Source organism: Mesorhizobium sp. M0522, from assembly GCF_040321085.1.
In the GTDB taxonomy this organism is placed as follows: domain Bacteria; phylum Pseudomonadota; class Alphaproteobacteria; order Rhizobiales; family Rhizobiaceae; genus Mesorhizobium.
The window spans coordinates 394779-450273 of sequence record NZ_JAMYQW010000002.1 but is presented as its reverse complement, the minus strand read 5'-3'; the positions used below and the strand labels follow the sequence as shown (position 1 = coordinate 450273).

Genomic DNA, 55495 nt, shown 5'->3' with positions numbered 1-55495 from the left:
CTTCGGCCTCGTCCTCGCCGGGCTGCTGCGCCGCCGCGCCGACGGTATCGTGCCCTTCACAATCATGTCCTGCGACAACATCCCCCATAACGGCCACGTCACCTCAGATGGCGTCATCGGCCTTGCGCGGCTGATCGACGAAGGTTTGGCAAACTGGGTGAGCGAGAACGTTGCCTTTCCCAATGGCATGGTCGACCGCATCACGCCGGCCACCACCGACCGCGAGCGCGGCATTCTCTCCAGCGAGTTCGGCCTCGACGACAATTGGCCGGTGTTTTGCGAACCGTTCAAGCAATGGGTGCTGGAGGACCGTTTCACCGACGGCCGCCCGCCGCTGGAAAAGGTCGGCGTGCAGTTCGTCAGCGACGTCGCGCCCTATGAGCTGATGAAGATCCGCATCCTCAATGGCGGCCATGCGACCATCGCCTATCCGGCCGGGCTGATGGACATCCATTTCGTCCATGAGGCGATGCAGGAGCCGCTGGTACGCGGCTTCCTCGACAAGCTCGAGCATGACGAAATCATCCCGACCGTGCCGCCGGTTCCGGACACCGACCTCGAAGATTACTACCAGCTCATCGAGCACCGCTTCTCCAATCCGAAGATCGGCGACACCATACGCCGGCTTTGCCTCGACGGCTCCAACCGCCAGCCGAAATTCATCATCCCGACCATCGCCGACCGGCTGAAGGCTGGCAAAAGTGTCACCGGCCTTGCGCTGGAATCGGCGCTCTGGTGTCGCTACTGCTTCGGCACGACGGATTCCGGTGCCGTCACCGAGCCCAACGACCCGAACTGGGGCCGGTTGCAGGCGACGGCCAAGGCGGCCAGGGACATGCCTGCCGCCTGGCTTGCCATGGAGGACATCTATGGCGATGTCGGCCGCTCGCCGCCGTTCGCTGAAGCCTTCGGCCAAGCGCTGAGACTGCTGTGGGCGGACGGCGCGCGCGCGACACTGACGCGCTATCTCGCCGGCGACCTCTGAAGCCGATCCAGCGCGATGACGCCTGAACTGGTCATTTTCGACTGTGACGGCGTGCTGGTGGACAGTGAGATGCTGTCCGTCTCGGCATTGCTGGAGATGATCGCGCTTGCCGGCGGCAACGTCAGCGAGGACATTGCCTACGAGCACTTCCTCGGCAAGAGCATGAAGAGCGTCCGCGAAATCCTCGCAAGCGACTTCGGGCTCGATCTCACCGACCAGCATCTGACCGAGATGCGCTCCGAACTGATGCGCAGATTCCGCGAGGAGCTGAAACCGATGCCAGGTATCGCACAGGTCCTGCCGAGGCTCGGCGTACCGTGCTGCGTCGCCTCCTCCGGCACCCTGGAACGCATCCGCTATGCGCTCGACGTCACCGGGTTGCTTGGGCTGCTGGAGCCGCATTTGTTCAGCGCCGCCATGGTGGCGCGGGGCAAACCGGCGCCCGATCTCTTTCTCCATGCAGCAGATAAAATGAGAGCGGCCCCGCGAAACTGCCTCGTCGTCGAGGACAGCCCGGCCGGCATCGAAGCGGCGCGGGCGGCCGGCATGCGCGTCCTTGCCTTCACCGGCGGCTCGCACACCGGCAACCCGGCATTGAAAGCGCGGCTTGCGTCGAGTGAGCCGGACTTTATATTCGCTGACATGCTGCAATTGCCCGATCTGATTGCAGGCCTGGGAGCGAGAGCAAGAACACCTTGACCAACAGTTTCGTTTGCGCGGTCGATGTCGGCACCGGAAGCGCTCGTGCCGGCATTCTCGACACCAGTGGCGCCTTGCTCGGCCGCGCCGAGCACCCGATCGCAATGCAGCAGCCGAAGGCCGACCATGCCGAGCACGATTCGCAGGATATATGGTCGGCGGTGTGCATGGCCGTCCGCGCTGCCCGCGAAAAGGCGGGCGTGCGGGCCGAGGATATCGTCGGCATCTCCTTTGATGCCACCTGCTCGCTGGTGGTGCGAGACCGGCATGGCGGCCAGCTCAGCGTGTCCGTCACTGGTGAAAGGCGCTGGGACACCATTGTCTGGCTCGACCATCGCGCAATTGCCGAGGCCGACGAATGCACTGAAAGCGGCCACGCTGTGCTCGACTATATCGGCGGCGTCATGTCGCCGGAAATGGAGACGCCGAAGCTGATGTGGCTGAAGCGCAACCTGCCCGGAACATGGAACGAAGCCGGCTATCTATTCGACCTCACCGACTTCCTCACCTGGAAGGCAAGCGGCTCGCTCTCCCGTTCACAATGCACGCTGACCGCCAAATGGACCTATCTAGCCCATGAAGCGACCGGCTGGCGGCGCGACTTCTTCGAAGCCGTCGGGCTCGGCGATATCTTTGAGCACGGCAACCTGCCGGAAAAGGCAAGCCCGGTCGGTGCCGATATCGGCCCGCTCGGCGCGCAAGCCGCGACGGAGCTTGGCCTCACCGAAAAATGCCGGGTCGGCGCCGGCGTCATCGATGCCTATGCCGGCGCGCTTGGCGTGCTCGGCGGTTTCGCCGGTGACGCGACGAACATCGGCCGCCATCTGGCCCTGATTGCCGGTACGTCGAGTTGCGTCATGGCGATGTCGCCCGATCCGCAGCCTTTCGCCGGTGTCTGGGGCCCATATTATGGCGCAGCCCTTCCCGGCCTGTGGCTGTCGGAAGGTGGCCAGTCGGCCACCGGCGCGCTGCTCGACCACATCATCCGCTGGCATGGCGCCGGCGGCGAGCCGGATGCCGCCATGCATGCCAGGATTGCCCACCGCGTCGCCGAGCTGCGCGCCGCCGAGGGCGACAACCTCGCCGCAAGGCTGCACGTACTGCCCGATTTTCACGGCAACCGCTCGCCGCTCGCCGACCCGCATGCCGTCGGCGTCATCAGCGGGCTGACGCTGGATGCCTCCTTCGACAGTCTGTGCAAGCTCTACTGGCGCACCGCCGTCAGCATCGCGCTTGGCGTCCGTCATGTGCTGGAAGCGCTGAACGAGAACGGCTATCTGATCGACACACTGCACGTCACCGGCGGCCACACCAAGAACCCGCTGTTGATGGAGCTCTATGCCGATGCCACCGGCTGCACGGTGGTCGAGCCGCTGGCGGACGAGGCGGTGCTGCTCGGCACCGGCATGATTGCCGCCACCGCGGCCAGGCTTTTTCCCGATTTGAACGCTGCCTGCGTCGCCATGCAACAGGGCGGCAGGACGCGAGAGCCAAATCCGGCTGCCGCCGGCCGGTTCGATCGCGACTACCGCGTGTTTCTCGAAATGCACAGGCAAAGGCAGGCGCTGGACGCGATCCGATAAATCGGGATCGGTTGCTATCTCTGGTTCCAGCGCCGGATGACCGGCTCGTCAAGGTCGTGCTCATAACCGAGCCCGCTTATGCTGGCGGTATCCAGCACGAAAAACGCGCCGGCTTGCGGCGGCAGGCCGAGCCAGCGTGCGGCCAGCACCCTAAGGAAATGCGAGCTTGAGAAGACCAGGACATTGCTGTCGACCTCGCGCAACTGGCTGACGATCCGGTCCGCCCTCGAGCCGACATCCGTGGCGGACTCGCCGCTCGGGCAGCCGTCGCGAAAGAGACGCCAGCCGGGGCGCTCGGCGAGGATTTGCTTGGTGGTCAATCCCTCATAGGCACCATAATCCCACTCCGCCAGATCGTCCTTCTTCACGCCTGACGAGCCGAAGCCGGCCAGCGCACAGGTGTTGAAGGCGCGCTGCGACGGGCTCGACCACACCGCCGAGAAGGACAGGCCCTCGAGCCGCTCAGCGATCCGCCTTGCCGCTTCCTCGCCGGCCGGCGTCAGCGGTATGTCGGTTCGGCCGGTATGTTTTCCGGACGCACTCCATTCCGTCTCGCCATGCCGAACCAGATAGATTTCGGGAAACGCGCTCATCAGGCTGCCTTTCAAATGGATCTGCCGCGACCATAGCGGCTTCCATAGCCTCTCCAATAGCCTGCATTGAACCGACTGGCTTAACCCTTCCGCAAGTCAGCCTCTTGCCACCGGTGCCCATTTGATAGACAAACCCGTCGTAATGCGGAATCCGGCCGGTCTTGGCCATTTTCCGCGCTGAGACGCGGCTTCCGGCTCTTGCCGACGTGCCGCAATCGGATAGGCGGAAAACTAGAATGTCTGCGATCGAAGCCGACGCTCGCGCGCCGGAAAACCTTTGGCGTCGGGAAATCAGGGCGATGCTGGCGCTCGCCTGGCCGATGGTGCTGACCAATCTCGGCCAGACCGCGATGACCGCTACCGACGTCATGATGATGGGGCGGCTGGGGCCGGACACGCTGGCCAGCGGTGCGCTTGGTGCCAACCTCTACTTCATGCCGCTCATCTTCGGGCTCGGCCTGATGCTGGCGACCTCGCCGATGATGGCGACCGAGCTCGGCCGTCGCCGGCACTCGGTGCGCGACCTGCGCCGCACCGTGCGCCAGGGTCTGTGGCTGGCGATCCTCATTTGCATTCCGATATGGGCCCTTCTCTGGCACGGCGAGAGCGTGTTGCTGGCCATGGGTCAGGAACCGGCGCTGGCGCACCAGGCGGGCATCTATCTGCGCTGGCTCGAATGGGCGGTGCTGCCCTTTTTCGGCTACATCGTCCTGCGCTCGTTCATTTCGGCGCTGGAGCGGCCGGGCTGGGCGCTGATCATCGTCTTCGTTGCCGTCGCCTGCAATGCCTTCTTCAACTGGCTGTTCATGTTCGGTAATCTCGGCATCCAATCGATGGGCATCGCCGGCTCCGGCCTCGCCACCACTCTGTCCAGCACGTTGATGTTCGCCGGCATGGCGGCGGTGGTGATGCTTGAGAAGGAATTCCGGCGCTATCGTCTGTTCGGACGCTTCTGGCGCGCCGATTGGCCGCGCTTCAAGGGCCTGCTGCGGCTCGGCCTGCCGATCGCCGGCCTGCTGGCGTTCGAGGTGACGATCTTCAACGCGGCGGCCTTTCTCATGGGCCTGATCGATGCCGCTTCGCTTGCCGCCCATGCGATCGCCATCCAGATTGCCTCGATCACCTTCATGGTGCCGCTCGGCCTCAACCAGGCGGTGACTGTGCGCGTCGGACTTGCCCACGGCGCCGGCAATCCGGAAGGTGTCAGCCGGGCTGGCTGGACCGCCTATGTCGTCGGTGTCTCCTTCATGGCGCTGATGGGGCTGGTGATGATCCTGTGGCCGCATCTCTTGATCGGCGCCTTCATCGATCTGGGCAATCCGGCTAATGCCGAGGTGGTGGCGCTTGCCGTGTCGTTCCTCGCCTTTGCCGCGCTGTTCCAGGTTTTTGACGGTGCGCAGGCGGTCGCCAGCGGCATGCTGCGCGGCCTGCACGACACCAAGGTGCCGATGATCTATGCCGCGATCGGATATTGGGGCATCGGGCTGCCGCTCGGCGTGCTGCTGGCCTTCCGTTTCGGCTTCAACGGCGTCGGCATCTGGATCGGCCTGTCGTCGGGACTGGCGGTGGTTGCGGCGCTCTTGCTAGGGCGCTGGCTGCGGCGTGACAGGATCGCGCCGCCGCTGGTATTCGGGCGTTGAATTGCTGGTCGCCCGCTCAGCGGGCCGCCGCCCGCTGCTCGAGCAAACGTGCGTATTGCGTCAGCGGAAAGCACATGACGAAGAAGATCAGCGCTACCAGCCCATAGACTTTGAACGGTTCGAAGGTCGCATTGTTGATCGCGTTGGATGTCCTCACCAGCTCCTCGAAACCGATGATCGACGTCAGCGCGGTCGACTTGATCAGCTGCACCAGAAAGCCGACGGTCGGTGCGCGGGTGATCGAAAACGCCTGAGGCAAGATGATCAGCCGGAGTTCCTGCAGATAGTGCAGGCCGAGGCTGGCGCCGGCGTCCCACTGGCCGCGCGGCAGTGCATCGACGCCGCCGCGCCAGATCTCGGCGAGATAGGCGCTGGCAAAGAAGGTCAGGCCAAGCACCGCCGCGGTCCACGGCTCGATGCGCAGGCCCAGCATCGGCAAGCCGAAGAACATCAGGAAGAGCTGCATCAGCAGCGGCGTGCCCTGGAAAAGCGCGATGTAGCCGGAGGCAAACCGGCGCGCCCATTTATTCTTGGCGATCCGGAAGAACAACACGATCATGCCGACCACGGCCCCGCCGACAAAGGCGGCCAGCGACAAGAGCACCGTCCAGCGCGCCGCCAGCAGCAGGTTGCGCAGAATGTCCCAGAAGGTGAATTCGATCATGACACGCCGGCTCCGAGAAGCCGGCGCCCGCCGCCGACCAGCAGCCGGCGCAGCCCAATCGACAGGATGAGATAGACCATCGTCACGATGAAATAGGTCTCGAAAGCCCGGAACGTGCGCGCCTGCAGCATGTCGGCTTCATAGGTCAGCTCGCGAACGGCGATCTGCGATACCACGGCGGATTCCAGCATCATGATGACGATCTGGCTGGTCAGCGCCGGATAGATCACCTTGAGCGCCTGCGGCAGCACGATCTTGATGAAGACCTGGCGCGGCCTGAGCCCAAGCGCCAGTGCCGCTTCCGTCTGCCCGGGCGGCACCGCGTCGAGCCCGGCGCCAACGATCTCGATCGTATAGGCAGCCATGTTGAGCGTCATCGCCAGCATGGCTGCCAGCACCGGATCGAGCCTGACGCCGATGCTGGGCAGCCCGAAGAAGATGAAGAATAGCTGCACCAGGAACGGCGTGTTGCGGATCACCTCGACATAGACGCCGATCGCCCGCTTGAGCAGGAGCGGACCGTTCCGCCGCCCTGCGGCGCCGAGGATGCTGAGCAACGTTCCCGCCAGCGTGGTCACAGCGATCAACAGGATCGTCGTGGCCGCGCCGCGCGCGATCGCCCCTGTCGCCCCGGCAAGCCAGCCGAAGTCGAGGCTATAGGTCACCGGCGATCAATCCTTGAGATTGGCGGGATCGAGCGGCGTCTTCAGCCAGGCCTTCGAGCTTTCGTCCAGTCTGCCTTCGGCCAGCATCTTGGCAACCGCATCGTTGACCGCTTGCTTGAGGCGGTCTTCCTTCTTGTTGAGGCCGATATGCGAGGGCGAGGTGAGAAGCTGGAATTTCTGCTCCGGCTTCAGCGCCTCTTGGCGGGCGAGCACCTGGGCGCCGACATCGTTGCCGACCACCATCAGCTGGGTCTGACCCGAAATGAAGGCCTGGATGACGGAATTGTAGTTGTCGAAACGGCGGATGTCGGCCGAGGCCGGTGCCGCCTCGGTCAGCGACGTGTCCTCCAGCGTGCCGCGATTGACGGCGATCGACTTGTCGGCAAGGTCTTCCTTGCCTTTGACCGCAAGTGCTGCCGGGCCGATGACGGCGATGTAATAGGGTGCGTAGGCGGCGGCAAAATCGATCACCTGCTCACGCTCCTTGGAGTAGCCGACGCTCATCAGCAGGTCGACACGCTTGTCGGTCAGGTACGGAATGCGGTTCTGGCCGGTCACGCTGACCAGATTGAGCTTGACCTTGAGCTGGTCGGCGATGGATTGCGCCACGTCGATGTCGTAGCCCTTGATGCTCATATCGGCGCTGGCCGAGGAGAAAGGCGGGAAGTCGGAAAAGATGCCGACATTGATCGCGCCGGCCTTGACGATGTCGTCGATCGCGTCGGCATTGGCGGCCTGGGTGGTGAAACCAAGACCGGTCGCGCCGAGCATCAGCACGGCGGCGATGGAGGATTTGAGCTTCATGTGAAGTGTCATTGTCATTCCCCTGCTGGAAGCTTGTTTGTTTGAGTGCAACCGCCGGCTCCAGCGCGGCGGTCGCCTTTGGATTCTCTAGTGGACCATGATCTTCTCCGAAAACCGGTTCCCACTTTCGGGATCATGGTCGAGCGTGTCAGCCCGCCTTGCCGGTGATTGCCGGGCTGAAGACCATCAGGCTGAGGATCTCGAACAGCACCTGCGCGCCGGCGTGCGCCGTGTTGGTGGTCGCGTCGTACTGCGGTGCCACCTCGACGACGTCGCCGCCGACGATGTTGAGTCCCTTCAGGCCGCGCAGCAGCTCGAGCACTTCGCGCGTCGTCAGCCCGCCGACTTCCGGTGTGCCGGTGCCCGGCGCGAAGGCCGGATCGACGCTGTCGATGTCGAACGAGACATAGGTCGGGCCGTCGCCGACTATCCTGCGCGCCTTCTCGATAATTGCGGGAATGCCGAGGCCGGTCACCTCTTCGGCATGCACGACGGTCATGCCGGACTCATAGGTGAACTCCCACAGATACTCGGCCGAGCCGCGAATGCCGATCTGGATGGTGCGGCTCGGGTCGAGCACGCCGTCCAGCACCGCGTTGCGGAACGGCCCGCCATGGTGGAACTTGGTCATGTCGAACAGGCCGCTGGTATCGCAGTGCGCGTCGATATGGATCATGCCCACCGGCGCCCTCTTGCCGACAGCCTTCAGGATCGGGTGGCTAATCGAATGGTCGCCGCCGACAGACAAGGGCAGGACGCCGGCGTCGACGATCTGGTTGGTGCGGCGTTCGATGTCGTCATGGCTGGTCTCCAGCCGGTAGCGGCTCTGGAACGGCACGTCGCCGATGTCGGCGACCTTCAGCTCATGCGTCGGTGCGCATTCCAGCACATGATTGTAGGGGCCGATGCGCTCGATGGCGCGCAGCGCCCTTGGCCCGAAACGGGCGCCCGGCCGGTTGGTGACGCCCAGATCCATCGGCACACCGATCATCGCCACCTGCAGATCGCCGAAATCCGGATTGTCGGCGGCGATTTCACGATAGGGCGCCGCGAGGAAGGTCGGGATGCCGGAATAGGGCGCCAGTCGCGTGCCGGTCTTGGAGAAGATCTTGTCGGCGACACGCTGGAATTTCGGGTCGAACATTTCGCCGCCATGGCTCTCGCCGTATTTGCGGCGCAACGCTTCGAGCTTGCCGCGGTCGTAACCCATGTCGGTCCTCCATGGCTGGTGCGGCGCGGACAGCGGCCCCGATAGCCGCAGCCGTCGGCTGCCTGCAGATTTCACGTCTTGATGCAATGCCTGGGCAAAGTGTCCCGTAGCTGCATTGAAAAATCAATTGATATTGTTAGTGTGTTATCTGTGAGAAAATCTCACAGAGCCTAGGGTCCAAATGGCCAAGCGTTTGCCACCGCTCAACCCGCTGCGCGCCTTCGAGGCGACGGCGCGCCACGCCTCGCTGAGCAAGGCGGCGGCTGAGCTCAACGTCACCCACGGCGCCATCAGCCATCAGATCAAGGCGCTCGAGCAATCGTTGGGTGTCAAGCTGTTCGAGCGTGCCGGTCAGCGGGTGAAGCTGACGCCGCACGGCGCCGAGTTGCTGCCGGCGGTGTCGACCGCCTTCGACGGCATTGCCGCCGCCACGCAGCGCATGACGAGGCCGGCCAGCACCGGCGTTCTCTCTGTATCCTGCGTGCCGGCGCTACTGTTGCTGTGGATGATCCCGCGGCTGGGCAGCTTCACCTCGCAATATCCGGATATCAGGCTGACGCTGATCCCATCCAATGATGCCAAGGACGTCCGCGCACCGCATATCGATGTCTGCGTACACTATGGTGACGGCAGCTGGACCGACTGCTGGATGCGCAAATGGTCGGGCCTCGAACTGTTCCCGGTGGTCAGCCCGACGCTGATCAACAACCGCCCGATCCGCACCGTCCGCGACCTCGCCGATCACGTCTTCCTGCATGGCGACGACGGCCGCGAATGGCATACCTGGCTGGCCGCCGCTGACGCGCTGGACCTGGAGCGCGGCCGCCGCCACCATCTTGGCGACGCGCGCATGGCGACCGAGGCCGCTGTCCACGGCCATGGCGTGGCGCTCGGCGACACGGTGACGGCAAGCGGACTGCTCGCCAGGGGCCTGCTTGTCGCCCCGTTCAGTCTTTCCGTGCCGGCCGTCGACGATTTCTACGTCGTCTGCCGCAACGAGATGCGGTCGGCACCGATCGTGCAATTGTTCATCGACTGGCTGTTTGCCGAGAAAGAGCAGGCCGACCGCCGCGCCGACGCGCCGGTGGCAGGCCGCATCGGCATTCGCCGCAAGCGTCCAGCGCTCAAGGTGGTCGGCGCCAAGACCGCATCCTGAGGCCGAAACTGCCGTAGGCGCCGCTTGCCGCAGGGGCTTCTTTTTGTCGGGCCAGCCCGCAAAGCGGGAGGCGCGTTCAAAAATTCGATGCTAAGAGGCATTTGGAGCAATTCCAGGAAAAGTGCGCAGCGGTTTTCCGTCCGGAATTGCGCTAGACAAAAGCTAGACCGAGCAGCGAAGGCGCATTGAGCGATGGCAAAGACCGATATAGCGCGGCGCGTCTACAATCACACCTGGAAGCTCGACCCGATCGTCCGCAGCTTGCTCGACACCGATTTCTACAAGCTTCTGATGCTGCAGATGATCTGGGGCATGTATCCCAAGGTCGACGCCACCTTCTCGCTGATCAACCGCACCACCTCGGTCCGCCTTGCCGAGGAGATCGATGAGACGGAGCTGCGCGAGCAGCTCGACCATGCCCGCACCTTGCGCTTCTCTAAGAAAGAGATGATCTGGCTCGGCGGCAACACCTTCTATGGCCGCAAGCAGATATTCGAACCGGAATTCCTCGCCTGGCTGGAAAATTTCCGGCTGCCCGAATACGAGCTTTCCAAGCGCGACGGTCAATACGAACTCGCCTTCAGCGGTCCGTGGATGTACACGACGCTGTGGGAGATCCCGGCGCTGGCAATTATCAATGAACTTCGATCTCGCGCGGCCATGCGGGCGTTCGGGCCGTTCGCGCTCGACGTGCTCTATGCCCGCGCCAAGGCCAAGATGTGGGCCAAGACCGAGCGGCTGAAGGCGCTGCCCGGCATCCGCATCTCGGATTTCGGCACCCGCCGCCGTCATTCTTTCCTGTGGCAGCGCTGGTGCGTCGAAGCGTTGAAGGAGGGCATCGGCGAGGCCTTCACTGGCACCTCCAACGTGCTGCTCGCCATGGACAACGATCTCGAGGCGCTCGGCACCAATGCGCATGAACTGCCGATGGTGTTCGCCGCGCTCACCAATTCGGAAAAGGAATTGAAACAGTCGCCCTACAACGTGCTGCAGGACTGGCAGCGCTACTACGGCGGCAACCTGCTGATCGTACTGCCGGACACCTTCGGCACCGCGGCGTTCCTGCGCGATGCACCGGACTGGGTCGCCGACTGGACCGGCTTCCGCCCCGACAGCGCGCCGCCGATCGAAGGCGGCGAGAAAATCATTTCCTGGTGGCGCGAAAAGGGCAAGGACCCCAAGCAGAAGCTGCTCATCTTCTCGGATGGGCTGGAGGTCGAGACCATCGAGGAAACCTACCGCCACTTCCGCGGCAAGGTGCGCATGTCCTTCGGCTGGGGCACCAACCTGACCAACGATTTCGAGGGCTGCGCGCCGACCGAGACCAACCGGCTAGACGCCATCTCGCTGGTCTGCAAGGTCACCGAAGCCAACGGCAGGCCGGCGGTCAAGCTTTCCGACAATCCGGCCAAGTCGACAGGCGACGAGAAAGAGATCGAGCGCTATTTGCGCATCTTCGGCCAGAAGGACCGCGTGGAGCAGTTGGTGAAGGTGTGAGGTAGGGGAACTCTTGCGTAGTATGAGTTCCTTCGCGCCCCCCTCTGTCCTGCCGGACATCTCCCCCACGAGGGGGGAGATTGCGCCCTCATTGCTGCTTTCGCCAATCGCTAAAGTTGCAGAAGGAGAGCCGACGGCGGAACCGCCGATCTCCCCCCTTGAGGGGAAGATGTCCGGCAGGACAGAGGGGGGCGCCGTAGAGCGCTGCATTTCTGCAATCAGGCCCTTTCCCGGCCTCGTCGCTTCCTTGGCATTCCCATCCACGCCCGCCTTCGCCCACGCCTCCGACCGCGGCCACGTCCTGCTCCTCCCCACCGGCTACTACGTCGTCGGTGGCGCGCTCTCGGTTGCCGCCATTTTCCTTGTCCTGGCGCTACTGCCGCCGGACTCCCTCGACCGCTTCTGGCGCAAACGCCTGCCGCTTTTTACCTTCGGCGACGGCGCGCGGACTGCCGTCAGCCTGGTATCCTTTGCCGGCTTTGCAATTCTGATTGCCGCCGGCCTGTTCGGCAGCCGCGATCCGCTTTCCAATCCGATGCCGCTGACCGTATGGACGCTTCTCTGGGTTGGCCTGGCTCTGTTGCAGGGGCTCGGCGGCGATCTCTGGTCGTGGCTCAACCCCTGGTACGGGCCATGCCGCGTCGCCTCGCGCCTGTCCGGCAGAACGCAGCCGTATCTGCTCCCCCAACGGCTCGGCTATTGGCCGGCTTTCCTGCTGTTCTTCGCCTTCGCCTGGTTCGAGCTGATCGACCCTGCGCCCGACGATCCGGCGCGGCTGGCCTGGGCCGCCGGCCTCTACTGGCTGCTGAGCTTCGCCGCCATGCAGGTCTTCGGCTACCGCGACTGGACCCTGCGCGGTGAGTTCCTGACCGTGTTCTTTTCCATGGTGGCGCGCTTCGCCATCGTCGAACGTAGCGCAGACGGCCGGCTAAAACTCTGCTGGCCGGGCGCCAAGCTGCTCGGTGCCGCGCCGCTACCGCGCAGCGGCGTCGCTTTCCTGCTGCTTGCGCTGTCGTCGGTGTCCTTCGACGGCCTGTCGAAAACCTTCTTCTGGCTAGGCTGGTTCGGCATCAATCCGCTGGAGTTTCCGGGACGCACCGCTTTGATCGGCATCGGCAGCTTCGGCCTTGTGCTGAGCTTTGCCGTGCTTGCGGCCGTGTTCGCGCTCGCCGTCTTTCTTGGCCAGAACCTTGCCGGCAGCAAGCATTCGCTCGGTCACGCCGCCGGGCTTTTGGTCTGGTCGATCGTACCGATCGCGCTCGCCTACCACTTCGCGCATTATCTGACGGCGCTGCTGGTCGACGGCCAATATGCGATTGCCGGTCTCTCCGACCCGTTTGCGCTGGGCTGGAACCTGTTCGGTACCGCCGACATGTCAATTGAAGCCGGCGTCGTCGCCGGTGCCGGTTCGGCGTGGTGGCTGTGGAACCTCCAGGCCGGCGTCATCATAGCCGGCCACATGCTTGCTGTGCTTGTCGCCCATGGCTTGGCCTGGCGGCTGCACGCCATTCCGGCTCGCGCCGCGCTCAGCCAGTTCCCGCTCACCGTGCTGATGATCGCCTACACCGTCCTCGGCCTATGGCTGCTTGCGACGCCGAGCGCCGGATGAACGAGGTGTGCGATGCCCGCCAATCGAACCTTGGGGAAAGCTCGCTTGCCACGTCAGAGCTTTGGTGATTTAGTTTGTACACATGCAATTTTCGCCCCTCTTAACAAGAGTGGCCTGCCTGCTACAGCCATTGGTCAAAGCTCAAAAACAAGGGGAACTGCCGTGACTGACAAGAATGGGTTTTTCGATCTCTCCAGATCCGCTCTCACCCGCCGCACGGCGCTGAAGGGCCTTGCCGCCGGCGCCGGTCTTGCCGTCGCGCCGGGTTTCGTGCGTTACAGCCAGGCGCAGAGCTCGGCGCCGATCAAGATCGGCTTCCAGTCGCACCGCACCGGCATCGGCGCCGCCTATGGCCGCTGGTACGAGAAGACCACAGCGGCTGCCGTCAAGGCGATCAACGAAGCCGGCGGCATCAACGGCCGGCCGGTCGACGTGATCATCGAGGATGACGGCACCGATCCCGGCCGGGGCGCCGAAGTCGTCGGCAAGTTCGCCTCCCAGCACAAGACCGACATCGTCTACGGCACGCTGTTTTCGCATGTCGTCATCGGCTCGGCGCCGGCCGCCGGCGAGGCCAAGATGCCCTATTTCGTTGTCAGCGAAGGCCACCACGTCGCCTCGACCAAATTGAACCGCTACGTCTTCCAGCCCGGCATCACCGATGTGAAGAGCCAGATCCAGTCGATGGCACCGTGGATTGCCGCCAATGCCGGCAAGAAGGTGACGCAGATCTTCCCCGATTTCGCTTTCGGCTATGACCATCGCGACTACCTGCCGCCGGCGCTGAAGGCGCAAGGCGCCGAGGTCATTGCGCAGATCGCGATTCCGCCGACGGAATCCTCCTTCACCAAATATTTCCCGCAGATCCCCGCGGAGACCGAGGTGATCTACCACGTCATGGTCGGCCCGGCGGTGCTCACCTTCGTCAAGGAGCTCGGCGAGTTCTACGGCTCCAATCGGCCGCAATTGTTCGGCTTCATCGATTCGCTCGAAGCCACCGACATCAACAGCCCCGGCCTCGAATTCCTCGACGGTAGCCATTTCTGGGAAGGCTCGCCGCGCTACGCGCAGCCCGACGATTCCCCTGCACAGAAGGCCTACCGCGCCGCCGTCGGCATCGACGACAATGGTGCCGCCGTCGGCGATCCCAAGGACGTCTCCACCGCCGCGCACATGTTCGGCTGCTGGGAAACGCTCTACGTCGTCAAGAAGGCGATGGAGGATGCCGGCTACAAGGGCCCGGAAGACCGCGCCAAGCTGGTCGAGGCGACCGAGGCGTTGACCGAGTTCGCCGAGGGGCCCGAGCATCCGCAGGGACCGAAAACCTTCAACGGCAAGATCCACCAGTGCTTTGGTATCCAGAACATCTCCAAGGTCGAAGGCGGCCGGCTGAATGTCGTCCACAAGACCAAGATCGAGGACGGCCTCTACGAGCCTGAGGGGGATTACACGACGCAGACGCTGTGAGCTTGGTTTCATTAAGCACAGTGCGCTTCGGCCCACCCCCCTCTGTCCTGCCGGACATCTCCCCCTCAAGGGGGGAGATTGGCTGTCACCAGCGCTTTCGCCAATCGCAAAGGCCGGTAGGTGGCCGCCTTCGCGGGAACTGCCAATCTCCCCCCTTGAGGGGGAGATGTCCGGCAGGACAGAGGGGGGTGCGCCTCGCACCTGCGATGGGTGTGTAACCGATGCACTTCGGACCTCACCTGCTCCTCGCCGCTCTCGAAGGCCTCGTCACCTCCGCCGTGCTGGCGCTGACGGCGCTTGGCCTGTCGCTGGTGTTCGGCGTCATGCGCGTCGTCAATGTCGCGCATGGCGAGTTCTTCATGCTGGGCGCGGTGCTTGCCTGGGCGATCTCAACGGCGATATCCGGCCATCCGGCGCTCGGCTTCCTGGCCGCCCTGGTGCTGGCGCCGCTGATCGTCGGCCTGATCGCGCTGCTCGCCGAACGGCTGGTGCTGCGCCGGCTCAACTACAATCCGGAAGCCACCATCGTCGCCACCATCGGCATGCTCTACATCATCCAGCAACTGGCGCTGACCTTCTACGGCCCGGAGGCGCGGCCGGTGGAGCCGCCGTTCAGCTACCGCATCCTCCTGCCGTGGTTCGGCTATTCCGGCTACAAGCTGTCGATCATCGCCGCGTCGGCGCTGCTGCTGGTCGCGACCTGGCTGGTGCTGACGCGCACGAAAATCGGCCTCGTCATGCGCGCCACGCAATATGACAGCGAGACGGCGCAGGCCTTCGGCATCCCGGTGACCAGAGTCTATGCCGGTGTTTTCGCGCTCGGCGCCATGCTGGCTGCTGTCGCCGCGGTGCTGATCGTGCCGATCAGCCAGGCGCACTATCTGATGGGGCAGGATCCGCTGCTGCTCTCGTTCATCGTCGTCATAATCGGCGGCCTTGGCTCGCTGCGCGGCACGGTCGTCGCCGCGGTGCTGATCGGCCTTTCCGACGGCATCATCTCGGTGTTCTTCTCACCGACGCTGGCCAAGATCATCGCCACCTTGCTCGTCGCCATGGTGCTGGTGTTCCGGCCGCAGGGCCTGTTCGGGACGACATCGCGATGAAGGATGCTTCGCCGGCAAAGCCATATGCGCTGCACCTCGGCGCCATCGCCCTGCTTTTCGGGCTTAGCTTCGTCCTGCCGGAATACCATCACGGCCTGCTCGCCCGCATCATGGTGCTGGCGGTCTTCGCCATGGGCTACAATCTGCTGTTCGGCTATGTCGGGCTGCTTAGCCTCGGCCATGCCATGTTCTTTTCAGCCGGGCTCTATGGCGCCGGCCTTGCCGTCATCCATCTCGGCTGGAGCGTGCCGGCCGCCTTCGCAGCCGGGCTTGCCTGCGGCGCGCTTCTCGCGCTGGGGATCGGGCTGCTGGCGCTGCGCACCTTCGGCGTCGCCTTCATGATCGTCACTATGATGTTCGCGCAGGTATTCTATCTCGTCATCCTCTATTTCGCTGCCTGGACCGGTGGCGACCAGGGCATGGTCGTGCCGCAGCCGATGCGTGTCCTTGTCCTGGGCAGCACGTCACTCGACCTCACCAACCCGACCGTGCGCTATATGAGCGCGCTGGCACTGTTCTCGATCGTGCTGCTCATAAGCCTGGCGATAGTCCGCTCCGGCTACGGTCGCGTGCTGGTCGCCATCCGCGAGAACGAGGAGCGGACCAAGATGCTCGGCTACGATACGTTCTCCAGCAAGCTCGCCGCCGTCGTCATCTCAGGCAGCATCTGCGCGGCTTCCGGCGCGGCCTATGCGCTGCTGTTCGGCTATGTCGGCTCGAGCTTCGCTTCGGTGCAATATTCCATCCTGCCGCTGCTCTGGGTGCTGCTGGGCGGTGCCGCCACCACGCTCGGTCCGCTGATCGGCACGCTGTTCATGTATTATGTCATCGACGTCGCCAGCGGCTACACCTCGGCCTATCTGCTGATCGTCGGCATGGCGCTCATCCTGCTGGTGCTGTTCTTCCCGAGAGGCATTCTCGGCAGCATCCGCCAGCGCTGGCTCGGGTGGTTGCCATGATGCCGCTGCTCACCACCAAAGGCCTGTCGCGCAGTTTCGGCGGCTTGTGTGCCGTCGACGGCGTCGACTTCGCGCTGATACCGGGCGAGATTCGCGCCATCATCGGCCCCAACGGCGCCGGCAAGACCACCTTCGTCAGCCTGGTCAGCGGCCGTATCCAGCCCTCGTCGGGCATGATCGTCTTCGACGGCGCGGACATCACCAATCTGCCGGCCTACGCCAGGGTTCGCCTTGGCATCGCCTACACTTTCCAGATCACCAGCGTCTTTGCCAATCTCAGCGCCTACGACAATGTCGCCCTGCCGGTGCAGCGCACGCTGATCGATGGCCGTTCGAAGGGCGCGGTTCACACCGGCGTCATGGCGGCTCTCGAGCGCACCGGCCTTGCCGATCGCGCTCAAATGCCGGCCGGGCAATTGTCCTACGGTCACCAGCGCCTGCTGGAAGTGGCGATGGGGCTGGCGCTGAAGCCACGCCTGCTGATCCTCGACGAACCGACGCAAGGGCTGGCCGACAGCGAGATCGACAATTTCATCGAGCTGGTGCGCGAGATCGCCGATAGCGCCACCGTGCTTTTGATCGAGCACAACATGCCGGTGGTCATGCAACTCGCCGACCGCATCACCGTCTTCAACGCCGGCAGGATTCTGGCCGAAGGTACGCCCGAGCAGATCCGCGCCAATGCCGCGGTGCAGGACGCTTATCTGGGGACCACCCATGACTGAGGTCCAGTCCAAGGCACTGACCGTTTCCGGGCTCGATTGCTTCTATGGCGAGGTCCAGGTGCTCTATGGGCTGGATCTGGTTCTGAACGAGGGCGAGGTGCTTTGCCTGTTCGGCCGCAACGGCGCCGGCAAGACGACGACGCTGAAGGCGATCATGGGCCTGGTGCCGGCAGCCGCCGGCTCGATCAGGCTCGAAGGGCGGGAATTGACCGGCTTGCCGGCGCACGAGGTGCCCAAGGCCGGCGTCGCCTACGTGCCGCAGGGCCGGCGGCTGTTCGCCGAGATGACGGTGGCGGAAAACATCGAGATCGGCCTGATGGCCCGCAACAAGGGCAAGGCGACGCGCGAAAACGTGCTCGATCTTTTCCCGCTGCTGCGCCAGCGCCTCAGGCAGCGTTCCGGCACGCTGTCCGGCGGCGAGCAGCAGATGCTGGCCATGGCCCGCGCCCTGTGTCTGGAACCGCAGGTGCTCCTGCTCGACGAGCCGACCGAAGGGCTGATGCCGTCGATGATCGCCAAGATCCGCGAAACCGTGTCGAAGCTGCGTGCGCTTGGCGTGTCGACAATTCTTGTCGAGCAGCGCGTCGATGCTGTGCTGTCGGTCGCAGACCGCGTTTGCTTCATCGAAAACGGCCGCAACCGCGAGACGGTCGATGTCGAGGAATTGCGTGCCGATCCCTCGGCGGTCCGTCGCTATGTCGGCGTCGGATGATCAGGCAAAGAACAGCAAGCCGGCAAGCAGGAACGTCGGGATCAGCACGGCGCCCGACCACGCCATATAGCCAAAGAAGCTCGGCATCTTGATGCCGCGATGCCTGGCAATGGCATAGACCATGAAATTCGGCGCATTGCCGACATAGGTGTTGGCGCCCATGAACACCGCGCCGGCCGAGATCGCCGCCAGCGTCGAGGCGAGCTCGGTCATCAGATGCTGCGCATCGCCGCCAGCCAGCTCGAAGAACACCAGATAGGTCGGCGCATTGTCGAGGAAGGACGACAGCGCTCCGGTCAGCCAGAAATAGGCAAGGTTGTCCGGCGCGCCGGTCGGCGAACTGACCAGCAGCACCAACGGCGCCAGCGCGCCGTCGAGCCCGGCCCGCAATATGGCGACGACCGGCACGATGCAGATGAAGATGCTGGCGAACAGCTTCGCCACCTCGGCAATCGGCCCCCAGTTGAAGGCGTTTGCGCCGCGAAACTCCTTCGGCGAGACGACAAGCGAAGTGAAGGCCAGTATCAGGATGGCGGCGTCGCGCACCAGATTCTGCAGCTCGAGGCTGACGCCCTGAAAAGAGAAACTCACTCCCGGCTTCCAGGCAGCGGAAATCAGGATCGCGGCGATTACGCCGGCCAGCAGCGGGATGTTGGCCAGGCCGCGAATGCGCACCTTGCTGTCGGGCGTCGGATCCTTGATCTTCGGCGCGCCTTCCTCCCGGCGATGCATGATGATGTCGATCGCCAGGAAAACAGCCAGCACCACGCCGGCGACGAACAGCGTCTCGGGCAGCAGGTGAACTGTCGTCCAGAAGAAATCGACGCCGCGCAGAAAGCCGACGAACAGCGGCGGATCGCCCAGCGGCGTTAGCGACCCGCCGATATTGGACACCAGGAAGATGAAAAAGATGACGACATGGGCATTGAAGCGCCGGTTGTCGTTGGCGCGGATGAGCGGCCGGATCAGGATCATCGAGGCGCCGGTTGTGCCAATGATCGAGGCAAGCAGCGCCCCTCCCAGCAACAGCCCGGCATTGACCAGCGGCGTGCCGTGTATGTTGCCGGCAACGAAGATACCGCCCGAAATGGTGAACAGCGCAAACAGCAGGATGATGAACGACATGTATTCGGTGAGCAGCGCATGCAGCACCGCCTGCGTGGCGGACGGGATGCCGAAGGCGATGGCCAGCGGCCCGATCACCAACGCTGCCCAGAAGGCAGCGATCTTGCCGTAATGGTGCTCCCAAGCATGATGGAACAGCAGCGGGCCGGTCGCGATGCAAAGCAATAGCCCGGCAAACGGCAGCACCCACCAAAGCGACATGGCGGCGCCCGGCAATTCGTGCGCTTCGGCCGCGAGAACCGCATTCGGAGAAAAGATTGCTGCAATAAGTGCAGCACTTGCCGTCAACGCCGCAAACCGCATGAAGCCCCTCAAAAGTCTGTCAGGTTCGGCTGGATGACGTTCAAATCAGTGTCACGCCGGCATCGCGCATCTGGCGCAGCATCCTCTCCACGGAGCCGTTGAGATCGATGCCGCGGCAGGCGTCGAGCCGCACGGATGTCTCAAAACCGAGCTTGACCGCGTCGAGCGCCGAAAAGGCGACGCAGAAATCCGTCGCCAGGCCGACCAGGGTCAGCGTCTCGATGTTCCGATCCCGGAGATAGCCGGCAAGGCCGGTCGGCGTCGTCCGGTCGTTCTCGAAGAATGCGGAATAGCTGTCGATCGCAGGACGGAACCCCTTGCGGATCACCAGCTCGGCCTTGCTCCAGGCGAGGCCCGAATGGAAATCCGATCCCAGGCTGCCCTGGATGCAGTGATCCGGCCACAGCGTCTGGTGGCCATAAGGCACGTCGATCGTTTCGAACGGGTGCTTGCCGGGGTGGCTGGAGGCAAAGCTCGAATGGCCGGCAGGGTGCCAGTCCTGCGTCAGCAGGACGTGCTCGGTCCGCCGGATCAGGTCATTGACCAACGGCACGATTTCGTCGCCACCGGCCACTTCAAGGGCGCCACCCGGGCAGAAATCGTTCTGCAGGTCGATAACGACAAGCGCTTCGTCGGCCATGGAGCCTCCTTATTTTCTTGGTCTTGAGCTTAGGCTCCAATGAAAACGCGACCGGACGCAGAAACTTGACCAGATGGCCGGCTGCGTCAACCTCTCATGGCATAACAAATGCGTTCCGGGTGCACCGGTGCCAACAGCCGTGCAAACTCTGGCTTTGACAATTCCTGCCGGCTTGATATCATTTGCATACGAATGAATTTCCTGCCTTGAATGCTCGGGAAAATCTTTCGGCAGGATCCCCTCTCGGGAAGCCCATTCTGGGAAGGCAAAGCGTGATCCGTTACGCAAAACCCACCACGGTCGACGACGCCCTCGCTTTGCTGGGCGAAGGGCAATGGCGCATCCTCGCCGGCGGCACCGACTTCTATCCGGCACAGGGCAGCAAGCCTTTCCGCGACAATGTCCTCGATATCAATGGCCTGGTGGCATTGCGCGGCATTGCCGAAGCCGAAAACCATTGGCTCGTCGGCGCGCGCACCACCTGGACCGATCTCGTCCGCCATCCTCTGCCGGCGGCTTTCGACGCGCTGAAGCAGGCGGCGCGGGAAGTCGGCTCGGTGCAGATCCAGAACGTTGCCTCGATTGCCGGCAATCTCTGCAACGCCTCGCCGGCCGCCGACGGCGTGCCGGCGCTGCTGGTGCTCGATGCCGAAGTCGAACTGCGTTCCGCTGTGGCGACCCGGCATCTGCCCCTTGCAGAATTCATCCTCGGCAACCGTCGCACCGCACTGCAGCCCGGCGAAATGGTCACGGCAATCCGCATTCCCAAACCCGCGACCGCCGGCAGCTCCGCCTTCGTGAAACTCGGCGCGCGGCGTTATCTCGTCATCTCCATCGCCATGGCCGCCGCACGCCTGGCCGTCGAAGATGGTATGGTCAGGAACGCGGCCGTCGCCGTCGGTTCCTGCTCGGTTGTCGCCAGGCGCCTGGCGGGTGTCGAGGCGGCGCTACGCGGCCGGCCCGTCGGCCACGCGCTGGCCACTGCGATCCAATCCGCACCGATGGACGAGCTGTCGCCGATCGGCGACGTGCGCGGCAGCGCCGAATATCGGCTGGACGCTGCGCGCGAGATCGTCGCCCGCGCCGTGCTTGGTGCGATGGGCGCTGTTCCCGACGAAAGGGCGGCCGCCTGATGGGCATGGAGCGCGCCGACATCGCCTTCGAAGTCAACGGCGCCGCCGTCAGCGTTTGCGTGCCGCCGGTGCGGCGGCTGTCCGCGGTGCTGCGCGACGAACTGCGGCTGACCGGCACCAAGATCGGCTGCGATGCCGGCGATTGCGGCGCCTGCACGGTGCTGGTCGACGGCGAGCCGGTCTGCGCCTGCCTGATGCCCGCGGCTTCCGCCTCCGGCACCGTGGTGACGACCGTCGAAGGCCTCGCCAATGGCCGGTTGTCGGCGCTGCAGGCTTCGTTCCTCAGCCATGGCGCAGCGCAATGCGGCGCCTGCACGCCCGGCCTGCTGGTCGCCGCAACGGCACTCCTGGACAGGACGCCTTGCCCGAGCGAGGCCGAAACGCAGGATGCGCTGGGCGGCGTGCTCTGCCGCTGTACCGGCTACCGCAAGATCGTCGCCGCGGTGATGGATGCTTGGCGCCACGCCGACGGCCTCGATCAGCGCATGCCATCCTCTGGCCATGCCGTCGGCTCCTCCCCGATCCGCCTCGATGGCCTTCCGAAAGTCACTGGCGGCGAAAAATTCGGCGGTGATTCATTCCCGGCCGACGCATTGTCGGTGCTGGTGGTCCGCTCGCCGCATTATCATGCGGCCTTCAGCTTCGGCGATCTCGATGGCTGGGTGAAATCCCGTCCCGGCATTGCCGGCGTCTTCACCGCCGCCGACATTCCGGGAAAGAATTGTTTCGGCGTCATCGCACCCTTCGCCGACCAGCCGGCGCTCGCCGAAGGGTTTTCGCGCTTTCGCGGCGAGGCGGTGGCGCTGGTTGCCGGCGAACGCGAGGCTATCCTCGATCTCGACCTTGCCGATTTTCCTGTCAGTTGGACCGAATTGCCGCATTTTCTGGAGCCTTGCGAAGCGCAGGCCGGCGGTGCGCAACTGGTCCATGAAAACCGGCCCTCGAACCTGCTCACCTCCGGCTTCGTCGAGCGTGGCGACCCCGAAGCCGCGCTCGCCGGTGCGGCTTTCGTCGTTTCCGGCGCCATCGACACCTCCTATGTCGAGCACGCCTATATTGAACCGGAAGCCGGCTATGCCTTCATGGACGGCGACACGCTGGTCGTCGTCGCCTGCACGCAGGCGCCCTATATGGACCGTGACGACACGGCAAAAGTGCTCGGCCTTGCCCCGGAACAGGTGCGCATCGTGCCGACCGCCACCGGCGGCGGCTTCGGCTCCAAGCTCGACGTCTCGCTGCAACCGCTCATCGGCCTCGTCGCCATGAAAACCGGCCGGCCGGCGGCGCTCGCCTACAGCCGCACCGAATCGATGATCTCGACCACCAAGCGCCATCCGGCTCTGATGAGAGCGAGCATCGGCGCCGATGCCGACGGCCGTGTCACCGGCATGATCTTCGCCGGCGATTTCAACACCGGCGCCTATGCCAGCTGGGGGCCGACGGTCGCCAACCGCGTGCCGGTGCACGCCTCCGGCCCCTATGCCACGCCGAACTATCGCGCCGAAGGCCGCGCCATCCACACCAACGGCCCGATTGCCGGCGCCTTTCGCGGTTTCGGCGTACCGCAGGCGACGATCATGCAGGAGACCCTCTATGACGAGCTAGCCGACAAGCTCGGCATGGATCGGCTCGACTTTCGCCTGAAGAACTGCCTTCGGAACGGATCCGAAACAGTCACCGGCCAGCGGCTCGAGTCGGGCGTCGGCATCGCCGACTGCCTGGAGGCCCTGCGCTCACATTGGCGGCGTGCCCTAACTGACGCCGATGCGTTCAACGCCCGTAGCAGCAGCGAAAAAAAACGCGGCGTCGGCGTCGCCTCTTGCTGGTACGGCTGCGGCAACACCTCGCTGCCCAATCCGTCGACCATCAAGGTCGGCATCTCGGCATCGGGCGAAGTCGTCCTGCATCAGGGGGCGGTCGATATCGGGCAAGGTTCGAACACTGTCATCGCGCAGATATGCGCCGACGCGTTGGGTCTTCCGCTTGAAAAGCTGCGGCTGAAAGGCGCCGACACGGCGATCACCCCCGACGCCGGCAAGACATCGGCCTCGCGCCAGACCTTCGTCACCGGCAAGGCCGCCGAAAAGGCCGGCCGCGCCTTGCGCGATGAGATCTTGCGTTTCGCCAATGTCTCGGAAAAGGCGGCGATTGCGCTGGACGGCACAAGCCTGAGCATCAGGGAAGGCGAAGCGACGCGCCGCATCGATCTTTCCTCGCTGAAGGTAGACGCCGAAGGCTTTGTCTTCCGCGCCGAGGAAAGCTACGACCCGCCGACGCTGCCGCTCGATGCCAAGGGCCAGGGCAAGCCTTATGCCGTCTATGGCTATGGCGCCCAGATCGCCGAACTGGAGGTCGACCTCAGGCTCGGCACCGTGAAGCTTATAAAAATCACCGCCGCTCACGATGTCGGCAAGGCCATCAACCCTTTACTGGCAGAGGGCCAGATCGAGGGTGGCATCGCCCAGGGCATCGGCATGGCGCTGATGGAGGAATTCATCCCCGGCCGCACCGAAAACCTGCACGATTATCTGATCCCAACGATCGGCGACGTGCCACAGATCGAGACCATCCTGATAGAAGTTCCGGATCCGGAAGGACCCTTCGGCGCCAAGGGTTTGGGCGAGCATGTGCTGATCCCGACGGCGCCGGCGATCCTCAACGCCATCCGCCACGCCACCGGTGTGCTGGTCACCAAAATTCCGGCGACGCCGACCCGCATCCGCGCCGCCATCCTCGACAAGGAGGCGCGCCGATGAGCGAGCTTGCCGAACGCTTCGAGACACACGATCCCGGCGAGAAGCTGGTGGCCGAGAAGATCCGCTGCGATGCCTGTCCGGTCATGTGCTACATCGCCGAAGGCCGCACCGGCGCCTGCGACCGCTACGGCAATGTTGGCGGCAGGATCGTGCGGATGGATCCACTGACCATCCTCGACCACGCGGCCGAGACCGGCGCCGCAATCGTACCCTTTGCCGAAGAAGGCGAGGCATGGGACGGCGAACTGGTCAACACCGGCCGCCGCTTCGTCACCGCCATCGGCGCCGGCACCACCTATCCCGATTACAAGCCGGCGCCCTTCATCGTCAGCCAGGAGGTCGAGGGCGTCGATCTGGTCACCGTCGTCACCGAGGGCATCTTCTCCTATTGCGGCGTCAAGGTGAAGATCGACACCGACCGTCATATCGGCCCCGAAACGGCGACGGTCCGTGCCCAAGGCGAAGCGATCGGCCATGTCACGACCGGCGAATACGGCTCGCAGATGCTGTCGCTGGGCGGCGTACATCATTTGACCGGCGGCTCGAAGGCTGAAGGGCGCGCCACCTGCGACGCCATGCTCGCCCTGTGCAACCGCAAACCGGTTGAACTCGTCATCGACGGCGGCGCCACCGTCATCGTCGAAGCCGGCAAGCCGCCGGTCATCGACGGCAAGCTCGAGCAGCGCATGCGCGTCGGCTGCGGTTCGGCTACCATAGGCATGTTCGCGACCCAATGGCGCGGCCTTGTCGACGAGGTGGTGGTGGTCGATGACCACATCACCGGCGTCGTCTCCGAGCATCAGGCCGGCAAGGTGCTTGGCTGGCAGGATACCGGCATCAAGATCATCGGCCGCCGTTCGACGCCGGGCCGTTATTTCAAGGTGTCGGAGCCCGGCCTCGGCTGGGGCGGCACCAGCATTTCCGACCCGCTGTCGATCCTTGGTGAATGGAACGCCAAAAAGGGTGCGCGCCCCGGCATGTCGCTGCTGATGGTCTCGACCACCGGCGAGCAATTCGCCTATTACGAGCTCGACGACGAACTGAAGCCGGTCCAGAAACCGTTCCCGGAGCGGCTGCGGAAGTCGGTCGAACTGATCGAGGACAATTGCGAGCCGGCGCTCTGCACCGTGCTTTTCGTCGGCGGCGCCGGCGGCTCGCTGCGCGCCGGCGTCACCGAGAACCCGGTCAATCTGACCCGCTCGGTGCAGGGCTTGACGACCTATGTGACGGTCGGCGGCGCGCCGGTCTATGTCTGGCCGGGCGGCGGCATCACGCTGATGGTCGACGTCACCCGCGTGCCGGAAGGCGCCTTCGGCTATGTGCCGACCCCGGCGCTGGTGGCGCCGATCGAGTTCACCATGCGCCGCGACGATTATGTCAGGCTTGGCGGCTACGAAGGCGAAATCCGCAGCGTCGACGATATCCTGGCCAAGGGCGGCGAATATCTCAATCCGCGCCGCGGCACGGCCGCACCCCGTGACAATCCCTGGCCGCCGCTGGCGCAGTTGCGTCGCGCGGCCGCAAACGGGGCCGGGCGATGAACGGCCCGCAGGCGCATTGGCTCGAGGACGGCCGGAGGCTTCATCTCAATCATGGGCCGATCGACCTGATCGTCGAGGCATTCGGCGAGGCGAGTGAATGCAGCGCCGCATATCGCCAGGCAGTGGCGCGCTTCCAGACAATCCTGCCCGAACTGGTCGAAGAGTTGCCCGAACTGCGGCGCCCGGCCGCCTCGCGGCCACGTGCTTTCGCTGGCCCGACGGCGCGCCGCATGGAAGCGGCGGTCGTTCCGCTAGCGAAACAATTCATCACACCGATGGCGGCCGTCGCCGGCTCGGTAGCCGACGAAGTGCTTGGCGCGCTGCTTGCCGGCCGCCCGCTCGAGCGCGCCTATGTCAACAATGGCGGCGACAGCGCGATCTATCTCGGCCACGGGCAGTCGATGACGCTTGCCATTGCCGGGACAGGTCATGGGTTGGCAGATCGTCTCACGATCCGCCCCGAAGACGGGATCCGCGGTGTCGCGACAAGCGGCTGGCGCGGCCGCTCCTTTTCGCTGGGCATCGCCGACGCGGTCACGGTGCTGGCGCGAACGGGTGCTGAGGCCGATGCCGCCGCGACCTTGATCGCCAACGCCGTCGACCTGCCCGGTCATCCGGCCGTTAGGCGCGTACGGGCGCGCGATCTCGCACCTGACAGCGACCTCGGCGACCGTTTGGTGACGCATGGCGTGGGGCTGCTTTCCGCCGCTGAAATCGCTATTGCGCTGGAAGGCGGATTTGCCGTTGCCGAGGAGTTTCGGCGGCGCGGCCTGATTGCCGCCGCGGCGCTTTTCCTCGGCGGTCAGGCGCGCATCGCAGGTCCGATGGCTCTCGCCAATAAAGTTTTAGAGAGGGAAATTGCTCATGCCTGAGTTTCCGATCCGCAAGATCGCCGTGCTGACCGAAGAGATTTTTCACGAAGGCGGGCCGGTGGCGAAGGTGCCGCGGCGCCGCGCGGCGGCCATGGCTGTGGTCAAGAACCCGTTCGCCGGCCGTTACGTCGAGGAACTGCAGAGCGCCATGGAGGATTTGAAGCCGCTCGGGCTGCTGCTCTCCGACAGGCTTATTGCCGCGTTGGGCGGCGACGTCAAACAGATCGACGGTTACGGCAAGGGCGCCATCGTCGGCATGGCGGGCGAGCTGGAGCATGGCGCGCTGTGGCATGTGCCGGGCGGCTATGCCATGCGCGAACGGCTCGGCGACGCCAAGGCGATCGTGCCCTCGGCGAAGAAGGTCGGCGGCTTCGGCGCGCGGCTCGATGTGCCGCTCGGCCACATCAACGCCGCCTATGTGCGCAGCCATTTCGATGCCATGGAAATCGGCATCAGCGATGGCCCCCGTCCCGACGAGATCCTGTTTTGCCTCGCCATGACCTGCGGCCCGCGCGTGCACGACCGCATGGGTGGGCTGGCGGCCAAGGACATTAAGGCATGGGATGGGCTGCGGTGAGCGCCGAGGACAATCTGCTCAAGCTGGTCGAGGCCGAGGAGCCTGACGAAAACGACTACCGCTTGCAGGAGCAGGTCGGCTTCATCCTGCGCAAGGCGCATCAGCGCCATGTCTCGATCTTCGCCGCACACATCGCCGATCTGACGCCGCCGCAATTTGCCGCTTTGGCCAAATTGCGCGACGTCGGCGAGACCTCGCAGAACCAGCTTGGCAGCCTGATCGCCATGGATGCGGCGACCGTGAAGGGCGTCATCGACCGGCTGAAAGCGCGTGGCTTTGTCGAACTTAGCAAACACGAAGTCGACAAACGGCGCCTGCTGGTCAATCTGACCGCCGAGGGGCGCGACGCGATCGAGCGGCTGATTCCGCTTGCCCGTGAGATTACGCAGGAAACGCTGGCGCCGCTTTCCGCCAAGGAAGCGGCCATTTTCATGAAGCTGCTGGCCAAGCTGGCTTAATCTGCTGCCTGCCGGCGTTTGGTTGTTGTTCCTGCCGGGCGCTGAACGCCCGGCAGGAAAGCCTCGTCTCAGAGGCCGTTGTCCTTCAGGATCTGGGCGGCATTTTCCTTGGTGATCTTCTGCGTCGGCAGGGTGATGGTCTTTTCCACCTTCTCCCCGTTCAGGAACTTGATCGCCTGCCGCAGCCCTTCGGCGCCCGGCGTCACATAAGTGAACGTCGCCGTCAGCTCGCCATTGGCGACCAGCTGCACGCCTTCATTGGGCAGGCCGTCGATGCCGATGAACTTGATGTCCTTCTCACGTCCGACGTCCTTGGCGGCAAGATAGGCGCCATAGGCCATCGGATCATTGTGGCCGTAGACAAGATCGATTTTCTCGTTGTTGCGCAACGCCGTCGCCATGATGTTGTAGGCCTGGTCCTGCTTCCAGTCGCCCGACTGCTGGTCGAGCAGGTATTTTATGCCCGGCTCCTTGTCGGTGAATTCATGGAAGCCGTCATGGCGGTCGTGTGCCGGCTGGGTGCCCATGCCGCCCCAGATCTCGACGACGTTGCCGGCGGCCTTGCCCTTGCCGCCAAGCAGCTCGACGGCATATTCACCGGCAGCCCGGCCGATCAGCTTGTTGTCGCCGCCGACGAACTGCGTGTAGTCGTTGGTTTCGACGTTGCGGTCGAGCACGAAGACCGGGATCTTGGCATCGATCGCCTGCTGCACGACACCGGTCAGGCCGGCGGATTCTTTCGGTGATACCAAGAGCGCATCGACCTCCTGACGGATAAGGTTTTCGACATCGGCGACCTGCTTCTCGGTCTTGTCCTCGCCGTCGGTGATGATCAGCTCGACTTCCGGATGCTTGGCCGCTTCGGCCAGGATGTCCTTGTTGAACTGGGCGCGCCAGGGTTCGATGGTCGTCACCTGCGAGAAGCCGATCTTCCACTTCTTGTCCTGCGCATGGGCGCCGCCGGCAAGCATGGCGGTCGTGGTCAGGAGTGCCGCTGTCAGCCCGGCGAGCTTCAACAATTCACGTCGTTTCATTTCTTGTTTCCTCCAATATTCAGAGACGCGGTCTCTTGCGACGGCCGCTTTGCCGCGGCCGTTTCCTTGTGCGCTTGCCCACCGGGCAGTCGCAGATAGAAGAGAAGATCACCGGCACTGCGCTCCTGTACGAGCACGGTACCGATGATGATCATCCCCTTCAGCACCAGCTGAAGGTTCGAATTGATGTTGTGCAGCTGCAGGATGTTGGAGAGCAGCCCGAAGATCAGCACGCCGCAGAACGTCCCGGTGAGGCTGCCGCGTCCGCCCATCAGGCTGGTGCCGCCGATGACCACGGCGGCAATCGCGTCGAGCTCCAGCCCGGCGCCGGCGTCCGGCTTGCCTTGCCGGTACTGCGCGACATAGAGCACCGCCGCGATGCCGGCCAGCAGCCCTGACACGGCATAGGTGGCGATCTTCACGCGGCCGGCGGCGATGCCCGACAGCCGCGCCGCCTCCTCATTGCCGCCGATCGCATAGACATAGCGGCCGAACGGGGTGAAGCGCAGCACGGCGCCGTAGATAAGGATGGCGCCGAGGAAGAACAGGCCCGGCATCGGGATCACGCCGAATACCAGCGAGCGCAGCATTTCGAAATCGGCGGTGGCATTCGAGCCGGTGTAGACCGGCAGCACCGCATTGTTCTGGCCGGCTGTCAGCCGGGCGATGCCGAGCGCAGTGACCATCATCGCCAGCGTCACGATGAAGGGCTGCAGCCGCCCGGCGACGATGATGAAGCCGTTGAGCGCGCCGAACAGCAGGCCGACGCAAGGCGCCACGAGCAGCACGCCGAGCACGCCGAATTTTGAGCCCACCTGCGGCAGCAGGAACCACAGCACCAGACTGCACAGGATCACCCCGACAATGCCGGGTGTCACCAGCCCGCGAACGCTGTCCAACCTGATGTCGTGCGTGGCCTGCGCGCCGGCGCGGGATTTTTCGATGTTCAGCAGGATGAAACGAGTGACGAGAATGCCGAGGCAAAGGGCTGCCAGGGCAACTGTCGGCACCCCCAGCACCACCGCCGGCGTCACGCCGGGGACCGTCAGCAGCATGGCACAGACGACCGTGCAGATAGCCATCAGCGAGCCGACGGAAAGGTCGATACCGCCGGTGATGATCACCGCAGTCATGCCGGTGGCAATCAGCCCGGTGGTCGACACCTGGCGCAGCACATCGAGCAGGTTGCCATAGGACAGGAAGATGTTGTTGCCCTTGGAGCTGATCGGCGAGCCGAGCACGCCGATCAGGAAGATGGCGATCAGGCCCCAGTAGAGCTTCGTCCGGGACAGGATATGCAAAATGCTCATGCGGCAGGCCTCGTCATCGTCCGTCGCGGCGCCGCAAGCCGCATGATGGCCTCCTCGCTGGCTTGCGCGCGGGACAGGATTCCCGTCTGGCGGCCGTCGGCCATGACCAGGATACGGTCGGAAAGATGCAGCAGCTCCGGCAATTCCGAGCTGATGACGGCGATCGCCAGCCCGTCTCGCGCCAGCTTGAAGATGAGATCGTAGATTTCCCGCTTGGCACCGACATCGATGCCGCGTGTCGGCTCGTCGAGCAGCAGCACCCGCGGCCTCGTCGCCAGCCATTTGCCGATGACGACCTTCTGCTGGTTGCCGCCGGACAGCGTGCCGGCCGGCTGCTCGACGGTCTCGCAGCGAATGCCGAGCGCCTTGACGGCGTCCCGTGCCAGCCCTTGCTCACCGGCCAGCGAGCGCACGCCGAACCGCGCCAGCGCGCCGACCAGCGGCAGCGCGACATTGTCGGTGATCGAGGCCTCGAGATGCAGGCCTTGCGTCTTGCGGTCTTCCGTGACCAGGGCGATGCCGAGCCGGCGCGCATCGCGCGGCGAACGGATTTCTACTGCCTCGCCATCGAGCCTGATCTCACCGCCGGCACGTCCGCCGCTGGACCCGAAGATGGTTTCCAGGATTTCGGTACGGCCCGAGCCCAGCAGCCCGCCGATACCGAGGATTTCTCCTGCGGCAAGATCGAAGCTGACGCCATCGAGCACGGTGCGCCAACCATGGCGATTGGGCTTCGACAGCGACAGCTCGCTTACGGACAGGACCGTGTTGCCACCGGGGATGCGGTGCTCCTGGGAGGAAGCAAGCAGGTTTCGCCCGACCATCGCCGAAATTATGGCGTCTTCGTCGAGCTTGTCCATCGCCCGCGTCAGCACGTGGCGTCCATCGCGAAACACGGTGACGCGGCTGGCCAGATGCATGACCTCGTCGATGCGGTGCGAAATGTAGACGATCGCCACGCCGCTGTCGGCGAGCTGGCGGATGATGCGGAACAGCCGCTGGCATTCGGCCGGCGAAAGCGCCGAGGTCGGCTCGTCCATGATCAGAATGCGCGCCGACATCGACAGCGCCTTGGCGATCTCGACCAGCTGCTGTTCGCCGACGCGCAAGGCACCGACGCGCGCATCTGGGTCGAGCTCGATGCCGAGCCTTTGCAAGAGCGCGCCGGCAGCGCGGCTGCTCGCCTTGCGGTCGACGATCAGCCCGGCGATCAGCTTCTCGCGGCCGAGAAAGATATTGTCGGCGACGCTAAGTTCGGGAACGAGGTTCAGCTCCTGGTGGATGATGGCGATGCCGGCGCGCTCGGCTTCGCGGACGCCGGCAAAGCGCACCGGATAGCCATCGATACTGACCGTTCCGTTATAGTCCGTATAGACGCCGGACAGGATCTTCATCAGTGTCGACTTGCCGGCGCCGTTCTCGCCCATCAGCGCATGGACCTCGCCGCGCCGCAGTTCGAAGCCGACATCGACAAGCGCGGCGATACCGCCGAAGGACTTGGAGATGTGCTCGGCGCTCAGTACGATAGCCGAGCCGTCCGCCATAACGCCTTGCGCAGGGATGGAATTGCCGTGCTGCATGACAAGGACGGCCTCCCTCCGTCGTCACCGAACACCTCAAACGCTAATCTAAACGTTTCGATCATGTCAAGGCAATATCTGGAGCCTGAGATTGTTCCATTTCAATTCTTGCGCAAAATCATAAGATTCCGTACGTATTGCTACCGTGGAGTGGTGAAACGTTTCGAAAATGACAGCGTCAGGACGAAAAAAGCAGCGCAAATTCACTGCTCCGACTATGCTTCATGTGGCCGAGGCCGCGCGTGTTTCCGTGGCCACCGTATCGGCGCTGATCAACGGCACCGCGACCGTCAGCCCCGAGCTCAGCCAGCGCATCGAACAGGCGATCCGCGACATCGGCTACAAGCGCAACGCCATTGCCCGCAGCCTGAAGATGGGCACCACACGCACCATCGGGCTCACCGTCCCACACATCACCAATCCGTTCTTTACCGACGTGGTTTCGGTGATCCAGCAGGCTTTCGACAGGGCCGGCTACGCCGTCATGCTGTGCTGCACCGACGAGCACCTGAACACGCAGGACGACCAGATCAGGCTGCTGCTCGACCGCATGGTCGACGGACTGATCGTCGCGCGTGTCGGCGACGGCGCCATCCTCAAACGGATTGTCGACGACGCCAACGTGCCGGTCGTGCTGCTCGACCGTGTTTGCCAGGGTGTCGACACCGATACCGTCGTTCTCGACAATCAGCGCGCGGTGTTCGACGCCATCACCTATCTGATCGATCTCGGCCATCGGCGCATCGGCTACATCTCCGGCTCGTTCGATATCTCGCCGATGCATGACCGCATGGCGGGATACCGCGAGGCCCTCCAGGCCGCCGGCCTGCCGGCCGAGGCCGAACTCGTCCGCTTCGGCAACTTCCATGAAGTCGACGGCTACAATGCCACCATGCAGCTGCTTTCGCTGCACGACCGGCCGAGCGCCATCTTTTCGGCCAACAACCCGATGGTGATCGGCACCATGAAGGCCATTCGCGATATCGGCCTGTCCTGTCCGGAGGATATTTCGGTCGCCTGCTTCGACGACTTTCCGTGGTCGGATGTGTTCCGGCCGCAATTGACCACGGTCGCACAGCCGGTGCAGGCGATTGGCGAACAGGCGGCCAATCTGCTGCTCGACCGGCTCGCCGGAAACAGGGATGCGCCGCCGCGCAAGCTGACGCTCAAGGGACGCCTGATGATCCGCAATTCATGCCGTCCGCTAGGTGCGACTGCGCAGAGCGTCAGCGCGTAGCGCTTGGGCTCTGTTCAGAAACTTTGCAATGCCGGACGGACAGCGCTCCCTCTGTCCTGCCGACCCCGGGCCTTCGCAGCCACTACGGGCGTTCGTCGTTCGAAAACCGAGCAATTGAAGGACGCGGCGCCGATCGAGCCAAGTGGCCAACAATCAGCCAGCCGACAGTCAGGAAAATCTTGGCAATCGAAGCATGTCGGATTAGGAATATGACGAGATGCGGCTGATCGTTCACACGGGCGCCGGCTTGAGTCATGCGCGTGAAATCGATCCTAATTGGGCTGGGACTTGCTGGGATGGTCGCATTCTCCGGCTGCACCACCGGCGGAGCATTACAGACCTTTCCCCAGGCCTATGGCGGCCTCACCGACGCCGGTTTCCGCATTCCGCCGGTTCCGATCTACAAGGTCGACCCAAAGTTCCGTCGGCAGACAGTGCCTTATGCAACTGACGAGGAGCCTGGCACCATCATTGTCGATACAGGAGCGAAGTTTCTCTACTACGTGCTGGGAGACGGTCAGGCACTGCGCTACGGCATCGGCGTCGGCAAGGCGGGCTTCGAGTGGCATGGCACTGCTCACGTTGCGAGGAAGCGCGAATGGCCGGATTGGAGCGCGCCGTCCGCGATGATCGTGCGCGAGCAGAAGCGAGGCCGCATCATACCGGCGCATATGGAGGGCGGACTCGTGAACCCGCTCGGTGCGCGGGCGCTTTATCTTTTCAACGAGAAGGGTGACACTGGATATCGCCTGCACGGTAGCCCCGAATGGTGGTCCATCGGCAAAGCCGTGTCTGCGGGCTGCATTCGCCTCATGAACCAGGACATCATCGATCTCTATGACCGCTCCACAATCGGCACCAAGGTGATCGTTATTTAGTGGACGCCGCGTTTCCCGCTAACGGACGAGCATGACGGATCGAAAACCTCCGCGTAAAACGCGCGAAATGTTCGCTATGTCTTCGCACACCTGTTCGCGATGTTCCCTGCCTAAGGCCGGCCTTGCCCGCAACAGTGGCAAGTGGCGAACCAACTCTCAGGCAGCTTCCGACAGCGATTTGTGAGCGTCGGCCAGGATCTCGAACGAGCGCACCCGCGCCGCATGGTCGAAAATCTGCGCTGTGACCATCAGCTCGTCGGCCCCTGTGCGGCGCACAAACGCCTCGATGCCTTGCCTGACCGTTTCCGGGGAGCCGACGGCGGCGCAGGAAAGCGCCTGGCCGAGCATGGTCTTGGCCATTGGATCGAGGTCCCGCTCATATCCTTCGACCGGCGGCGGCAATCGGCCGGGCCGGCCGGTGCGCAGATTGACGAAGGCCTGCTGCAGCGAGGTGAACAACAGCCGCGCCTCGGCATCGGAAGGAGCGGCGAAGACGTTGAGGCCGAGCATCACATAAGGCTTGTCGAGCTGCTCCGAAGGCTGGAAACGCGAGCGGTAGATCTCCAGAGCATGGTCGAGCTCGGCCGGCGCAAAATGCGAAGCGAAGGCGTAGGGCAGGCCGAGCATGGCGGCAAGCTGCGCGCCGTAGAGGCTGGAACCGAGAATCCAGATCGGCACCTTTTCGCCTTCGCCGGGCACCGCGCGGATGCGTTGGCCGTCTTCGGCCGGCTGCAAGTAACCCATCAGCTCGACGACGTCCTGCGGGAAATTGTCGGCGCCAGCGTCGAGGTTACGGCGCAGCGCCCGTGCCGTGGCCATGTCGGTGCCGGGCGCCCGGCCGAGGCCGAGATCGATGCGGCCAGGATGCAGAGCGTTAAGCGTACCGAACTGCTCGGCGATGACCAGCGGCGAATGATTGGGCAGCATGATGCCGCCGGCGCCGACGCGTATCGTATTGGTGCCGCCGGCCACGTGGGCAATGACCACCGAGGTGGCGGCGCTGGCAATGCCCGGCATATTGTGGTGCTCTGCCAGCCAATAGCGCCGGTAACCCAGCCGCTCGGCATGACGGGCGAGATCGAGCGAATTGGCGAGTGACTGTGAAGCGTTGCTGCCTTCGACGATCGGCGACAGGTCGAGAACGGAAAGAACGGTCATCGGCGCGGGTTTCCTGTGGGTCGAAGGGATGTAGGAAGCCGTTGCCGAGGCGGCAAATTCAAAATGTTGATGGAGCGCTGAGGGCACAACGGACGTGCGACCGATGCAAGGTCGTGATCTGCACCATCGGGGGGGACGCTTTTTGATCCTTTAAGCCGCTACTTTTTCACCTCGGGAATCTCTTCGTCCTCGATCGCTGCCGTGTGTTGCGCCGCCAGGAAATTGCCGACATGGCTGAGGCCGTCGAAATGATCGCAGAACACCTTGATGACGACCAGCAGCGGCACCGCCAGCAGCGCGCCGACAAAACCCCATAGCCACGACCAGAAGGCGATGGCGATGAGGATCGCCACTGCGTTGATCTCGAGACGGCGGCCGACCACCGTCGGCGTCACGAACTGGCCTTCGACGACATCGCACATAAGGACGAAGGCCGGCGCCAGCAGCGCATAGGAAATCGTGTCGAAGCTGATCAGCGCGATGATCGTGACCAGCGTGATGGTGGTCAGCGCCCCGATATAGGGCAGGAAATTGAGCAAAGCCGCTGCCGCGCCCCAGACCTGCGCGTTGGGCACGCCGAGCGCCCAAAGGCCGAGCCCGATGACCACGCCGAGACATGTATTGATGACCGTGACGGTAAGCAGATAATGCGAGATTTCACGTTCGACGTCGTAGACGACGCGCAGCGCCCGCTTCTTTTCGCTGAGACTGGGGAAGGACTGGACGATCTTTTCATAGAACATCGTGCCCGAGGCGAGCAGGAACAGCGACAGGACGAAGACGATGGTAACGCTGGCGCCGGCCGACAGCACATTGCCGGCGGCCTGCGAGAGAATACCGGATGGCGCCGTCGCCACCCTCTGAACGCCCGGCTCCTGGGATGTCTGTGTCAGGCCCTCGATCTGGCGCGAAATCTCAACGATCCGTTCGAACGGACGGCGCAGTTGTGCCAGACGTTCGGTAAGCTGCTGGCCGATCGTCGAGGTGTTGTTGATGAGGTCGATGACCGGGCCGCTGAGCAGATATCCCGCGACGGCGACGAGGCAGAACGAAAGCAGCACCAACAGTGTCGCTGAAATGACATCGGGCATGCCATGCTTGCGCAGGAAGCGAACGATCGGCGTCAGCGTCAGCGCCAGCAGGAAAGCCAGAATGACCGGCATGAAGAAGGCGCGGGCGAAGTAAAGCGCGTAGATCGCCATGAGGATGAAGATGCCGACGAGCAGCGAACGCATCAGATGCGCATCCGCCCGCGCCTCGACGCGCGGATCCGGGCTTTCGGCAGCGCTTGCGCCCGAAGCGTCGGGTTCGGCTTTCATTCTGACCCTCGGCGGCACACCGCGATTGGTGCAGACCGTTGGCGAAAACGCCTCTGTCGCTTCAAGGTTCCGTTAGCCGGCGTCACCGGCAAGGCCGCCTCGCGGCCTTGCCAATGAATCAGGTGACTGGGAATCAGGCAACCGGCGCCGCCACGGCGGGAACGGCCTTCGCAGTTTCCCGGCGCACGATCGGCGCCACTTTGGTGCCGTAGAGTTCGATGGCCTTCATCACCTTGGCGTGCGGCATGGTGCCGATCGCCATTTGCAGCAGGAAGCGGTCGTTGCCGAATATCCTGTGCTGGGCAATGATCTTCTCGGCCACCTGTTCTGGATTGCCGACGAACAGCGCGCCGTTTGGGCCGCGCGATTGGTCGAAATGCGCCCGCGATGTCGGCCCCCAGCCGCGCTCGCGGCCGATGCGGTTCATCACCTCGGCCTGCGGCCCGTAAAAATCGTCGGCTGCCTGGTCCGTGGTGTCGGCAATGAAGCCGTGCACGTTGAGACTGGTGGCAAGGCTTGTCGGATCGTTGCCGGCGCGCCTGGCTGCATCCCTGTAGATGTCGAACAACGGTGCGAACCGCGCCGGCTCGCCACCGATGATCGCCAGTGCCAGCGGCAACCCGAGCACGCCCGCGCGGGCGACGGATTGCGGTGTTCCACCGACGGCGATCCAGATCGGCAATTTGTCCTGCAAGGGCCGCGGATAGACGCCGCGGTCGTTGATCGGCGCGCGCAGACTGCCCGACCAGGTCACCTTGACATGATCGCGGATGGCGAGCAGCAGGTCGAGCTTTTCGGCGAAGAGCTCGTCATAATCTTCGAGATTGTAGCCGAACAGCGGAAAGGACTCGATGAACGAGCCGCGCCCGGCCATGATCTCGGCACGGCCGCCGGACAGAAGATCGAGGGTGGCAAACTGCTGGAAGACGCGCACCGGATCGTCGGACGACAGCACGGTGACAGCGCTGGTCAGCCTTATGCGCTTGGTCCGTTCGGCCGCCGCCGCCAGCGCCACCACCGGAGCCGAGGCAGCATAGTCGGGACGGTGGTGCTCGCCGAGACCAAAGACGTCCAGCCCGACCTGGTCGGCGAGCTCGATCTCCTCGATCAGGTTGCGCAACCGCTCATGCGCACCGATCGCACCGGGACCTGGTTCCGGGCTGACGTCGGCGAAGGTGTAGAGACCGAGTTGCATAGTGTGTCATCTCAGCGTTTTGTCTTGGCGCTACACGTAGCGATCAGTCCGCCGCCCCGCCAGATGCCTGGATGGTGAACAGTGCGGGTGCTTTCAGCCGAATTCAATCGAAATGGCGTCTCCCGGCTGCAACAGATCAGAATTTCATGGCTGGCATACCGTTTTGGCGCTTGAACTCTCGGTTTTCGCGCGTATGTAAGCCTCGCAAATTGACTTCAGGGAAGTGGACTTGGCTATCTATAGGGAAAAAGACGTTTTCGAGCGGCGCAATGCCGCAAACGAGGCAAAGAAGGCGCTTCTGGAGCGCTTCAAGGCAAAGCCGGCGCCAGATGATCCAGCGGTGCTGGCACGACAGGCCGAGCGCAAGGCGATCCTCGAGGCCCGCGCGATACGCGAGGCCGAAAAGGCCAGGCTGAAGCAGGAAAAGCTGGCGCGCGAAGCGGCCGAAAAGGCCGAGCGCGAGGCAGCTGCCGAAGCGGCACGCATCGCCGCGGAAGAAGCCGCACAGGCCGAAGCGAAGATCCGGGAAGCTGAAGAGAACGAGCGGATCGCCCGTTTTCTTGCCGACGAGGCCGAACGCAAGGCTAAGCGTGACGCACGCTATGCGGCGCGCAAGCAGCGCACCGGCAGGACGCCGCCCGGCTTCTCCGCGCGATAGCGCCTTCCGGCACTGATCAGCCGAATTCAAGAATCAGGGCCGCCTTGCAGCGGCCCCGAACGCGCTCGTCCGTCAGAATCGGCTAAGCCGCGAGCTTCAGTCCCATGATGCCGCAGACGATTAGCGCGATGCAGGCCAGCCTGATCGCCGTCGCTGGCTCGCCGAGCAGCCATATCCCAACAGCGCCGTGCCGACGGTGCCGATGCCGGTCCACACCGCGTAAGCGGTGCCGACCGGCAACGCCTTCAGCGCCAGGCCGAGCAAGGTCAGGCTGACGATCATCGAGGCTACCGTCAGGACGGTCGGCAGCGGCTTCGAGAATCCGTCGGTGTATTTGAGGCCGATCGCCCAGCCGATCTCGAACAGTCCGGCGAACAACAGGAAAATCCACGACATCGGAACGCTCCGTTTCGATGGCTTCCGGCCGATTTCTTGAAAAGCGCAAAAATTGCCTTCGCCGCATCCATAGGGGATGCGCGTGAGCTTAATGAACAATCATACCGGCCGCGTTTGCGGCCGGTCGAAATAAGCCGAAACGGTAGCTGCGGCCCTACTTGTCCTTCAGCTTCATCGCCTTCACCGGCGGTGCCTTCAGGGCCGGCGCCGGAGCGGGTTTCTTCGCGTCCTTCTTCGGCTTGCGGGCTTCCTTGCCTGCCTTCATCGCACCCTTAGCCATGATTCGTTCCTCCAGTTGATGTCTGGCGAAGTGAAACAAGAGAAAACGCTCGACTGCAAGAGGCCGCTGCCGTGCAGTCGCCCTGGCCGATGGCTGTCAACCGGTTTCTAATTCCCTCGTAAACCGCAGCGGTCCGTGCCATGGTCTTCTTCGCACTGCAGCATCAGCCCTTGCGTTTCGCCGGCTGATGATCAGGCAGGCCGGTCAGGACGACAATGCGGATCCACATCGGTTGCCAGATGAGCTTCGACTTCCCGCAGGAAACACCGCTGATCGCGATGCTAAACGTCCATTATTCGCGCGCATCCGATCTTGAGCGGCCGGACTTCCTGACGTCGAACCCGCCGGTGCCGATCGAAAGCTACCGCGACAGTTTCGGCAATTGGTGCAACCGTTTCGTTGCGCCGGCCGGGCGCTTTGCGTTCGGCACCGACGCGGTGATCCGCGACCCCGGCTCCTTCGAGACGCGCGAGCTGACGGCGTGGCAGCACGAGGTGCGCGATCTGCCATCGGAGACGCTGCTGTTCCTGCTGCCCAGCCGTTATTGCGAGAGCGACGTGCTGTCGAATGAAGCGTGGCGGCTGTTCGGCAGCACCCCGCTCGGCATTCCGCGCGTCCAGGCGGTCTGCGACTTCGTCCATAACCACATCGTCTTCAACTATTTCAATGCACGGCCGACGCGCACCGCCGCCGAGGCCTATCGCGAGCAGAGTGGTGTATGCCGCGACTTTGCTCACCTCGCTGTTGCCTTCTGCCGCGCCCTGAACATTCCGACCCGCTACTGCACCGGCTATATCAGTGATATCGGCCTGCCAAAGCCGTGGTCGGACATGGATTTCGCCGCTTGGATGGAGGTCTATCTCGGCGGCCGCTGGCACGCGTTCGACCCGCGCAATAACGCGCCGCGCATCGGGCGCATCCTGATCGCCTCCGGGCGCGATGCCGCCGATGTGCCGCTGACCCACATTTTCGGGCCGGGCGCGCTGGCTGGCTTCAAGGTCTGGACGGACGAGGTCGTCGAATAGCCCGTCGCGCTGCGCTTTTGAACAACTGACCTTGTGAACAACTGGGCACTTCGGGCGTTGTGAGAGCTGTGGAGCGTGGGCGGGCGCTCCGCCAATCTCGGTGCATCAACCAAGGCAGTACACCATGGCGGCGCATGGCGGGTCGAAAAAAGTGATCTATGCGGCGCTCGCCGGAAATCTTGCGATCGCACTGACCAAATTTGCCGCTGCCTTGTTCACGGGCAGCTCGGCAATGCTCTCGGAAGGCGTCCACTCGCTCGTCGATACCGGCAATGGCAGCCTGCTGCTTTACGGCATGCACCGTGCCGCCCGGCCGGCCGACCGCACGCATCCGCTCGGCCATGGCCGCGAGCTGTACTTCTGGAGCTTCATCGTTGCGCTCCTCGTCTTTGCACTGGGTGCCGGCATATCGTTCTACGAAGGCGTGACGCACATCATGGCGCCGGAGCCGATTGCCAACGCCAAGGTGAACTACGCTGTCCTTGGCCTTTCCTTCCTCTTCGAAGGCACCTCTTGGCTGGTGGCGCTGAAGGAGTTCCGCCACCAAAAAGGCAGCCACGGCTGGCTCGAGGCGGTGCAGCTCAGCAAGGATCCGAGTGTCTACACCGTACTCTTCGAGGACAGCGCGGCACTTCTCGGCCTCGTTGTCGCCTTCGCCGGCATATTGGCGGCGGAATTGCTGGACATGCCGAAGCTCGACGGCGCCGCGTCGATCGGCATCGCGCTCATCCTGGGCGGGACCGCGATCTTCCTGGCGCGCGAAAGCAAGAGCCTGCTGCTCGGCGAGCCGGCCTCGCCCGAGGTGCAAACAGAGGTGCTGGCCATCGTCCAGCAGGACCCGGCGGTGCAACGGGCAAATGGCGTGCTGACGCTGCATATGGGTCCGCAGGAGATCGTCGCCGCTTTGAGCATCGAGTTCGAGGATCATTTGTCGGCGCCGGAGATAGAGACCTGTGTCGAGCGCCTCGAGACGCGGCTGAAGGCGGAGATGCCGGAGGTGACGCGGCTCTTCGTCAAGCCGCAGACCACCGGCACCTGGGAACGCCGGAGCAAGACCTTGGCGGCGTCCGGAGGGGAACCGGCCTGAGGAAAATGGCTGCGCCATCGGGCAGTCCCGGTTATGATTGCGGGCAAAAGCTCCAGGAGGAACGAAGATGAAAATCGACGGCGCGTGTCATTGTGGCGCTATCACTTACGAGGCCGAAGTCGATCCGGAAAAGACCACCATTTGTCACTGCATCGATTGTCAGAAGCTAACCGGAACGGCCTTTCGCGTCACCGTGCCGGCGTCCGAGGACAATTACAGGATCACCAAGGGCACGCCGAAGATCTACATCAAGACCGGTTCGAGCGGCGCCAAGCGCGCCCAGGCATTTTGCGGTGAGTGCGGCTCGCATCTCTACGCCACGTCGGCGGGCGAGGGACCGAAGGTTTACGGTATCAGGGTCGGCACGGCACGGCAGCGCGAGCAACTGGTGCCGAGAAAGCAGATCTGGCACCGCTCGGCGCTGCATTGGCTGCCGGAATTCGAAGGCACAACCATCATCGAGGAGCAGTAGCGCCAGACCCGGGCGAAGCCTCCGGTTCCGGCGTAGCTCTCAATCGTCGCCTTCGACGACCCTTAGCCTCAACTGCCCGGTTTTCGAATCGGCGACGCGCGGGCTGATTTCCGCTTTTGCTCCGCTGCCATTCCAACCAGCGGTGTCCTCCGCCGGCTGCACGCCAAACTCCAGCGCCTCGATCTTTTGTCCGCGCCTGGTCACCTTCGATGTCGAGACAAGGATGTCCTCGATATCCTTGGCCGATTGACCGAAATGCGTCTGCAATTTGCGCACCCGCTCGTCGAGCCGGGAGACGTCTTCCATCAGCCGGATAACCTCGCCCTGGATCAGGTGTGCCTGCTCGCGCATGCGGGCATCCTTGAGGATCGCCTGGATGACCTGGATCGACAGCATCAAAAGCGATGGCGAGACGATGACGATCCGCGATCGATGCGCCTTCTGGACAACGGCCTCGAAATTCTCGTGGATTTCGGCGAACACCGATTCTGAGGGCACGAACATGAAGGCGGTGTCCTGCGTCTCGCCCTGGATCAGGTATTTTTCGGAAATATCCCGGACATGCACCTCGATGTCGCGGCGGAAAGCCTGTGCAGCGGACTTCTGCAGGTCGGCGCCTTCGGCGGCACGGATGGCATTCCACGCCTCGAGCGGAAACTTTGCGTCGATGGCAAGCGACGGTGCGCCGTTCGGCATCTTCACCAGGCAGTCGGGCCGGCTGCCATTCGACAAGGTCGCCTGGAATTCATAGGCGCCGTGCGGCAATCCGTCGGCGACGATGGCTTCCATGCGCGACTGGCCGAAGGCGCCGCGCGTCTGCTTGTTGGAAAGGATCGCCTGCAATTGCACGACCTGGCCGGCCAGCGACTGGATGTTGCCTTGCGCGATATCGATGACCGCCAGCCGTTCCTGCAGCTTGGCGAGGCTCTCATGCGTCGATCTCGTCTGCTCGGTCATGGTCTGGCCCAGGCGGCCGGTCATGGCATCGAGACGCTGGCCGATCGACTGTGTCAGTTCCGCCTGGCGCGCCCCGAACACTTCGGCGATGGCGCCCATGCGGCCCTGCATTTCCGCCTGGCTTGCCAAGATACCAGCCATCCGCACCTCGGCGTCGCGGGCGTGGTCGGCGGCTTCGGCGGCCGCCACTGCACGCGCCTTGGCCGATCGCCAGAGCGCAACGACGAGCGCCACGAACAGGCCGAGGAACAGCATTGCGCCGAAACCCAGGGCTTGGCCGAGCGTGATCGTGGTGGCGCCGAGGCGGGCGACAGGTTCGGACAGGATGGTGGCCAGATCGTTCATGTCGACAGCATAGATGATTCGGTCTGCCGGCACAGATCAAAACGTGAACGACCCGAAGGCGCCCCGGTTGACGCTTTTCCTGCGAGGTCTTAGGTGAGACGCCATGTCGATCAAGCCGCTTATCATCCTCCCCGATCCCGTCCTGCGCCAGGTTTCAAAACCGGTCGAGCGTGTCGACGGCGATCTGCGCAAACTGGCCGGCGACATGCTGGACACCATGTATGACGCGCCCGGTATCGGCCTCGCGGCGATCCAGGTTGGCGAACCCTTGCGCATGCTGGTGATCGACCTGGCCAAGGAGGACGAGACGCCGGCACCGCACGTCTTCATCAATCCCGAAATCCTCGAAAGCTCCGACCAGCGTTCGGTCTACGAGGAAGGCTGCCTGTCGATCCCGGATTACTATGCCGAGGTCGAGCGTCCGGCGGCGGTGCGGGTGAAGTTTCTCGACCGCGACGGCAAGCTGCAGGAGATCGAGGCCGAGGGGCTGATGGCGACCTGCCTGCAGCATGAAATCGACCACCTCAACGGCGTGCTGTTCATCGATCACATCTCCAAGCTGAAGCGCGACATGGTGGTCAAGAAATTCAAGAAGCTCGCCAGGGACAAGGCGCCGGGCAAGATGGTGGGGTAGGCGTCGACGAAATGCCCCTGCGTGTCATCTTCATGGGTACGCCTGAATTCTCCGTGCCGACGCTGCGGGCGATTGCCGGGGCCGGGCACGGGTTGACGGCCGTCTACACGCAGCCGCCGCGCGCCGGCGGCCGGCGCGGGCTCGAACTGACGCCGTCGCCGGTGCAGCGCGAGGCGGAGCGGTTTGGCATCGAGGTGCGGTCGCCGGTGTCGCTGAAGAGCGAGGCGGAGCAGGAGGCGTTCCGCGCCTTGCGCGCCGACGTCGCCGTGGTCGTCGCCTACGGATTGCTTCTACCCAAACCCATTCTCGAGGCGCCGCGGCTCGGTTGCCTCAACGGTCACGCATCGCTGTTGCCGCGCTGGCGCGGCGCTGCCCCTATCCAGCGCGCCATCATGGCCGGCGATACCGAAACGGGCATTATGGTGATGCGGATGGAGGAAGGCCTCGACACCGGGCCGGTGGCAATGGTTGAAAAATGTCCCATTGGACCCGACATGACGGCCGGCGATCTGCACGACCGGCTGATGGTCCTCGGTGCTGCGCTGATCGTGCAAGCGCTCGAACGGCTGGAGCGGAATACGCTGACATTTACCACACAGGCGGAGGTGGGGGTGACCTACGCCAAGAAAATCGATAAATCGGAGACTCGCATAGACTGGCTGCGACCTGCCGGCGACGTGCACAACCAGATTCGCGGCCTGTCGCCCTTTCCCGGTGCATGGTGCGAGGCCGAAATCGGCGGCCGCGTGGAACGGCTGAAACTGCTTCGCTCGACGCTCTCGCAAGGCGCCGGCGAACCGGGAGGAATTCTCGATGACCGTCTGACGGTCGCCTGCGGGTCAGGCGCGATCAGGCTGGTCGAAGTTCAACGTGCGGGCGCAAGGCCCATTGCCGCGCAGGAGTTTCTGCGCGGGGCCAAGCTCGAAAAAGGAATGAAATTGTCATGAGCATGATGTCCATACGCGCGGCGACGCCGCGGGACCGCGAGGCGATCCGCCTTGTCGAAGAACACGCGTTCGGCCAGCAGACGGAGGCCGGATTGGTCGACGCGCTGGTCACCGGCGGTGATGCCGTCGTCGAACTGGTGGCGGACGAAGACGGGCAAGTGGTCGGCCATATCCTGTTTTCACGGCTCTTCGTGCAGAATGGCGGCAAGAGTTTCCCGGCGGTGGCGCTGGCGCCTCTAGCGGTCGAGCCGTCGTTCCACGGCACCGGCATCGGCGGTGCCCTGGTACGCGAGGCTCATATCCGCCTGAAAGCTGCCGGCGAGACGCTCGCCGTGGTGCTCGGCGATCCGGCCTATTATGGGCGTTTCGGCTACAGCCGTGCCCGTGCCGCGAAATTCGACAGCGACTATCAGGGCGAAGCCCTGCAGGCGCTTGCCTGGGGCGAGGCGGCGGAGACCGGCAGGCTGGTCTACGCCTCGGCCTTCGGCTCAGCCCTTGCCGCCTGATTTCGCCTCGATCCGGGAATGCCGCGTTTTCGCCTCGACATCGAATATGACGGCAGTCTCTTCGCCGGCTGGCAGCGCCAGGCCAACCAGCCATCGGTGCAGCAGGCGATCGAGCAGGCGATCGAGAAGTTCTGTGGTCAGCAGGTTTCGCTGCGCGCCGCCGGCCGCACCGATGCCGGCGTCCATGCGACCGCTCAGGTGGCGCATGTCGATCTGATCAAGGCATGGCCCGGCGACAAGGTGCGCGACGCAGTCAACGCGCATCTGCAAGCGGCCAAGGTGCGCATCGCCATCCTGAAGGCCGCCGTCGTGCCGGATGGCTTCGATGCGCGTTTCTCGGCGATCGGCCGCCATTACCTCTACCGCATCGTCAATCGCCGCGCGCCGGCGGCGCTCGACAAGGGCAAGATCTGGTGGGTACCGAAGCAGCTCGATGCCGGTGCCATGCACGAGGCGGCAAAGGTGCTGCTTGGCCGGCATGATTTCACCACCTTCCGCTCGACCCAGTGCCAAGCCACCAGCCCCGTCCGCACGCTCGACCGGCTGGATGTCAGCCGGGCGGGCGATTTCATTGAGGTCCGCGCTTCGGCGCGGTCATTCCTGCACAACCAGGTGCGCTCGATGGTCGGCTCGCTCAAACGTGTCGGCGAAGGCGGCTGGACTGTTGCCGACCTCAAGGCGGCGCTTGAGGCGCGCGACCGTGCCGCCTGCGGTCAGGTGGCGCCGCCCGACGGGCTGTTTCTCGTCGGCGTCGATTATCCGACGCCTGGCTGATCCGGAACGCTGATCCCGAGCAGCGCCTGCAGGCCGAACAGGACGATCAGCGACGCCACGAACATGCCGGCAAAAACGGCGCTGCCGGCGGCCGCACCCCTGCCGATCGCAACGTTGGTCATCCGCCAGGTCAAGACCATCGACAGCGCGAACAACAGCAGCGACACGAGTCCGGAGACTTCGTTGGCCGACGTCAGGAAAAGCCGGATCAACGCCGATGGCAGCATCATCCAGGCGATGATCGCCGAGGCCCAATTGCTGGCCACGACATAATGGACGAAACGGCCGCCGACGCCGACCCGCGGCGCCACCAGGGCGAGGCCTATGAGCGGCAGCACCCAGGCGCCGATATCGACGGTGGCCAGGCGGATCAACATGCTGAAACGGCCGACGAATGCGTTGGGATCGCCGATCTCGTTGGCAATACCGACCCAGCCGACGATCAGTGCCGGCGCCGCGACGACGATGGCAAAAAAGGAGTTCCAGAAACCGTCCGCCGAAAGGTCGAGCAGGCGAAATCCGTCGGCCTTGCCGAGCATCAGCCGCCAGGCACCGGCAAGCGAAGCGTAGGTTTCATCCGCTGAAAGCATCACTAGGATATGTCCTGCGCAAACCAGTCTTCAACGAAGCGCAGATAAATCTGCGTCAGCGTCTCGAGGTCGGCAATCGCCACGCGTTCGTCGACCATGTGCATGGTCTTGCCGACAAGGCCGAATTCGACCACCGGACAATAATCCTTGATGAAGCGGGCATCGGAGGTGCCGCCGGAGGTGGAGAGCGCCGGCTCTCTGCCGGTCACCGCCATGATCGAGCCGCCAAGCGTCTCGATCAACCTGTCGTCGCGTGTCAGGAAAACATGGCTCGGCCCGTCGCGCCAGACGATCTCGTAGTCGACCGGCGTCTTCTTGCCGGCGCGGTATTTCTTGCGTTTCGCCGCCCGGTCGAGGCGGTTGTGGATCTCGGCCTGGATCGTCTCGACGGTCCATGTGTCGTTGAAGCGAATATTGAAGGTAGCCGCCGCCTTCGCTGGGATGACGTTGGTGGCAGGGTTGCCAACATCGATGGAGGTGACCTCAAGATTGGTCGGCTGGAAATCCCTTGTTCCGTTGTCGAAGACGGGGTCAAGCAAGGCGTCGACCAGCGTCACCAGGCCGCGCACGGGATTGTCGGCTAGCTGCGGATAGGCGGCGTGTCCCTGGCGGCCGTTGACGACGACCGTGCCGGAGAGCGAGCCGCGCCGGCCGATCTTGATCATATCGCCGAGCGCGTCGGGATTGGTCGGCTCGCCGACGATCGCAGCATGCCATTTCTCACCCTTGACAGCCGCCCATTCGAGCAGTTTCGTCGTGCCGTTGATCGCCGGCCCTTCCTCGTCGCCGGTTATCAGCAGCGAGACCGAACCCTTCGGGCCGCCCTTCTGCGCAATATGTCGCCCTACCGCCGCGACGAAACAAGCAATGCCGCCCTTCATGTCGACGGCGCCGCGGCCGAACATCTCGCCATTGGCGATGTCGGCGGCAAAGGGCGGGTGCGTCCAGGCTGTTTCATCGCCCACCGGCACGACATCGGTATGGCCGGCAAACATCAGATGCGGGCCGTTGCCGGAACGCCGCGCGTAAAGGTTCTCTATGTCAGGTGTGCCGGATTCGGAAAACACCGGGCGCTCGACGGCAAAGCCGAGCGGCTTCAACATTTCTTCCAGCGCGCTCAGCGCACCGCCTTCGGCGGGCGTCACGGAAGCGCAGCGGATGAGAGCAGCCAGATTTCTGGTCGGATCGGTAGGCAGCGTCATGGGCAAAAGCGATAGTCGAAAGCGCAAGGCCTGTCACGGCCAGACATAAGGGCCAGCCATGCCGCCGACATTATGGTTTTCATGCCGTATAGTTGCGGCCAGGCCTCTCGACCAGGACAGGGCCATCGCATGATCACGCATGGCAGGACGATCGTAATCGCCGGTGCCGGCAGTATCGGATGCTACGCCGGCGGCTGCCTGATACTTGCCGGACGAAAGGTGGTTCTGCTGGCGCGGCCTCGCATCGAGAAGGCGCTGCAAAAAGGTGGATTGCGCATCACCGACCGTGATGGCCGCGACCGATCCGTCAAGCCGGAGGCATTGTCGGTCACCGCCGATCCGGCCGCGGCATTCCCCGGTGCCGATGTCATCCTGCTAACGGTCAAGAGCGGCGCGACGCAGGACATGGCCGGGCTTATTGCGGCCCATGCCCGACCGGATGCGGTGGTACTCAGTCTGCAGAACGGCGTCGACAATGCCGATAAGTTGCGAGCCCATCTCGCCGCCCGGCGGGTGCTCGCGGGCATGGTGCCGTTCAACGTGGTCCAATCGGCGGAGGGCGAATTGCCGCTTCGTCTGCACCGCGCCAGCGGCGGCAAGGTGATGATCGAACAGGGTCCGACAGGCCTTGACGAACTGCTTGACGTTGAGGGCTTTGCCGTTGCCACGCATGGTGACATCGAAGCGGTGCTATGGGGCAAGCTGCTGCTCAACCTCAACAACGCGCTGGTGGCGCTTTCCGGCCTGCCGCTGGCGGCAGAGCTTGCCGATCGCCGCTGGCGGCTGATCCTGGCCGGCCAGATCGACGAAGCATTGGCGGCAATGATGGCGACGGGCATCGAACCCGCTCGCATCGCCGGCCTGCGTCCCGCGCTGCTGCCGAAAGTGCTTCGCCTGCCCGACTGGCTGTTCAAGTTCTTGGCGCGGCGGATGCTTGCCATCGACCCTGCCGCGCGTTCGTCGATGTGGGATGACCTTCAGCGCCGCCGGCCGACGGAGATCGGCGAACTGCAAGGCGCGGTCCTGCGTTTGGCCGAAAAGGCCGGCACGCCGGCGCCGTTGCTGAAGCATGTTACGGCACTGGTGCGCGCGGCCGAGCAGAAGAGGCGCGGATCGCCCTGCCAGACGCCGGAAGCCGTTGTCGCGACCGTCAGATCGTAGCCCGCACAGGCGCCCAGTAACGGCCCTTGCCGGTGCGCTTGGCCTCGTAGAGCGCATGGTCGGAACAGGTGAGCAGGATTTCCGGATCGCCTCCGTCGGCGGGTGCGCATGCGCTGCCGACGCTCAAGCCGACATGGATGGCGGAGCCGACCCCGAGGTCGAAGGGGACCGAGACCTTTTCGATGGCCCGCTTTGCCAGGTAGGTGGCCTCGATCTCCGAGGTTGCGGGCAAAAGAATGACGAATTCGTCTCCGCCGATACGGAAGACCACGTCCCCCGGACGGAAGCCGCGCTTCAATCGTTCGGCCACCTTGCGCAGCAGCACGTCGCCGACGGCGTGGCCAAAACGGTCGTTGACCTGTTTGAAACCGTCGAGATCCATGCTGAGCACTGCAAACGGCTTGCCGCCATTGGCGGCCGGCGCCGCAAGGTCGCGGCACATGTCGCGCAATTTCTCCTGCAGGAAGATGCGGTTTGGCAGGCCGGTCAGCGCGTCCTTGATGGCCAGGTCGCGATTGTCCAGTTCGGCGCGGATCATGCGGGCATTGATTGCGTGGTTCTGAAGCAGCACGATGATGACGCCGGCCACATAGAACGGCGTTTGAATTCCGACGATCGGCATTCCGGGCGCCGCAGAAAACAATGCACCGACCACGTAAGGCAGGCTTACGGCCAACATGACGAATATGGCGAAGCGCGGGGTCGCCGCATTGCGTGACGACACCACGCCGACGACGCCTGCGACATTCAAGGCGGCAAGTACGGAAAGCGCCATATTCCCGCTGGCAACACAGCCATAGCAGCCGAGGCCGAAAACGACCGACCAGACGCCGCTGGCTGCCATCAGGCCCGCCAGCGGCCCTTTCGAGCCGCGCCTGCGGGCCTGCTCGCATTCCCGCATCAGCAGAACGCGGACGGTGAAAAGCATCAGGTCGGCGGCAATCCAGGCGTAGGGCCACCAATCCCCGGTGGCAAGAGCGGCGCTGACCGCAACCAACAGAACGCTGATGGTGCCGAACAGGACCGCGAATTTGCGCTCGAAGGTGGTGTCGAGAAGCCGGGCGCGGACAGCTTCCGGTTCCAATTTCATCGGCGAAGAGAACCAGGCAAACAGGCGAGCGGCGGCGCTCCACGTTTTGCGCGGCTCGTTGGTGGTCAGGGATAGGTCGCTTGCCAGTCGAGCGCTCCGTGCCGGTCGACACAGTCTTCGCCGGCATGCTGGGCCAGGGTGATTAACATTCGCTTAGAGCATCCGGCGCAAAACCGGGCTTTCGGAACTCCCCGTTCCGCCGCTCTGGAGCAATTCCAGGAAAAGTGTGAAGCGGTTTTCCGTCCGGAATTGCGTCAAAACAAAAAGATAGAGCGGTTCGGCGTTTCTGCGAAACGATAGCGGATCTGCCGCCGGATGGCCGGTTTTAGCTTGCCGGCCCCGGTTGTCTGCGGACTGCAGGCCGACGCGGCGGACCCGGCTCGGGATAGGTCTTCGCCGCACGTGCCGGCTGCCCATGAGGGGTTTCGATCAGCGTGATCTTCTGCCAGATCTTTCGCGAGAGGTTCGAAGCCAGGTTCTCGATGTCGTTGACGCCGTCGATGACCACGGCGTCATTGACCGACTGCGCAAACAGCGCGGCGATCTTGCCGGTGATCGACAGCATCTCGGAGCAGTAGTCGAGATAGCGGGCAAGGTCGGCGGCGTTGGTGATGCGGGCTGGCGAATGCGCAGTCGGCTTGAAACTGGCTGAAAGCGTTGCCGGATCCTTGGTCAGCTGGTGCATGTCGATGACGTGGATCAGCGAACGCAGCCCGTGGAGCTGGCGAAACACCCGCTTGCGCTTGATCCGCTCCTCGGAGCGAATCAGGGCCAGAAAGCCCAGCACCGCGAGGATGATCATGTTGAGGGAGGCTTCGATGCCTTGCATCGACTGGAAGGCATCGTGGTTTCCCGAGATGCGGCCGAGCGGCAGGATTGTGCCGACGAACAGGAACATCAGCGCTCCGACGACGAAGGCGGCGATGATGAGGCCGCGCAGCCACCAGATCCGCGCCTCCAGCGCCTTGGCTGCCTTTGCCAGATCGCGCGACAGCGACACGAGCTCGGCGGCGACGCCGCGCAAGCCGGCATCGGGAAAACGCTCGGCGACGCGCTCTTCCAGCCGTTCGGCGGTTTCGAGGATCAGTTTCGAATCAAGCGAGCGGTAGCGCATGACGAAATATCCGATCGGCGCTCAGGGTTCGGCCGGTGCGTTGGTGCGCTTGCCGTAGCGGTTGGGTCCCGGCTGCCCGGGAAATAGGCAAAGCACGAGGAAAGCGATAATCGAGACAACCGGCACGAACAGCACCAGCGCCGCAACGCCCGGCTTGTCGAGGTCGTGCAACCGCTTCACCGCCAGCACCACGTTCGACCAAAGCGAGGCAATGAAGGCGATGAAGAAAATGAACGACCACATGTTGCTCTCGGTAGTGCCTTCCGGAACCAGCGTGAAACGGTAGAGTGGGAGGGCCTGTATGATGGCCACCAGCAGTCCTCCCAGAAAATAGGCCGCGCGGCTGACGCGGCCCGAAGTTCTGAAGAAAAGCCAGATGAGGTCTGATCTGTCAGGCAAGCGAATTCCGTCCGTATTCGTTGAGAAAGATCAATCGCGCAGCAATTCGTTGATCGATGTCTTGGAACGGGTTCTGGCGTCGACCCGCTTGACGATGACGGCGCAGTAGAGGCTGGGGCCGGGCTCGTTGTTTGGAAAAGGCTTGCCCGGCAGCGAGCCGGCGACGACGACGGAATTAGGCGGCACCTCGCCGTAGAAGATCTCGCCGGTGGCGCGGTCGACGATCTTGGTCGACTGGCCGATGAAGACGCCCATGCCGAGCACCGAGCCTTCGCGCACGATGCAGCCTTCGACCACTTCGGAACGGGCGCCGATGAAGCAATTGTCCTCGATGATGGTTGGGCCGGCCTGCATCGGCTCCAGCACACCGCCGATGCCGACGCCGCCCGACAGATGCACATTCTTGCCGATCTGGGCACAGGAGCCGACCGAAGCCCAGGTGTCGACCATGGTGCCGCTGTCGACATAGGCGCCGACATTGACGAAGGACGGCATCAGCACGGCGCCGGGCGCGACATAGGCGGAGCGGCGCACGATCGACGACGGCACGGCGCGGAAGCCCGCCTTCTCAAAATCGACGGCGCTCCAGCCGTCGAACTTCGAAGGCACCTTGTCCCACCATACCGCCTGACCGGGACCGCCCTTTATGATCTCCATCGGGGTGAGCCGGAACGACAGCAGCACCGCTTTCTTCAGCCACTGGTTGACGTGCCATTTGCCGTCGGCCTGCCGCTCGGCGACGCGGGCGACGCCCCGGTCGAGCAGGTCGAGCGCCGATTGGATGGCCTCGCGCGTCTCGCCGCGGGTTGCGGTCGAAATCGTGTCGCGTTCCTCGAAGGCGTTCTCGATAATCTCCTCGAGGCTCGCGAGATCGGGCTTCGACATGAATTCGCTCCATTACCAAGCTGTTAAGGGCCGGCGCCTTAACCTGTTTGAAAGTCGCGCGGACCCTATGTGAAGGCTTGGGGAGGGTCAATCGCGGCAGCGTCACGGGACGGCGCAGGTGAATGATTGGACGGGTAAAGCAAATATGACTCCCATGGAAAAGACGGGATGGACGCCGCTGCCGCATTCGGACGAGGATCTGGAGCGGTCGAGAAGCGTGCCGGACACGCCGCAAACGCGCGCGGAGACATACCGGCTGGCCTGGAACGATCCCGATTTCATGACGCGGCGCGAGTTGCGCGCGGTCAGGCTGCAGCTCGAACTGCTGAAACCGGAGATGATCCTGGCCGAGCGCGGCATCCAATCGACCGTCATCCTGTTCGGCGGCGCCCGCATCCCCGAGCCCGGCGGCGAAGCCTGGGCGGCCAAGAACGAGACGCAGAAGAAGAACCTCGAGCAAAACAGCAAATATTACGAGGAGGCGCGCAAATTCGCCCGCCTCTGCTCGCAGCAGTCGGCCATCTCGTACTATCGCGAATTCGTCGTGGTGACCGGCGGCGGGCCGGGCGTCATGGAGGCCGGCAATCGTGGCGCCGACGATGTTGGCGCGCCGTCGATCGGTCTCAACATCGTGCTGCCGCACGAGCAGGCGCCAAACGCCTACGTGACGCCGGAACTCTGCTTCAACTTCCACTATTTCGCGGTCCGCAAGATGCATTTCGTCATGCGTGCCAAGGCCGTTGCGGTGTTTCCAGGCGGCTTCGGCACGATGGACGAGTTCTTCGAAACGCTGACCCTGATCCAGACCGGCCGCATGGAACGCGTGCCGGTCATCCTGTTCGGCAAGGCTTTCTGGGCAAGGGCGATCGACCTCGATTTCCTCGCCGAGCAAGGCACGATCACGCCCGGCGACCAGGATATCATCGATTTCGTCGACACTGCCGACGAGGCCTGGGGGATCGTCAGCCGCTTCTATAAACTTTGACATGCAAGCAAGGACTTGAAGCGCGCCGGCTTGCCTCAAGCAGGGACTTCCACGATCGCCGTGAGAAAGCCGGCGAGGTCGTCGGTGACGAAGTCCACATCGTCCTCGCTGGCCGGGTCGCGTTCCCAGATTTCCGAGAAGGTCGGCTCGAAATTGCGCGGCACCACCAACACTGTGGTCATGCCCAGCGATTTCGGCACCGACAGGTTGCGGGCAAGATCTTCGAACATCACCGCATTTTGCCCGGTAACGGCGTGGAGTTCGGCAAATTTCTCATAGGATTGCCGCGCCGGCTTGGGGTTCAGTCCGGCTGCGACGATATCGAAAATATCATCGAAATGCTCGAGAATGCCCAACTGCCGCGCGGTGCGTTCGGCATGCCGGCGATCCCCGTTGGTGAAGATGAATTTACGGCCGGGAAGCTGGCGAATGGCGGTGCCGAGGACGGGATCTGGAACCAGCCAGGAATAATCGATGTCGTGCACTTTCTCGAGAAAATCGTCGGGGTCGATGCCGTGGCGCGTCATCAATCCGTTCAGTGTCGTGCCGTATTCGCGGTAGAGCTCCTTTTGCAGCTTGCGTGCTTCCTCGCGCGGCAGCGTCAGCAATTCTCCGACGTAGGCGGTCATCTTCACATCGATCTGCGAGAACAGATTCGAATGGTGCGGATAAAGCGTGTTGTCGAGATCGAACACCCAGTCGGTGACATGGGCAAAGCGGGCGGGGTCGGGAAGTGTGGTCATACGTCCTTATGGCACGAAACGATCTTTCTAACAGGAGGTTTATCCACAACCTATGCGCGCCCTGGGTAGTAAAAATGGCGCCATGATTAAAATCTTAAGCATCGCCGAAAGGTGACATTCAGCGCTTTGCTGGAACCAAGACGGACCAGTGGGAGCAAGCGATGAATCGCATATTTCTAAAGTCTGCCGCCATCGCTTTCGCCTCCGTCGCGGTCTCGCTTTTGCTGACGCTGATCGTCGTGCCGGCAATGGGGTTTCCGATCAATCGCACCATTTGGCTGACATCCACCGTGTGCCCGCTCGCGCTTGCCTGGAGCGTCGGCGCCTATACGTTCTGGCAGGGCGAAAGGTTGCAGACCGCGCATCGCGAGCTCGCCCGCGCCCATGCCCAACTCGCCGCCGCGCACAGGCGCTTGGCGGAAAAGGCGAGCCGCGACGACATGACCGGCATGCTCAACCGCGAAAGTTTCTTTGCCGCTCTCGACGGCTCCCGGCGCAAATCCGATCGCGGGGCATTGCTGATCGTCGATGCCGACCATTTCAAGACCATCAACGACAGCTACGGCCATCTGATCGGCGACGATGCGCTGCTCCTGATCGCAAACGCGATAGAGCGTGGCGTGCGCAGCGGCGACGTGCTTGGCCGCATCGGCGGCGAGGAATTCTGCGCCCTTCTGATTGGTGCCACCGAACACGAGGCCAGGCGCATCGCCGAGCGCATCCGCCGTGAAGTCGAGCGTATCCGTTTCCGGCCCGTCGACGAACGAACGGTTCCGCTGACAGTCAGTATTGGCGGCATCACCTGCGGCAGAGACGTCGCAGTGTCGGAGCTAATGCGCGCCGCCGACCAGCGGCTCTACGAGGCCAAGCATCGCGGCCGCAATCTGTCGATCATCGACCGCGATATTTCCGAAGCCGCCTGAGCTCGGCCCTAAGCCTTCTGCTGCATTCAACCGCGCCGCTGCCAGACGGTCAAAATCCGAAGATGGCGATGCGGAACAGCAGGGCGGCCGCCGCCAGCGCCACCAGAGCGATGCCAAGGCCAATGGGAGAGCCCCAGCCATACCACTCCATCGCCAGCTTGGCATATTTGAACTCCTCGGCCGGTGTGAGTAGGCCGCGCGTTGGGGTCTGATTCATGGTTCACTCCTTGCAGGCTGCGACAGGCCTTGCCTTGCGCCTGATGCAGCATATTACTATAATGGCCGTAATGTTAGACAGATTGATAGTTAGATGATCGAAATAAATTCGTCAAGCATGAATCGGGCCGACATGAAGACCGCCATCAGCCTTGCCATTATGGGCTGGCAGGACGCGACGCAGGCTTATGACGAGGCAGTGGGCGATAGGCTTGGGCTGAGTATGGCGGAACGCCATTGCTTGGCGCTGCTCTATGGCGGCCCGCGATCGGCTGGCGAGGTCGCGGCCGCAACAGGGTTGACGCCGGCCGCGGTCACCGCGCTGGTCGACCGGCTGGAGGCGCGCGGCCTGCTGACACGAGCGCGCAGCCTCGAGGACAGGCGCAAGGTGGTCATAGAGGCGACGGAACTCACGCGAGAACTATCGGCGCGCTATTATGGCGCGATCGCGCAGGAGGGAGAAAAGCTGATCGCCACATTCAGCGACACTGAACTCGCCACGATCCTGCGCTTCGTTAGGGCGTCGCTCGACCTTCAGCGCGACCAACTGGCCCGGCTGAAGGCCGAGGCTTTGGAAACAGCCGACAGCCTATAGGCTTGCCGGGTCGAGCGCCGGCTCGCCTTTGCGGCGCGCCACGATCGCCGCAAGATCGGCGGTCTCGAAAGCATCACGCAGGGCGTCGAACGACGGCAGCACGAAATAGGCACGCTGGAACTTGTCGATCTCGTAGCCGGTGCGCATTACGGTTTCCAGGTCGAAGGGGACATGGTGCGCCTCGCCGCCTTCGACCGCGAACTGAAGCTCCGTGAAGGATGACATCAGCCCGGCGCCGAAAGCCTTGAGCGGCTGGCCCGGCTCGCGTATCAGCCCGTATTCGACGGTGTACCAGTAAAGCCTGGTGATCATCTCGTCGCCGCC

General features: G+C 63.8%; 56 protein-coding genes and 1 pseudogene (2 of these 57 only partly in view). 32 read left to right on the top strand and 25 right to left on the bottom strand.

What is annotated here, in order from left to right:
- The 3 genes in view from NKI58_RS04900 to NKI58_RS04890 are tightly spaced (at most 15 nt apart) and all read left to right on the top strand, a layout consistent with a single transcriptional unit that may run on beyond the window.
- Positions 1-985, top strand: the 3' portion of a protein-coding gene (locus NKI58_RS04900; RefSeq protein ID WP_352783713.1) for a mannitol dehydrogenase family protein. Its footprint begins 494 nt before the window's first position; the window shows 985 of its 1479 coding nt (coding positions 495-1479); its start codon lies off the left edge, out of view; the stop codon is at positions 983-985.
- A 15-nt stretch (positions 986-1000) separates the two neighbouring features.
- On the top strand, positions 1001-1684 hold the full coding sequence (locus NKI58_RS04895) for an HAD family hydrolase (protein ID WP_352455927.1): 684 nt from the start codon (positions 1001-1003) through the stop codon (positions 1682-1684).
- Entirely contained in the window at positions 1681-3267 is a 1587-nt protein-coding gene (locus NKI58_RS04890; RefSeq protein WP_023676987.1) for an FGGY-family carbohydrate kinase, read from the top strand. The genes NKI58_RS04895 and NKI58_RS04890 overlap by 4 nt, the downstream gene beginning before the upstream one ends.
- Positions 3268-3281: 14 nt before the next feature.
- Here NKI58_RS04890 and NKI58_RS04885 read toward each other — a convergent pair whose 3' ends face one another.
- On the bottom strand, positions 3282-3863 hold the full coding sequence (locus NKI58_RS04885) for a histidine phosphatase family protein (protein ID WP_352784145.1): 582 nt from the start codon (positions 3861-3863) through the stop codon (positions 3282-3284).
- A 233-nt stretch (positions 3864-4096) separates the two neighbouring features.
- On the opposite strand from NKI58_RS04885, the gene NKI58_RS04880 reads away from it, so the two are divergent.
- On the top strand, positions 4097-5500 hold the full coding sequence (locus NKI58_RS04880; RefSeq protein WP_023676985.1) for an MATE family efflux transporter: 1404 nt from the start codon (positions 4097-4099) through the stop codon (positions 5498-5500).
- Positions 5501-5516: 16 nt separating this feature from the next.
- Here the strand turns inward: NKI58_RS04880 and NKI58_RS04875 are convergent, their stop codons facing one another.
- The 4 genes from NKI58_RS04875 to speB form a co-directional block, all read right to left on the bottom strand.
- Positions 5517-6164 (bottom strand): amino acid ABC transporter permease, encoded by a 648-nt coding sequence (locus NKI58_RS04875; protein ID WP_023676984.1) that lies wholly within the window; start codon positions 6162-6164, stop codon positions 5517-5519.
- Positions 6161-6829 carry an amino acid ABC transporter permease gene (locus NKI58_RS04870; protein ID WP_023676983.1) on the bottom strand — a complete coding sequence of 223 codons (669 nt, stop codon included), beginning with the start codon at positions 6827-6829 and terminating at the stop codon, positions 6161-6163. Before NKI58_RS04870 ends, NKI58_RS04875 begins: the two co-directional genes overlap by 4 nt.
- Before the next feature lie 6 nt (positions 6830-6835).
- The gene (locus NKI58_RS04865) at positions 6836-7645 is read right to left on the bottom strand and encodes a transporter substrate-binding domain-containing protein (RefSeq protein WP_352783720.1); all 810 of its coding nucleotides are present in this window, start codon (positions 7643-7645) and stop codon (positions 6836-6838) included.
- 136 nt (positions 7646-7781) lie between these two features.
- Complete coding sequence (gene speB / locus NKI58_RS04860; protein WP_352455929.1) at positions 7782-8843, bottom strand: agmatinase; 1062 nt, start codon at positions 8841-8843, stop codon at positions 7782-7784.
- A 181-nt stretch (positions 8844-9024) separates the two neighbouring features.
- Here speB and gcvA point away from each other — a divergent pair, with 181 nt between their 5' ends.
- From gcvA to NKI58_RS04820, 8 genes are all read left to right on the top strand, one after another.
- The gene (gcvA, locus tag NKI58_RS04855; RefSeq protein ID WP_023676980.1) at positions 9025-9999 is read left to right on the top strand and encodes a transcriptional regulator GcvA; all 975 of its coding nucleotides are present in this window, start codon (positions 9025-9027) and stop codon (positions 9997-9999) included.
- Between the two features lie 192 nt (positions 10000-10191).
- Entirely contained in the window at positions 10192-11496 is a 1305-nt protein-coding gene (gene pncB, locus NKI58_RS04850) for a nicotinate phosphoribosyltransferase (protein WP_254815847.1), read from the top strand.
- Positions 11497-11665: 169 nt separating this feature from the next.
- On the top strand, positions 11666-13105 hold the full coding sequence (locus NKI58_RS04845) for a hypothetical protein (RefSeq protein WP_352853062.1): 1440 nt from the start codon (positions 11666-11668) through the stop codon (positions 13103-13105).
- 162 nt (positions 13106-13267) lie between these two features.
- Positions 13268-14572: an ABC transporter substrate-binding protein gene (locus NKI58_RS04840; RefSeq protein ID WP_352455933.1), complete on the top strand. Its 1305-nt coding sequence runs from the start codon at positions 13268-13270 to the stop codon at positions 14570-14572.
- 221 nt (positions 14573-14793) lie between these two features.
- Entirely contained in the window at positions 14794-15675 is an 882-nt protein-coding gene (locus tag NKI58_RS04835; protein ID WP_352455934.1) for a branched-chain amino acid ABC transporter permease, read from the top strand.
- Complete coding sequence (locus tag NKI58_RS04830; RefSeq protein WP_352782977.1) at positions 15672-16634, top strand: branched-chain amino acid ABC transporter permease; 963 nt, start codon at positions 15672-15674, stop codon at positions 16632-16634. The genes NKI58_RS04835 and NKI58_RS04830 overlap by 4 nt, the downstream gene beginning before the upstream one ends.
- Positions 16631-17359: an ABC transporter ATP-binding protein gene (locus tag NKI58_RS04825; RefSeq protein ID WP_352783726.1), complete on the top strand. Its 729-nt coding sequence runs from the start codon at positions 16631-16633 to the stop codon at positions 17357-17359. The genes NKI58_RS04830 and NKI58_RS04825 overlap by 4 nt, the downstream gene beginning before the upstream one ends.
- On the top strand, positions 17352-18071 hold the full coding sequence (locus NKI58_RS04820; RefSeq protein WP_352782972.1) for an ABC transporter ATP-binding protein: 720 nt from the start codon (positions 17352-17354) through the stop codon (positions 18069-18071). Before NKI58_RS04825 ends, NKI58_RS04820 begins: the two co-directional genes overlap by 8 nt.
- Here the strand turns inward: NKI58_RS04820 and NKI58_RS04815 are convergent, their stop codons facing one another.
- On the bottom strand, positions 18072-19499 hold the full coding sequence (locus NKI58_RS04815) for a sodium:proton antiporter (RefSeq protein WP_352539931.1): 1428 nt from the start codon (positions 19497-19499) through the stop codon (positions 18072-18074).
- A 40-nt stretch (positions 19500-19539) separates the two neighbouring features.
- Positions 19540-20139 (bottom strand): bifunctional nicotinamidase/pyrazinamidase, encoded by a 600-nt coding sequence (gene pncA / locus NKI58_RS04810; RefSeq protein WP_352782970.1) that lies wholly within the window; start codon positions 20137-20139, stop codon positions 19540-19542.
- Positions 20140-20411: 272 nt separating this feature from the next.
- Here pncA and NKI58_RS04805 point away from each other — a divergent pair, with 272 nt between their 5' ends.
- The 6 genes from NKI58_RS04805 to NKI58_RS04780 are packed head-to-tail and all read left to right on the top strand — an operon-like array spanning position 20412 to position 27476.
- On the top strand, positions 20412-21272 hold the full coding sequence (locus tag NKI58_RS04805; RefSeq protein WP_352539932.1) for an FAD binding domain-containing protein: 861 nt from the start codon (positions 20412-20414) through the stop codon (positions 21270-21272).
- Positions 21272-24028 (top strand): molybdopterin-dependent oxidoreductase, encoded by a 2757-nt coding sequence (locus NKI58_RS04800; RefSeq protein WP_352782968.1) that lies wholly within the window; start codon positions 21272-21274, stop codon positions 24026-24028. The genes NKI58_RS04805 and NKI58_RS04800 overlap by 1 nt, the downstream gene beginning before the upstream one ends.
- The gene (locus NKI58_RS04795) at positions 24025-25569 is read left to right on the top strand and encodes a 6-hydroxynicotinate reductase (RefSeq protein WP_352782965.1); all 1545 of its coding nucleotides are present in this window, start codon (positions 24025-24027) and stop codon (positions 25567-25569) included. Before NKI58_RS04800 ends, NKI58_RS04795 begins: the two co-directional genes overlap by 4 nt.
- Positions 25566-26441: a UPF0280 family protein gene (locus tag NKI58_RS04790; RefSeq protein WP_352782963.1), complete on the top strand. Its 876-nt coding sequence runs from the start codon at positions 25566-25568 to the stop codon at positions 26439-26441. The genes NKI58_RS04795 and NKI58_RS04790 overlap by 4 nt, the downstream gene beginning before the upstream one ends.
- The gene (locus NKI58_RS04785; protein WP_023676966.1) at positions 26434-27018 is read left to right on the top strand and encodes an amino acid synthesis family protein; all 585 of its coding nucleotides are present in this window, start codon (positions 26434-26436) and stop codon (positions 27016-27018) included. Before NKI58_RS04790 ends, NKI58_RS04785 begins: the two co-directional genes overlap by 8 nt.
- On the top strand, positions 27015-27476 hold the full coding sequence (locus NKI58_RS04780) for a MarR family winged helix-turn-helix transcriptional regulator (protein ID WP_023718174.1): 462 nt from the start codon (positions 27015-27017) through the stop codon (positions 27474-27476). Before NKI58_RS04785 ends, NKI58_RS04780 begins: the two co-directional genes overlap by 4 nt.
- 68 nt (positions 27477-27544) lie before the next feature.
- On the opposite strand, the gene NKI58_RS04775 is transcribed toward NKI58_RS04780, so the two are convergent.
- The 3 genes from NKI58_RS04775 to NKI58_RS04765 are packed head-to-tail and all read right to left on the bottom strand — an operon-like array spanning position 27545 to position 31400.
- Positions 27545-28510, bottom strand: a complete 966-nt coding sequence (locus tag NKI58_RS04775; protein WP_254815861.1) for a substrate-binding domain-containing protein — start codon at positions 28508-28510, stop codon at positions 27545-27547.
- Positions 28507-29820: an ABC transporter permease gene (locus tag NKI58_RS04770; RefSeq protein WP_023676963.1), complete on the bottom strand. Its 1314-nt coding sequence runs from the start codon at positions 29818-29820 to the stop codon at positions 28507-28509. The genes NKI58_RS04775 and NKI58_RS04770 overlap by 4 nt, the downstream gene beginning before the upstream one ends.
- Positions 29817-31400, bottom strand: a complete 1584-nt coding sequence (locus NKI58_RS04765) for a sugar ABC transporter ATP-binding protein (RefSeq protein ID WP_352578155.1) — start codon at positions 31398-31400, stop codon at positions 29817-29819. Before NKI58_RS04765 ends, NKI58_RS04770 begins: the two co-directional genes overlap by 4 nt.
- 217 nt (positions 31401-31617) lie before the next feature.
- Between NKI58_RS04765 and NKI58_RS04760 the strand changes: the two genes are divergently transcribed.
- Together NKI58_RS04760 and NKI58_RS04755 are read left to right on the top strand one after the other, a co-directional pair.
- Positions 31618-32637 (top strand): LacI family DNA-binding transcriptional regulator, encoded by a 1020-nt coding sequence (locus tag NKI58_RS04760; RefSeq protein WP_352782958.1) that lies wholly within the window; start codon positions 31618-31620, stop codon positions 32635-32637.
- 254 nt (positions 32638-32891) lie between these two features.
- Positions 32892-33515 carry a L,D-transpeptidase gene (locus NKI58_RS04755; RefSeq protein ID WP_352568534.1) on the top strand — a complete coding sequence of 208 codons (624 nt, stop codon included), beginning with the start codon at positions 32892-32894 and terminating at the stop codon, positions 33513-33515.
- Positions 33516-33671: 156 nt separating this feature from the next.
- Here NKI58_RS04755 and NKI58_RS04750 read toward each other — a convergent pair whose 3' ends face one another.
- The 3 genes from NKI58_RS04750 to NKI58_RS04740 all read right to left on the bottom strand — a co-directional run bounded on the left by NKI58_RS04750 (position 33672) and on the right by NKI58_RS04740 (position 37187).
- The gene (locus NKI58_RS04750; protein WP_352568533.1) at positions 33672-34673 is read right to left on the bottom strand and encodes an LLM class flavin-dependent oxidoreductase; all 1002 of its coding nucleotides are present in this window, start codon (positions 34671-34673) and stop codon (positions 33672-33674) included.
- Positions 34674-34831: 158 nt separating this feature from the next.
- Positions 34832-35992, bottom strand: coding sequence for an AI-2E family transporter (locus tag NKI58_RS04745; protein WP_023676958.1), 1161 nt, complete (start codon positions 35990-35992; stop codon positions 34832-34834).
- Between the two features lie 133 nt (positions 35993-36125).
- A complete protein-coding gene (locus tag NKI58_RS04740) occupies positions 36126-37187 on the bottom strand; it encodes an LLM class flavin-dependent oxidoreductase (protein ID WP_352782956.1) in 1062 nt (353 codons plus the stop codon).
- A 229-nt stretch (positions 37188-37416) separates the two neighbouring features.
- On the opposite strand from NKI58_RS04740, the gene NKI58_RS04735 reads away from it, so the two are divergent.
- Positions 37417-37845, top strand: coding sequence for a DUF6481 family protein (locus NKI58_RS04735; RefSeq protein ID WP_023676956.1), 429 nt, complete (start codon positions 37417-37419; stop codon positions 37843-37845).
- A gap of 82 nt (positions 37846-37927) precedes the next feature.
- Here NKI58_RS04735 and sugE read toward each other — a convergent pair.
- Both sugE and NKI58_RS04725 read right to left on the bottom strand, forming a co-directional pair.
- Positions 37928-38241, bottom strand: a pseudogene (gene sugE, locus NKI58_RS04730) (quaternary ammonium compound efflux SMR transporter SugE).
- 154 nt (positions 38242-38395) lie between these two features.
- Complete coding sequence (locus NKI58_RS04725; protein ID WP_013528464.1) at positions 38396-38521, bottom strand: hypothetical protein; 126 nt, start codon at positions 38519-38521, stop codon at positions 38396-38398.
- A 215-nt stretch (positions 38522-38736) separates the two neighbouring features.
- On the opposite strand from NKI58_RS04725, the gene NKI58_RS04720 reads away from it, so the two are divergent.
- The 3 genes from NKI58_RS04720 to NKI58_RS04710 all read left to right on the top strand — a co-directional run bounded on the left by NKI58_RS04720 (position 38737) and on the right by NKI58_RS04710 (position 41105).
- Positions 38737-39546 (top strand): transglutaminase-like domain-containing protein, encoded by an 810-nt coding sequence (locus NKI58_RS04720; RefSeq protein ID WP_352501143.1) that lies wholly within the window; start codon positions 38737-38739, stop codon positions 39544-39546.
- Between the two features lie 124 nt (positions 39547-39670).
- Positions 39671-40633: a cation diffusion facilitator family transporter gene (locus tag NKI58_RS04715; protein ID WP_023676953.1), complete on the top strand. Its 963-nt coding sequence runs from the start codon at positions 39671-39673 to the stop codon at positions 40631-40633.
- Between the two features lie 67 nt (positions 40634-40700).
- The gene (locus NKI58_RS04710) at positions 40701-41105 is read left to right on the top strand and encodes a GFA family protein (protein ID WP_023676952.1); all 405 of its coding nucleotides are present in this window, start codon (positions 40701-40703) and stop codon (positions 41103-41105) included.
- Positions 41106-41144: 39 nt separating this feature from the next.
- Here NKI58_RS04710 and NKI58_RS04705 read toward each other — a convergent pair whose 3' ends face one another.
- Positions 41145-42407, bottom strand: coding sequence for a DNA recombination protein RmuC (locus NKI58_RS04705; protein WP_352783735.1), 1263 nt, complete (start codon positions 42405-42407; stop codon positions 41145-41147).
- A gap of 103 nt (positions 42408-42510) precedes the next feature.
- Here NKI58_RS04705 and def point away from each other — a divergent pair, with 103 nt between their 5' ends.
- The 4 genes from def to truA are packed head-to-tail and all read left to right on the top strand — an operon-like array spanning position 42511 to position 45268.
- Positions 42511-43041, top strand: a complete 531-nt coding sequence (gene def / locus NKI58_RS04700; RefSeq protein ID WP_023676950.1) for a peptide deformylase — start codon at positions 42511-42513, stop codon at positions 43039-43041.
- 17 nt (positions 43042-43058) lie between these two features.
- Positions 43059-43988: a methionyl-tRNA formyltransferase gene (fmt, locus tag NKI58_RS04695; RefSeq protein ID WP_352783022.1), complete on the top strand. Its 930-nt coding sequence runs from the start codon at positions 43059-43061 to the stop codon at positions 43986-43988.
- Positions 43985-44494 (top strand): GNAT family N-acetyltransferase, encoded by a 510-nt coding sequence (locus NKI58_RS04690; protein ID WP_352782954.1) that lies wholly within the window; start codon positions 43985-43987, stop codon positions 44492-44494. The genes fmt and NKI58_RS04690 overlap by 4 nt, the downstream gene beginning before the upstream one ends.
- Positions 44495-44512: 18 nt before the next feature.
- Positions 44513-45268, top strand: a complete 756-nt coding sequence (gene truA, locus NKI58_RS04685) for a tRNA pseudouridine(38-40) synthase TruA (RefSeq protein ID WP_352568526.1) — start codon at positions 44513-44515, stop codon at positions 45266-45268.
- Here the strand turns inward: truA and NKI58_RS04680 are convergent.
- Both NKI58_RS04680 and dapE read right to left on the bottom strand, forming a co-directional pair.
- Positions 45250-45858 (bottom strand): hypothetical protein, encoded by a 609-nt coding sequence (locus NKI58_RS04680; protein WP_023677470.1) that lies wholly within the window; start codon positions 45856-45858, stop codon positions 45250-45252. The genes truA and NKI58_RS04680 overlap by 19 nt on opposite strands.
- 2 nt (positions 45859-45860) lie before the next feature.
- Positions 45861-47060 (bottom strand): succinyl-diaminopimelate desuccinylase, encoded by a 1200-nt coding sequence (dapE, locus tag NKI58_RS04675; RefSeq protein WP_352568525.1) that lies wholly within the window; start codon positions 47058-47060, stop codon positions 45861-45863.
- Positions 47061-47189: 129 nt separating this feature from the next.
- Here dapE and NKI58_RS04670 point away from each other — a divergent pair, with 129 nt between their 5' ends.
- Positions 47190-48221: a 2-dehydropantoate 2-reductase gene (locus tag NKI58_RS04670; RefSeq protein ID WP_352568524.1), complete on the top strand. Its 1032-nt coding sequence runs from the start codon at positions 47190-47192 to the stop codon at positions 48219-48221.
- Here NKI58_RS04670 and NKI58_RS04665 read toward each other — a convergent pair.
- From NKI58_RS04665 to dapD, 4 genes are all read right to left on the bottom strand, one after another.
- Entirely contained in the window at positions 48211-49311 is a 1101-nt protein-coding gene (locus NKI58_RS04665; protein ID WP_023677471.1) for a GGDEF domain-containing protein, read from the bottom strand. The two genes, NKI58_RS04670 and NKI58_RS04665, sit on opposite strands and share 11 nt — an antisense overlap.
- A gap of 325 nt (positions 49312-49636) precedes the next feature.
- Positions 49637-50425, bottom strand: coding sequence for a hypothetical protein (locus tag NKI58_RS04660; RefSeq protein WP_352782948.1), 789 nt, complete (start codon positions 50423-50425; stop codon positions 49637-49639).
- Between the two features lie 21 nt (positions 50426-50446).
- Positions 50447-50824 carry a DUF805 domain-containing protein gene (locus tag NKI58_RS04655; protein WP_023677473.1) on the bottom strand — a complete coding sequence of 126 codons (378 nt, stop codon included), beginning with the start codon at positions 50822-50824 and terminating at the stop codon, positions 50447-50449.
- 30 nt (positions 50825-50854) lie between these two features.
- The gene (gene dapD / locus NKI58_RS04650) at positions 50855-51709 is read right to left on the bottom strand and encodes a 2,3,4,5-tetrahydropyridine-2,6-dicarboxylate N-succinyltransferase (RefSeq protein ID WP_023677474.1); all 855 of its coding nucleotides are present in this window, start codon (positions 51707-51709) and stop codon (positions 50855-50857) included.
- Between the two features lie 145 nt (positions 51710-51854).
- Between dapD and NKI58_RS04645 the strand changes: the two genes are divergently transcribed.
- A complete protein-coding gene (locus NKI58_RS04645) occupies positions 51855-52694 on the top strand; it encodes an LOG family protein (protein ID WP_352588564.1) in 840 nt (279 codons plus the stop codon).
- Between the two features lie 35 nt (positions 52695-52729).
- Here NKI58_RS04645 and NKI58_RS04640 read toward each other — a convergent pair whose 3' ends face one another.
- Positions 52730-53437: a pyrimidine 5'-nucleotidase gene (locus NKI58_RS04640; RefSeq protein ID WP_352588561.1), complete on the bottom strand. Its 708-nt coding sequence runs from the start codon at positions 53435-53437 to the stop codon at positions 52730-52732.
- Positions 53438-53598: 161 nt separating this feature from the next.
- On the opposite strand from NKI58_RS04640, the gene NKI58_RS04635 reads away from it, so the two are divergent.
- The gene (locus tag NKI58_RS04635) at positions 53599-54360 is read left to right on the top strand and encodes a GGDEF domain-containing protein (protein WP_352783743.1); all 762 of its coding nucleotides are present in this window, start codon (positions 53599-53601) and stop codon (positions 54358-54360) included.
- 49 nt (positions 54361-54409) lie between these two features.
- Here NKI58_RS04635 and NKI58_RS04630 read toward each other — a convergent pair whose 3' ends face one another.
- Positions 54410-54577, bottom strand: coding sequence for a hypothetical protein (locus tag NKI58_RS04630; RefSeq protein WP_352588558.1), 168 nt, complete (start codon positions 54575-54577; stop codon positions 54410-54412).
- A 93-nt stretch (positions 54578-54670) separates the two neighbouring features.
- Between NKI58_RS04630 and NKI58_RS04625 the strand changes: the two genes are divergently transcribed.
- Positions 54671-55171, top strand: a complete 501-nt coding sequence (locus NKI58_RS04625; protein ID WP_352782943.1) for a MarR family winged helix-turn-helix transcriptional regulator — start codon at positions 54671-54673, stop codon at positions 55169-55171.
- Here NKI58_RS04625 and phhA read toward each other — a convergent pair.
- On the bottom strand, positions 55166-55495 hold the end of the coding sequence (gene phhA, locus NKI58_RS04620; protein WP_352782941.1) for a phenylalanine 4-monooxygenase. The gene runs 504 nt beyond the window's last position; the window shows 330 of its 834 coding nt (coding positions 505-834); its start codon lies beyond the right edge, outside the window; its stop codon occupies positions 55166-55168. The two genes, NKI58_RS04625 and phhA, sit on opposite strands and share 6 nt — an antisense overlap.

Excerpts from the sequence above, each read along its gene's own strand:
- NKI58_RS04710 (WP_023676952.1), top strand. The coding sequence starts at position 40,701 with ATGAAAATCGACGGCGCGTGTCATTGTGGCGCTATCACTTACGAGGCC.
- NKI58_RS04740 (WP_352782956.1), bottom strand. The coding sequence starts at position 37,187 with ATGCAACTCGGTCTCTACACCTTCGCCGACGTCAGCCCGGAACCAGGT.
- NKI58_RS04680 (WP_023677470.1), bottom strand. The coding sequence starts at position 45,858 with ATGCTTTCAGCGGATGAAACCTACGCTTCGCTTGCCGGTGCCTGGCGG.
- NKI58_RS04660 (WP_352782948.1), bottom strand. The coding sequence starts at position 50,425 with ATGCGCTACCGCTCGCTTGATTCGAAACTGATCCTCGAAACCGCCGAA.
- NKI58_RS04830 (WP_352782977.1), top strand. The coding sequence starts at position 15,672 with ATGAAGGATGCTTCGCCGGCAAAGCCATATGCGCTGCACCTCGGCGCC.
- NKI58_RS04775 (WP_254815861.1), bottom strand. The coding sequence starts at position 28,510 with ATGAAACGACGTGAATTGTTGAAGCTCGCCGGGCTGACAGCGGCACTC.
- NKI58_RS04715 (WP_023676953.1), top strand. The coding sequence starts at position 39,671 with ATGGCGGCGCATGGCGGGTCGAAAAAAGTGATCTATGCGGCGCTCGCC.
- NKI58_RS04795 (WP_352782965.1), top strand. The coding sequence starts at position 24,025 with ATGAGCGAGCTTGCCGAACGCTTCGAGACACACGATCCCGGCGAGAAG.
- truA (WP_352568526.1), top strand. The coding sequence starts at position 44,513 with ATGCCGCGTTTTCGCCTCGACATCGAATATGACGGCAGTCTCTTCGCC.
- NKI58_RS04725 (WP_013528464.1), bottom strand. The coding sequence starts at position 38,521 with ATGGCTAAGGGTGCGATGAAGGCAGGCAAGGAAGCCCGCAAGCCGAAG.
- NKI58_RS04815 (WP_352539931.1), bottom strand. The coding sequence starts at position 19,499 with ATGCGGTTTGCGGCGTTGACGGCAAGTGCTGCACTTATTGCAGCAATC.
- NKI58_RS04640 (WP_352588561.1), bottom strand. The coding sequence starts at position 53,437 with ATGACCACACTTCCCGACCCCGCCCGCTTTGCCCATGTCACCGACTGG.
- NKI58_RS04835 (WP_352455934.1), top strand. The coding sequence starts at position 14,794 with ATGCACTTCGGACCTCACCTGCTCCTCGCCGCTCTCGAAGGCCTCGTC.
- NKI58_RS04820 (WP_352782972.1), top strand. The coding sequence starts at position 17,352 with ATGACTGAGGTCCAGTCCAAGGCACTGACCGTTTCCGGGCTCGATTGC.
- NKI58_RS04865 (WP_352783720.1), bottom strand. The coding sequence starts at position 7,645 with ATGACACTTCACATGAAGCTCAAATCCTCCATCGCCGCCGTGCTGATG.
- NKI58_RS04800 (WP_352782968.1), top strand. The coding sequence starts at position 21,272 with ATGGGCATGGAGCGCGCCGACATCGCCTTCGAAGTCAACGGCGCCGCC.
- NKI58_RS04630 (WP_352588558.1), bottom strand. The coding sequence starts at position 54,577 with ATGAATCAGACCCCAACGCGCGGCCTACTCACACCGGCCGAGGAGTTC.
- NKI58_RS04625 (WP_352782943.1), top strand. The coding sequence starts at position 54,671 with ATGATCGAAATAAATTCGTCAAGCATGAATCGGGCCGACATGAAGACC.
- NKI58_RS04895 (WP_352455927.1), top strand. The coding sequence starts at position 1,001 with ATGACGCCTGAACTGGTCATTTTCGACTGTGACGGCGTGCTGGTGGAC.
- dapD (WP_023677474.1), bottom strand. The coding sequence starts at position 51,709 with ATGTCGAAGCCCGATCTCGCGAGCCTCGAGGAGATTATCGAGAACGCC.
- NKI58_RS04645 (WP_352588564.1), top strand. The coding sequence starts at position 51,855 with ATGACTCCCATGGAAAAGACGGGATGGACGCCGCTGCCGCATTCGGAC.
- gcvA (WP_023676980.1), top strand. The coding sequence starts at position 9,025 with ATGGCCAAGCGTTTGCCACCGCTCAACCCGCTGCGCGCCTTCGAGGCG.
- NKI58_RS04875 (WP_023676984.1), bottom strand. The coding sequence starts at position 6,164 with ATGATCGAATTCACCTTCTGGGACATTCTGCGCAACCTGCTGCTGGCG.
- NKI58_RS04750 (WP_352568533.1), bottom strand. The coding sequence starts at position 34,673 with ATGACCGTTCTTTCCGTTCTCGACCTGTCGCCGATCGTCGAAGGCAGC.
- NKI58_RS04785 (WP_023676966.1), top strand. The coding sequence starts at position 26,434 with ATGCCTGAGTTTCCGATCCGCAAGATCGCCGTGCTGACCGAAGAGATT.
- NKI58_RS04760 (WP_352782958.1), top strand. The coding sequence starts at position 31,618 with ATGCTTCATGTGGCCGAGGCCGCGCGTGTTTCCGTGGCCACCGTATCG.
- NKI58_RS04845 (WP_352853062.1), top strand. The coding sequence starts at position 11,666 with ATGTCCGGCAGGACAGAGGGGGGCGCCGTAGAGCGCTGCATTTCTGCA.
- NKI58_RS04745 (WP_023676958.1), bottom strand. The coding sequence starts at position 35,992 with ATGAAAGCCGAACCCGACGCTTCGGGCGCAAGCGCTGCCGAAAGCCCG.
- NKI58_RS04720 (WP_352501143.1), top strand. The coding sequence starts at position 38,737 with ATGCGGATCCACATCGGTTGCCAGATGAGCTTCGACTTCCCGCAGGAA.
- def (WP_023676950.1), top strand. The coding sequence starts at position 42,511 with ATGTCGATCAAGCCGCTTATCATCCTCCCCGATCCCGTCCTGCGCCAG.
- NKI58_RS04665 (WP_023677471.1), bottom strand. The coding sequence starts at position 49,311 with ATGAAATTGGAACCGGAAGCTGTCCGCGCCCGGCTTCTCGACACCACC.
- NKI58_RS04670 (WP_352568524.1), top strand. The coding sequence starts at position 47,190 with ATGATCACGCATGGCAGGACGATCGTAATCGCCGGTGCCGGCAGTATC.
- NKI58_RS04755 (WP_352568534.1), top strand. The coding sequence starts at position 32,892 with ATGCGCGTGAAATCGATCCTAATTGGGCTGGGACTTGCTGGGATGGTC.
- dapE (WP_352568525.1), bottom strand. The coding sequence starts at position 47,060 with ATGACGCTGCCTACCGATCCGACCAGAAATCTGGCTGCTCTCATCCGC.
- NKI58_RS04790 (WP_352782963.1), top strand. The coding sequence starts at position 25,566 with ATGAACGGCCCGCAGGCGCATTGGCTCGAGGACGGCCGGAGGCTTCAT.
- pncB (WP_254815847.1), top strand. The coding sequence starts at position 10,192 with ATGGCAAAGACCGATATAGCGCGGCGCGTCTACAATCACACCTGGAAG.
- NKI58_RS04880 (WP_023676985.1), top strand. The coding sequence starts at position 4,097 with ATGTCTGCGATCGAAGCCGACGCTCGCGCGCCGGAAAACCTTTGGCGT.
- NKI58_RS04765 (WP_352578155.1), bottom strand. The coding sequence starts at position 31,400 with ATGCAGCACGGCAATTCCATCCCTGCGCAAGGCGTTATGGCGGACGGC.
- NKI58_RS04825 (WP_352783726.1), top strand. The coding sequence starts at position 16,631 with ATGATGCCGCTGCTCACCACCAAAGGCCTGTCGCGCAGTTTCGGCGGC.
- NKI58_RS04770 (WP_023676963.1), bottom strand. The coding sequence starts at position 29,820 with ATGAGCATTTTGCATATCCTGTCCCGGACGAAGCTCTACTGGGGCCTG.
- speB (WP_352455929.1), bottom strand. The coding sequence starts at position 8,843 with ATGGGTTACGACCGCGGCAAGCTCGAAGCGTTGCGCCGCAAATACGGC.
- pncA (WP_352782970.1), bottom strand. The coding sequence starts at position 20,139 with ATGGCCGACGAAGCGCTTGTCGTTATCGACCTGCAGAACGATTTCTGC.
- NKI58_RS04635 (WP_352783743.1), top strand. The coding sequence starts at position 53,599 with ATGAATCGCATATTTCTAAAGTCTGCCGCCATCGCTTTCGCCTCCGTC.
- NKI58_RS04705 (WP_352783735.1), bottom strand. The coding sequence starts at position 42,407 with ATGAACGATCTGGCCACCATCCTGTCCGAACCTGTCGCCCGCCTCGGC.
- NKI58_RS04690 (WP_352782954.1), top strand. The coding sequence starts at position 43,985 with ATGAGCATGATGTCCATACGCGCGGCGACGCCGCGGGACCGCGAGGCG.